The 57393-nt window shown below is 48.4% G+C and carries 61 protein-coding genes (2 of these 61 only partly in view); 14 read left to right on the forward strand and 47 right to left on the reverse strand.

The features are described 5' to 3' along the window. Nucleotides 1-31 carry the 3' end of a chemotaxis protein CheW gene (locus HP398_RS07560; protein WP_017250329.1) on the forward strand. It extends 443 nt beyond the left edge of the window, so 31 of the gene's 474 nt are visible here — the last part of the coding sequence; the start codon falls outside the window, past its left edge; it ends in the stop codon at nt 29-31. 62 nt (nt 32-93) lie between these two features. On the opposite strand, the gene HP398_RS07565 is transcribed toward HP398_RS07560, so the two are convergent. From HP398_RS07565 to HP398_RS07595, 7 genes are all read right to left on the reverse strand, one after another. Continuing rightward, a complete protein-coding gene (locus HP398_RS07565) occupies nt 94-762 on the reverse strand; it encodes a hypothetical protein (RefSeq protein WP_106835867.1) in 669 nt (222 codons plus the stop codon). Between the two features lie 49 nt (nt 763-811). Continuing rightward, nucleotides 812-1408 carry an RNA 2',3'-cyclic phosphodiesterase gene (thpR, locus tag HP398_RS07570; RefSeq protein ID WP_017250331.1) on the reverse strand — a complete coding sequence of 199 codons (597 nt, stop codon included), beginning with the start codon at nt 1406-1408 and terminating at the stop codon, nt 812-814. Nucleotides 1409-1472: 64 nt separating this feature from the next. Next, nucleotides 1473-1955, reverse strand: a complete 483-nt coding sequence (locus tag HP398_RS07575) for a hypothetical protein (protein ID WP_017250332.1) — start codon at nt 1953-1955, stop codon at nt 1473-1475. Nucleotides 1956-2103: 148 nt separating this feature from the next. Next, nucleotides 2104-3144, reverse strand: a complete 1041-nt coding sequence (locus HP398_RS07580; RefSeq protein WP_173622282.1) for a hypothetical protein — start codon at nt 3142-3144, stop codon at nt 2104-2106. Nucleotides 3145-3147: 3 nt separating this feature from the next. Then, on the reverse strand, nt 3148-3945 hold the full coding sequence (gene surE, locus HP398_RS07585) for a 5'/3'-nucleotidase SurE (RefSeq protein ID WP_017250334.1): 798 nt from the start codon (nt 3943-3945) through the stop codon (nt 3148-3150). Between the two features lie 131 nt (nt 3946-4076). Beyond that, entirely contained in the window at nt 4077-4508 is a 432-nt protein-coding gene (locus HP398_RS07590; protein ID WP_017250335.1) for a tellurite resistance TerB family protein, read from the reverse strand. A gap of 100 nt (nt 4509-4608) precedes the next feature. Then, the gene (locus HP398_RS07595) at nt 4609-6411 is read right to left on the reverse strand and encodes an SgrR family transcriptional regulator (RefSeq protein WP_173622325.1); all 1803 of its coding nucleotides are present in this window, start codon (nt 6409-6411) and stop codon (nt 4609-4611) included. A 134-nt stretch (nt 6412-6545) separates the two neighbouring features. On the opposite strand from HP398_RS07595, the gene HP398_RS07600 reads away from it, so the two are divergent. Beyond that, nucleotides 6546-7769, forward strand: a complete 1224-nt coding sequence (locus HP398_RS07600; protein ID WP_173622283.1) for an MDR family MFS transporter — start codon at nt 6546-6548, stop codon at nt 7767-7769. A 10-nt stretch (nt 7770-7779) separates the two neighbouring features. On the opposite strand, the gene HP398_RS07605 is transcribed toward HP398_RS07600, so the two are convergent. The 5 genes from HP398_RS07605 to HP398_RS07625 form a co-directional block, all read right to left on the reverse strand. Further along, entirely contained in the window at nt 7780-8577 is a 798-nt protein-coding gene (locus tag HP398_RS07605; RefSeq protein ID WP_017250338.1) for an ABC transporter ATP-binding protein, read from the reverse strand. Beyond that, on the reverse strand, nt 8570-9505 hold the full coding sequence (locus HP398_RS07610) for an ABC transporter permease (protein WP_017250339.1): 936 nt from the start codon (nt 9503-9505) through the stop codon (nt 8570-8572). The genes HP398_RS07605 and HP398_RS07610 overlap by 8 nt, the downstream gene beginning before the upstream one ends. Before the next feature lie 28 nt (nt 9506-9533). Further along, the gene (locus tag HP398_RS07615) at nt 9534-10589 is read right to left on the reverse strand and encodes an ABC transporter substrate-binding protein (RefSeq protein WP_017250340.1); all 1056 of its coding nucleotides are present in this window, start codon (nt 10587-10589) and stop codon (nt 9534-9536) included. A 92-nt stretch (nt 10590-10681) separates the two neighbouring features. Further along, nucleotides 10682-11686 (reverse strand): ABC transporter substrate-binding protein, encoded by a 1005-nt coding sequence (locus tag HP398_RS07620; protein WP_069851401.1) that lies wholly within the window; start codon nt 11684-11686, stop codon nt 10682-10684. A 129-nt stretch (nt 11687-11815) separates the two neighbouring features. Next, complete coding sequence (locus HP398_RS07625; RefSeq protein ID WP_173622284.1) at nt 11816-13135, reverse strand: hemolysin family protein; 1320 nt, start codon at nt 13133-13135, stop codon at nt 11816-11818. A 141-nt stretch (nt 13136-13276) separates the two neighbouring features. Here HP398_RS07625 and HP398_RS07630 point away from each other — a divergent pair, with 141 nt between their 5' ends. The 4 genes from HP398_RS07630 (at nt 13277) to HP398_RS07645 (ending at nt 17846) form a co-directional block, all read left to right on the forward strand. Beyond that, complete coding sequence (locus HP398_RS07630) at nt 13277-14941, forward strand: DNA repair helicase XPB (RefSeq protein ID WP_217368555.1); 1665 nt, start codon at nt 13277-13279, stop codon at nt 14939-14941. Between the two features lie 52 nt (nt 14942-14993). Beyond that, entirely contained in the window at nt 14994-15563 is a 570-nt protein-coding gene (locus HP398_RS07635) for an RNA polymerase sigma factor (protein ID WP_007716978.1), read from the forward strand. Beyond that, nucleotides 15544-16938 (forward strand): hypothetical protein, encoded by a 1395-nt coding sequence (locus HP398_RS07640; protein WP_173622286.1) that lies wholly within the window; start codon nt 15544-15546, stop codon nt 16936-16938. The genes HP398_RS07635 and HP398_RS07640 overlap by 20 nt, the downstream gene beginning before the upstream one ends. A 74-nt stretch (nt 16939-17012) precedes the next feature. Further along, the gene (locus HP398_RS07645; RefSeq protein WP_173622287.1) at nt 17013-17846 is read left to right on the forward strand and encodes a DUF1835 domain-containing protein; all 834 of its coding nucleotides are present in this window, start codon (nt 17013-17015) and stop codon (nt 17844-17846) included. A gap of 47 nt (nt 17847-17893) precedes the next feature. Here the strand turns inward: HP398_RS07645 and HP398_RS07650 are convergent, their stop codons facing one another. Further along, nucleotides 17894-18154, reverse strand: coding sequence for a YusU family protein (locus HP398_RS07650; protein ID WP_015892299.1), 261 nt, complete (start codon nt 18152-18154; stop codon nt 17894-17896). 146 nt (nt 18155-18300) lie between these two features. Between HP398_RS07650 and HP398_RS07655 the strand changes: the two genes are divergently transcribed. Further along, nucleotides 18301-18747 (forward strand): GNAT family N-acetyltransferase, encoded by a 447-nt coding sequence (locus tag HP398_RS07655; protein WP_173622288.1) that lies wholly within the window; start codon nt 18301-18303, stop codon nt 18745-18747. Nucleotides 18748-18795: 48 nt separating this feature from the next. On the opposite strand, the gene HP398_RS07660 is transcribed toward HP398_RS07655, so the two are convergent. From HP398_RS07660 to HP398_RS07670, 3 genes are all read right to left on the reverse strand, one after another. After that, complete coding sequence (locus HP398_RS07660) at nt 18796-19236, reverse strand: small multi-drug export protein (protein WP_017250347.1); 441 nt, start codon at nt 19234-19236, stop codon at nt 18796-18798. Nucleotides 19237-19324: 88 nt separating this feature from the next. Next, complete coding sequence (locus HP398_RS07665) at nt 19325-20320, reverse strand: ABC transporter permease (RefSeq protein ID WP_173622289.1); 996 nt, start codon at nt 20318-20320, stop codon at nt 19325-19327. Next, the gene (locus tag HP398_RS07670; protein WP_254475922.1) at nt 20286-21245 is read right to left on the reverse strand and encodes an ABC transporter ATP-binding protein; all 960 of its coding nucleotides are present in this window, start codon (nt 21243-21245) and stop codon (nt 20286-20288) included. The genes HP398_RS07665 and HP398_RS07670 overlap by 35 nt, the downstream gene beginning before the upstream one ends. Before the next feature lie 129 nt (nt 21246-21374). Here HP398_RS07670 and HP398_RS07675 point away from each other — a divergent pair, with 129 nt between their 5' ends. Continuing rightward, nucleotides 21375-22163 carry a GDSL-type esterase/lipase family protein gene (locus HP398_RS07675; RefSeq protein WP_173622291.1) on the forward strand — a complete coding sequence of 263 codons (789 nt, stop codon included), beginning with the start codon at nt 21375-21377 and terminating at the stop codon, nt 22161-22163. On the opposite strand, the gene HP398_RS07680 is transcribed toward HP398_RS07675, so the two are convergent. From HP398_RS07680 to HP398_RS07720, 9 genes are all read right to left on the reverse strand, one after another. Next, nucleotides 22155-23390 carry an MDR family MFS transporter gene (locus HP398_RS07680; protein WP_017250351.1) on the reverse strand — a complete coding sequence of 412 codons (1236 nt, stop codon included), beginning with the start codon at nt 23388-23390 and terminating at the stop codon, nt 22155-22157. The genes HP398_RS07675 and HP398_RS07680 overlap by 9 nt on opposite strands. A 227-nt stretch (nt 23391-23617) precedes the next feature. After that, nucleotides 23618-24466, reverse strand: coding sequence for a YtnP family quorum-quenching lactonase (locus HP398_RS07685; protein WP_017250352.1), 849 nt, complete (start codon nt 24464-24466; stop codon nt 23618-23620). A 74-nt stretch (nt 24467-24540) separates the two neighbouring features. Next, nucleotides 24541-24837, reverse strand: coding sequence for a hypothetical protein (locus HP398_RS07690; RefSeq protein ID WP_017250353.1), 297 nt, complete (start codon nt 24835-24837; stop codon nt 24541-24543). 165 nt (nt 24838-25002) lie between these two features. After that, a complete protein-coding gene (locus HP398_RS07695) occupies nt 25003-27006 on the reverse strand; it encodes an oxidoreductase (protein ID WP_173622292.1) in 2004 nt (667 codons plus the stop codon). Between the two features lie 148 nt (nt 27007-27154). Then, nucleotides 27155-27625 (reverse strand): hypothetical protein, encoded by a 471-nt coding sequence (locus HP398_RS07700; RefSeq protein WP_173622293.1) that lies wholly within the window; start codon nt 27623-27625, stop codon nt 27155-27157. Between the two features lie 75 nt (nt 27626-27700). Further along, the gene (locus HP398_RS07705; RefSeq protein ID WP_017250356.1) at nt 27701-28015 is read right to left on the reverse strand and encodes a hypothetical protein; all 315 of its coding nucleotides are present in this window, start codon (nt 28013-28015) and stop codon (nt 27701-27703) included. A 175-nt stretch (nt 28016-28190) separates the two neighbouring features. After that, the gene (locus tag HP398_RS07710; protein ID WP_017250357.1) at nt 28191-29651 is read right to left on the reverse strand and encodes an LCP family protein; all 1461 of its coding nucleotides are present in this window, start codon (nt 29649-29651) and stop codon (nt 28191-28193) included. A gap of 229 nt (nt 29652-29880) precedes the next feature. Next, complete coding sequence (locus tag HP398_RS07715; RefSeq protein ID WP_007717021.1) at nt 29881-30018, reverse strand: hypothetical protein; 138 nt, start codon at nt 30016-30018, stop codon at nt 29881-29883. Nucleotides 30019-30075: 57 nt separating this feature from the next. Next, nucleotides 30076-31029 (reverse strand): carbohydrate kinase family protein, encoded by a 954-nt coding sequence (locus HP398_RS07720; protein WP_017250358.1) that lies wholly within the window; start codon nt 31027-31029, stop codon nt 30076-30078. 227 nt (nt 31030-31256) lie between these two features. Between HP398_RS07720 and HP398_RS07725 the strand changes: the two genes are divergently transcribed. Continuing rightward, nucleotides 31257-32474, forward strand: a complete 1218-nt coding sequence (locus tag HP398_RS07725) for an MFS transporter (RefSeq protein WP_173622294.1) — start codon at nt 31257-31259, stop codon at nt 32472-32474. A 73-nt stretch (nt 32475-32547) separates the two neighbouring features. On the opposite strand, the gene HP398_RS07730 is transcribed toward HP398_RS07725, so the two are convergent. The 7 genes from HP398_RS07730 to HP398_RS07760 form a co-directional block, all read right to left on the reverse strand. After that, nucleotides 32548-34617 (reverse strand): YecA family protein, encoded by a 2070-nt coding sequence (locus HP398_RS07730; protein ID WP_173622295.1) that lies wholly within the window; start codon nt 34615-34617, stop codon nt 32548-32550. An 81-nt stretch (nt 34618-34698) separates the two neighbouring features. Continuing rightward, nucleotides 34699-34974, reverse strand: coding sequence for a hypothetical protein (locus HP398_RS07735; protein WP_017250361.1), 276 nt, complete (start codon nt 34972-34974; stop codon nt 34699-34701). Then, the gene (locus HP398_RS07740) at nt 34971-35966 is read right to left on the reverse strand and encodes a hypothetical protein (protein WP_017250362.1); all 996 of its coding nucleotides are present in this window, start codon (nt 35964-35966) and stop codon (nt 34971-34973) included. Before HP398_RS07740 ends, HP398_RS07735 begins: the two co-directional genes overlap by 4 nt. Nucleotides 35967-36132: 166 nt before the next feature. Continuing rightward, entirely contained in the window at nt 36133-37695 is a 1563-nt protein-coding gene (locus HP398_RS07745) for a YcdB/YcdC domain-containing protein (RefSeq protein WP_173622296.1), read from the reverse strand. 123 nt (nt 37696-37818) lie between these two features. Beyond that, a complete protein-coding gene (locus HP398_RS07750; RefSeq protein ID WP_017250364.1) occupies nt 37819-38766 on the reverse strand; it encodes a 3'-5' exoribonuclease YhaM family protein in 948 nt (315 codons plus the stop codon). 19 nt (nt 38767-38785) lie between these two features. Continuing rightward, nucleotides 38786-39304, reverse strand: coding sequence for a YkvA family protein (locus tag HP398_RS07755; RefSeq protein WP_017250365.1), 519 nt, complete (start codon nt 39302-39304; stop codon nt 38786-38788). Beyond that, on the reverse strand, nt 39297-39926 hold the full coding sequence (locus HP398_RS07760) for a DedA family protein (protein WP_026043233.1): 630 nt from the start codon (nt 39924-39926) through the stop codon (nt 39297-39299). Before HP398_RS07760 ends, HP398_RS07755 begins: the two co-directional genes overlap by 8 nt. A gap of 212 nt (nt 39927-40138) precedes the next feature. On the opposite strand from HP398_RS07760, the gene HP398_RS07765 reads away from it, so the two are divergent. Further along, nucleotides 40139-40624 carry a DUF2062 domain-containing protein gene (locus tag HP398_RS07765; protein WP_026043234.1) on the forward strand — a complete coding sequence of 162 codons (486 nt, stop codon included), beginning with the start codon at nt 40139-40141 and terminating at the stop codon, nt 40622-40624. Nucleotides 40625-40688: 64 nt separating this feature from the next. Here the strand turns inward: HP398_RS07765 and HP398_RS07770 are convergent, their stop codons facing one another. The 3 genes from HP398_RS07770 to nadE form a co-directional block, all read right to left on the reverse strand. Next, nucleotides 40689-40910: a hypothetical protein gene (locus HP398_RS07770; RefSeq protein WP_173622297.1), complete on the reverse strand. Its 222-nt coding sequence runs from the start codon at nt 40908-40910 to the stop codon at nt 40689-40691. 64 nt (nt 40911-40974) lie between these two features. Then, nucleotides 40975-41799 carry an MBL fold metallo-hydrolase gene (locus HP398_RS07775; RefSeq protein ID WP_173622298.1) on the reverse strand — a complete coding sequence of 275 codons (825 nt, stop codon included), beginning with the start codon at nt 41797-41799 and terminating at the stop codon, nt 40975-40977. Nucleotides 41800-41801: 2 nt separating this feature from the next. Continuing rightward, on the reverse strand, nt 41802-42554 hold the full coding sequence (nadE, locus tag HP398_RS07780) for an NAD(+) synthase (RefSeq protein ID WP_017250370.1): 753 nt from the start codon (nt 42552-42554) through the stop codon (nt 41802-41804). 132 nt (nt 42555-42686) lie between these two features. On the opposite strand from nadE, the gene map reads away from it, so the two are divergent. The 3 genes from map (at nt 42687) to HP398_RS07795 (ending at nt 45248) form a co-directional block, all read left to right on the forward strand. Next, on the forward strand, nt 42687-43433 hold the full coding sequence (map, locus tag HP398_RS07785) for a type I methionyl aminopeptidase (protein ID WP_173622299.1): 747 nt from the start codon (nt 42687-42689) through the stop codon (nt 43431-43433). Between the two features lie 178 nt (nt 43434-43611). Beyond that, a complete protein-coding gene (locus tag HP398_RS07790) occupies nt 43612-44637 on the forward strand; it encodes an LLM class flavin-dependent oxidoreductase (protein ID WP_173622300.1) in 1026 nt (341 codons plus the stop codon). A 14-nt stretch (nt 44638-44651) separates the two neighbouring features. After that, on the forward strand, nt 44652-45248 hold the full coding sequence (locus HP398_RS07795) for a TetR/AcrR family transcriptional regulator (protein ID WP_173622301.1): 597 nt from the start codon (nt 44652-44654) through the stop codon (nt 45246-45248). A gap of 65 nt (nt 45249-45313) precedes the next feature. On the opposite strand, the gene HP398_RS07800 is transcribed toward HP398_RS07795, so the two are convergent. From HP398_RS07800 to HP398_RS07855, 12 genes are all read right to left on the reverse strand, one after another. Continuing rightward, entirely contained in the window at nt 45314-45493 is a 180-nt protein-coding gene (locus tag HP398_RS07800) for a hypothetical protein (protein WP_017250374.1), read from the reverse strand. A 150-nt stretch (nt 45494-45643) separates the two neighbouring features. Next, nucleotides 45644-45991 carry a PspC domain-containing protein gene (locus HP398_RS07805; protein WP_017250375.1) on the reverse strand — a complete coding sequence of 116 codons (348 nt, stop codon included), beginning with the start codon at nt 45989-45991 and terminating at the stop codon, nt 45644-45646. 116 nt (nt 45992-46107) lie between these two features. After that, nucleotides 46108-46728: a flavin reductase family protein gene (locus tag HP398_RS07810; protein ID WP_017250376.1), complete on the reverse strand. Its 621-nt coding sequence runs from the start codon at nt 46726-46728 to the stop codon at nt 46108-46110. A gap of 19 nt (nt 46729-46747) precedes the next feature. Next, nucleotides 46748-47908, reverse strand: coding sequence for a homogentisate 1,2-dioxygenase (locus HP398_RS07815; protein ID WP_017250377.1), 1161 nt, complete (start codon nt 47906-47908; stop codon nt 46748-46750). Nucleotides 47909-47933: 25 nt separating this feature from the next. After that, nucleotides 47934-48851, reverse strand: a complete 918-nt coding sequence (locus HP398_RS07820) for a fumarylacetoacetate hydrolase family protein (protein ID WP_173622302.1) — start codon at nt 48849-48851, stop codon at nt 47934-47936. Between the two features lie 282 nt (nt 48852-49133). Beyond that, on the reverse strand, nt 49134-50054 hold the full coding sequence (locus tag HP398_RS07825; protein ID WP_017250379.1) for an RluA family pseudouridine synthase: 921 nt from the start codon (nt 50052-50054) through the stop codon (nt 49134-49136). Nucleotides 50055-50103: 49 nt separating this feature from the next. Continuing rightward, complete coding sequence (locus HP398_RS07830) at nt 50104-50619, reverse strand: hypothetical protein (protein ID WP_017250380.1); 516 nt, start codon at nt 50617-50619, stop codon at nt 50104-50106. A gap of 73 nt (nt 50620-50692) precedes the next feature. Then, a complete protein-coding gene (locus tag HP398_RS07835) occupies nt 50693-51397 on the reverse strand; it encodes an MBL fold metallo-hydrolase (protein ID WP_017250381.1) in 705 nt (234 codons plus the stop codon). Between the two features lie 7 nt (nt 51398-51404). Beyond that, nucleotides 51405-52034, reverse strand: a complete 630-nt coding sequence (locus HP398_RS07840; RefSeq protein WP_173622303.1) for a TetR/AcrR family transcriptional regulator — start codon at nt 52032-52034, stop codon at nt 51405-51407. 182 nt (nt 52035-52216) lie between these two features. Continuing rightward, a complete protein-coding gene (gene tpx, locus HP398_RS07845) occupies nt 52217-52738 on the reverse strand; it encodes a thiol peroxidase (protein WP_007717107.1) in 522 nt (173 codons plus the stop codon). An 87-nt stretch (nt 52739-52825) separates the two neighbouring features. Beyond that, on the reverse strand, nt 52826-53359 hold the full coding sequence (locus tag HP398_RS07850) for a hypothetical protein (protein WP_173622304.1): 534 nt from the start codon (nt 53357-53359) through the stop codon (nt 52826-52828). A gap of 49 nt (nt 53360-53408) precedes the next feature. Then, nucleotides 53409-53846, reverse strand: coding sequence for a gamma-glutamylcyclotransferase family protein (locus HP398_RS07855; RefSeq protein WP_371736722.1), 438 nt, complete (start codon nt 53844-53846; stop codon nt 53409-53411). Nucleotides 53847-53964: 118 nt separating this feature from the next. Between HP398_RS07855 and pyc the strand changes: the two genes are divergently transcribed. Next, nucleotides 53965-57393, forward strand: partial view of a pyruvate carboxylase gene (gene pyc / locus HP398_RS07860; RefSeq protein WP_173622306.1) — the 5' portion only. 18 nt of this gene lie beyond the right edge of the window; 3429 of the gene's 3447 nt are visible here — the first part of the coding sequence; its start codon is at nt 53965-53967; the stop codon falls past the right edge of the window.

Here is a 57393-nt window from a genome sequence, read left to right on the forward strand (position 1 = left end):
TGAAATTTTTGGACAGTGGAAAAAGAAGTAAGCGGCAGTGTAAAGCCCAGTGCGATGATGCACTGGGCTTTTGTTCTCTTTATTCGTTACTCCCTACTCTCTGCCTCCGCTTGCTAAATACGCATAGTTCACCCATACCATCTCTTCGATTCCCAAAATTTCTTTGAACAGGTCAACCGAGTCGTACAACAGTGAAGCTCCTGTGTCGTCATCGACGTTCGTCAACAACTGCAGATCAAAAAGGGAACGTAACTGCTGAATCTGCTTTGGACCCACGATCCGACCAAATGACTGCGGCTTGATACGTGTGATCCCTTTACCTACCTCGCGCCGATACAACTCCGAACGCACTACCCTCTCCAGTATGTCTTCATACTTTTGCCGAACGTCCTCGCTTTCTACGATTCCTTCCTGCAGGTCAATCTCTGGATAAAGCCTACCAAACTCGGCTTCCGCCATTTCTACATCGAGCGAGTAGCTGATTGTCGCTGACGCAACCTCGTAGCCTGCATCGAACAAGCGAAAGCCCCAGCCGTTGTCCTCAGCGTCATGAAACCAGAGGAGGGGTACGAATTGCTTGGACAGTCTCAGCAAAAAATCAAGCGTCGTGGAGGTTTCCAGCCACTCATCCTGCAGGAAAAATGCATTCCAGTCGATGTTGACGTTTCTGTGGAAGTATGGCTGCTCTGTCTTGGATAAGGCAATCAGTACTTTCGGTTCGTATTTGCGTGGATAAAGAATGCCGGTCGTGAACTCACCCATCCGTTTTCCACCGCTTTCTGGAAGGCTTCCCTGATCCTTTCTTCTTAGTCTATTCAGGCAACGCTTGTTTTTTGCTGTGATCTTTATCAAACGTGCTCGTGTGGATCATCGTATGTACCGCGCCCTCCGGCAACAGCTCGGAACGATATAAATGGAAATGCCGTGCCTTCCATTGTGGGGGCTCCTGCGCTAAATAACGTTCATTCCAATCTACGAGGGCAAGCTCATCCCCACTGCGATGCGGACCGCGCGCCAGCGTAATATGCGGCCGATACCGCTTCCGATCGTAGGACAAGCCTTCGTGCAATTCGAACCTTCTACCCAACAATAAATGCAGCTGGTTGAGTGGAGAAAGTTGGCCGCGCAGTCCCAGCCAGAGCACACGTGGATGCAGGGCATTCGGAAAAACCCCGAAGTTACCAACACGCAGGGTAAATGGCTGGATGATCGCGCCGACGATATCCATATCCTCACAGATAGCGGGTACGAGTGACTCATCCACCTCTCCAAGAAAATGCAGAGTCAAATGCAAATTAGCGAGAGACTGCCACCTGTCCGCAGTCACATCTTGCTTTAACCGTTTTTGAACATCGGCAATATAAGCGGCAGCATCAGCTGGAATATCCAACGCTATGAATAAGCGCATTTCTGTCCTCCTTCGAAAAAAATAGCCCTCCTGTGACGGAGAGCCATTTATCTTTCCTGCCTCGTTAGGCAGCCATCATCTTTCCGGTTACGATTCCCAAAACACTCCTGACATATTCCGCAAGACGGTTCGAGCCAGGCTGGTAGGTAAAACGCAAGGTCAGCTCACTATGACCGACATGACCAGCAGGAGGGATATTCCAGAAGTACTCTGCTTCCCCATATAAAAACTCTTCAATGCGCTGCTTCTTTCCTTCGATATCGATACTCGGATCATGCGTCAAGGAAAACTTCATCATGACTGAAAACGAATCTGTCCAAACTTGATCGCGCTTATGTAATTTCCCATGAATAACTACTAAACCGGCTTCTCCCCACAAATTGTACTCGAGCAAAGCCTGAAACTGCGGATGTACCTGCAGCTCCAAGGCAGGAAGCCCTCCTTCGATCGTAAGTGCATGACGTTGTGCCAGTTGCTCAATCTCCCCTTGAAAACGGTGGGCGCATTCAGAAACAGCCTGGAACAAATTGGGTTCAACAGCGTACATCGTCGTCACCTCTCCCCAATGGATTGTCTGTCTTACTTAATTCGAATTCCCGCTTGTCATATCCTTTGTTGAAAAATGACTTATTTACCCATATTTCATCGAAGAACAAAAAATTCCAGGGAGAGTCTTTTTTCACAATCCTCAACAATTACAGGTAGGGGACAGGCATTCCTGGAAACGCTTTCGCAAACACCTGCGCGAGATGCTTCTGTACATCTTCATCCAGCTCCAAATGATAGAGGCGACCGCTCTCATAACGCAATAGTGGATAGGCGCCTACCTGCAAGGGAGAAGCGTCCTGTGTTTCCACATACTCCGGCAAGGTCATCAAAAAGCGCGAGAAAGGATTCGCTTCATCTTCTGACATATGAACGACCTCGAACAAATGCGAGAGACTTGGCGTCAGCACGATCATCGCGTAATCTCCCTCTTCCGCAGCCCATACGGTAAAGGACGTATCCCGGACCTCGCTGCGGGCGTGCCTGCGCATGACCCATACTGCTTGCTGCACAGTACTCATCAATAAATGCTGCGCTCCTTCTTCACCCTGGACATCTCTCATGTGCTTGTAACGCAATACGAAGGCCATCCCCGATTCTGTAAAAACAGATCCAGGCAAGCTCATCGCTGAGATGCTTTCTGTCTCTTCCTCACGCACCTGCACCTCTTCTGGAAGAGTATCAGGTGTTCCTTCATAGAGCGCCTGAATCATCTCACGCGTACGAACCACTTCCGCTGGGGAAAAAGAAATCGACTCGGAATAGATGTGGGTAAGCTCACGATCCGCGTAAGCCAAGTAGTGCAAAGAAATAAACGGCTGCTCGATCATTGTCAAAGCCATGCTTCGCTCGTCAGCATGCGCTATGTCGAACGTCAACGGAAAACCAAGTGGATTCAGCGGGTCCGACAGTGTCCAAATGACAGCGAGCAGTTTATTTTGATACGTTTTGAATTCGAGCGAAACGGCATCTCTCGTCTGCTCGCTGAAAGCATCCACCGATTCGAACACCAAATACAGCTCCACCTCGCCCGTTCCACTTAGACGGACAAAGTAAGGAAGCCCCTCCTCTTCTGCCAGCTTGTACAAATCGTGATAAACCACGGGATCGAGAACCTCTCCCTGTGTTGAATCGTCTGGAGAACACAGGGTATCATCGGGGGTTAACGAGGGGAAAAATTCTTCATTCATGCGTTATTCCTCCTGTTTTCCCCAAGCTTTTAGCAATGTCCAATTGTCCATTTGTTTTAAGAGAGTCCGATCTGTCGCGTCAATGTGGACAGGGGTAATCGCAATATAGCCATGCTTGAGCAAATCATAGTCCAGCGGCTCCGCCAGTGGCATGACTTGAGGGTACTCGCGTGCCAAATAATAGCCTTCTGCTTCTTCGCTATATTTGTCTTCATAGTGATTCATGGACAAGGTGGCCGGAACCATTCCTTTCACCTCAGCCAGCGGTACATGCGGGATATTAATATTCCAGAATACCTCTGACGCCAGTTCTCCTTTGACCGCACGATCACTGAATTCTTTTACAATCGGACGAATCATCTCCACTACATCGCCGTAGTTGTCTTGATCGAACCAGTTATCATAGGAAAGGGCAACACCGGGAACCCCCAAGATTACCGCCTCCCTGGCACCGCTGCACGTACCGGAGTAATAAATATCACGTCCGAGATTCGTCCCGACGTTAATCCCCGAAAATACGATATCCGGCTTTTTCCCATGTTCAAACAGGAGATGGTAAGCAGCTTTTACACAGTCTGCAGGGTTGCCATTGACCGCCCACGCTTTCACCGGCATTCCGTGAAAATCACGCTGTTCAGGCGCGAGCGCACTGCGATAAGTAATTCCGTGTCCCACCCCGCTTTTCTCTTCAACCGGTGCCACTATATAGACTTCCGCTCCCTCCAAAGTGAGCAAAGCTTCTACCAATCGCTTGATACCAAGAGCATCGATGCCATCATCATTCGTAACCAAGATCCGCAATTTGGGTCTCCTCCTTCATAAATAGCGTCGCCACTCGCCAAGACATCATTTTTCTTATTGTACTGTAGAATTCGAGGCTGCGCCAAGCTTCCACCTAAAACGAAAGGACCCCAATCATATTGGGGCCCCGTCTATTCTCCTACAATATCTTTCCAGCGTTCGCGCCAAACAATCCCTTCGCGAATCCACTCTTCTACTTGACGCTGCTTTTCCTCCGAGATTCCGATCAGGCAAGCGATGCGGGCAATCTCTTTTGTCTCCGCTGGTGATAACTTCCGATCGATCAATGCCATGTGGTAGAGCTTGCGCATCATAACGAGCTTTTCAGCCTGCGTCATGGCTACCAGGTCTTCCACGATGACCTCCGGACGCTTCGGATAGTCCATGTCATCCATTAAAATTTGTCGTTCTTTCAATGTAAAATGCTCCGAATTCACGATTTCATGAATACGATCCATTTCTTTATTTCCTATATAACCGTCGGCGTGTCCGACGCAGATCATTAAGCGAATGGACGCAAACAAAATGTGTTTGTCCTTTTCGATTTTGGTATACACCGGCATAGTTCCTCCTCAAAAAGCTTTATGAGCATAATATATAACTACATATGATAATACGATGAAAAACGAAAGCGGTTTCACATCATTATGTGACAAATTTATGCTATTCCCTAACAAAAATGCGTCTGAAATCCATCCAGCCATAGGCATCCAGACTTACACCCGATAACCGCGGATGTGCAAGTATCTCTACCCGATTCGAATACAGCGGGACAAACGTACTGTAAGCCGCAAGCGTATGCATGATGCTGTCCACGCAAGCTTGTCGGTCTTGCGCTGTTTGGACGCACGACATGCGGTTCATCCAATACGCGATCTCTTCCTTTCCATGCGGATCTAAATGATGTGAAATACTCAACGCACCAGCGTTTAGAAATTCTCGTAAAGACAGCTCCGCCCTTTCATCTACATTCGCACTATCCACAACCAAATCTGCCTCTTGTAACAACGGAGGCAAGGCAAGCTCCTCCGGAGATGCATACCTGATCTCAATGGCAATTCCGTATTCCTCGCACGTTTTCTGAATCCACTGGGCATCTTCTATATGATCGGAATCTGGATACGTGTAGAGCGACAGTGCCTCTCCCTGATACTCGCTCTCTTTGAAAATACGAACCAACTCCTGCACATCCGGCACCTCTCTTTTTTCTTGGAACGAATCACTTCCACCCCAAATGACTGCATGCTCCCTCGTTCCCTGTAGCTCTTGTCTCAAGGCTTGTCCACAAATGATAGCCACCATGAGACTCCGAAATTCGCTATGTGACAGCGGGCCATTTTTTGCTCCATTCAAGCTGACGTATTGAAAACAATCTTCCAATCTGCCGACGTCACTCCATGTCAGAGCGCTCGTATCCCGATGATCATCCATAGCCATTACGGATAACAAGCTCTCATCTGCCTGTGCTTCTGCTGCCATTCCAGGTACGCACCAGATTTCAATTCGGTCCAAGAACGGCCTACCACCAAAATAAGGCGTGAACGCTTCCAGCACGAGCATGGAATCGTCGTTGCGGACTACTCGAAACGGCCCCGTTCCTACTGGCATTTGCGCAAATTGCTCCCCCATCTCCAGAACGTAATCACAGGGGACAATCGCCATATATTCCTTGCTTAGTGCCTGTAAAAACAATTCATCCGGCATATGCAAAGAGATCGTCAATACGTAGTCATCTTTGACGGTAATCGATTCGATTGAAGCGGCTAGCCAGCGATGTTTATAGGAATGCTGCATCAAACGAAGCAAGGAAAAGCGCACATCATCCGCAACAAGTGGACGGCCATGATGGAATAGAACACCTTTCCGCAAGTAAAAAGTCCACTGCTTCCCTTCTTCACTAGTGTCCCAATAAAAAGCAATAGCGGGTTCAATCCGTTTCGTGACAGGATCAAACTGAACCAGAGAATCAAATAGCTGCTTTACCATATGTGACTCGGAGCGCAGGAGAATATGGATCGGATCAAGCCCTGCAAATGGCCGATTGTAAAACAAACGCAAGGTATCGATTCTGCCCTTATTTCCCTTTTCCCGTTTCACATGATGTCCAAACTGACTATTCATCCATCGTGAAAATTTTTCACCCAAAACAGGCAAATTTACCCTATATTCGTCGATCATATCCCGTGCAGCACGAATCTCCCCTTTTTGAACGAGCTCCTTGGCTACGCTCAGAATCAGGTCTTCCGGCGCAAGCAAGCATGTCAATACAGATCGATTTCCTCGCCCTCTCCCCGGCTGCCAGACTACCCATCCCTGACTTTGCATTTTTTTCAAGGTCAAGGTCGTATTCCGCAATGTACAAAATAAAAGCGAAGCAACTTCAGCTAACGATATGTCAAGCGGATGCCCTATCTCTTCATTAGGCCGCCCCGCACATAAACGCATGTATTGTTCAACCAGTTGCATCTTGCCACCACCAATTCCCTCAGAAAACATGAAAAAACTATTCGCCTAATCGTACGCTTTTTCTCCGGTCTTTGCCACCTTACAATTCTAAAAACACCAACTAACCGGAAAAAGCCGAAAGAAAGGACTTTCTTATGCCACACATCCCTCATGCACTCCGGCGATTCTTTGCTTCGTATCCAATACTTCTCTGGGTCCGTCTGTTCGGCGAAACGCTTACCTCTTTATCCAGCGCCATGATCGCTCCGTTTCTCGTATTGTACTTGAGCGAGAACATCGGCGGCTCTGTCACTATGACCATGCTTGTCATTGGCTTGCAGCCCTTCTCCGAAATTTTGCTGACGATATTTGCTGGTGGTATCACGGACCGCTATCGCCGAAAAACGATCATGCTACTCGCCCTGTTCCTGCAAGGCTTCGCCATGTTGGGAATGGCTTGGGCAGACTCCATGCTGGGCTTTGCGATCCTGTACATCATCAACGGTGCTGGCCGCTCCCTGTTTATCCCTGCCAGCCGCGCGCATCTCGCTGATACGATTTCCTCTGCACAAATGGCAGGTGCCTTTGCCCTTCTCAATACTTCTAGCAGTATCGGGGCCGCATTGGGACCTTTAGTCGGCGTCATCATTTATAAGTACGATCCTGCTATGGCATTTTTGTTTACTGCGATCTCGCTATTGATCTATGCTCTTGCCGTCTGGTGGAAAATCCCGCAAACTCCGCTGCCAGAAGCTCCTGTCGAGGAAGCAGCTGATGTGCGTTCACGAGGCTCCTGGCATGCTTATCGACCAGCCCTTGCCATTATGATGTTGTCTTTGCCGATCAGTCTGTTTTACGCGCAAACCGAGACGAATCTCCAGCTTCATCTAAAATACACGCTGCCAGACTATTTGCAAACACTTGCCTTGCTCATTGCGGTAAAAGGGGTCCTGTTGCTCCTGTTCGAGTATTTGCTCGTCAAATGGACACAGCACTTGCCGGCTCGCCTGTTGATTAGCGGCTCGTACATTTGTTTTCTCATCGTATCCTTGGGCTACGCCTTCATCGACAACATACCTGTCCTTCTTTCTCTGCAAGTGCTGCTCGTCCTTGGGGAGAGTATTGGTCTGACTCAGTTGATGGCCTTCGTCACACGAATATCACCTGTCACGATGCGCGGGCGGTACTTCGCAATCACGGGAACACACTGGGATATCTCCCGCATGTGTGGACCATATTTGGGTAGCCTTGTCTTGCTGCATGATGGCGGCACGATGCTATTCACCATCATAGCAGGCATCCTCTTGATCGGTGCCGGATTCATGTACATGTATCTTTCCAAGCATGAAAAAGCCTCCCTGCTTGAACAGGAAGGCTGATTCGATCCGATTAGGTTAACAAGAAGCGATCTTCACTGAAGCTTTCTCCACCGCGGGCTGTTTCGAATGCGCGAAGCAGATCCTGCGGTTTCATCGTCCGTTTTTTCTCATCCGGAATGTCGAGGATAATCCCCCCATCGTGGAGCATCAGCAGACGATTGCCCATGTTCAACGCTTGTTCCATATTATGCGTGACCATGATTGTCGTCAGTTTATAGCGCTCCACGATTTTTTCCGTTAAATCTACAATCAACTGCGCCCGTTTTGGGTCAAGCGCTGCTGTATGCTCATCGAGGAGCAAAATCTTCGGTTCTGTGAAGGTAGCCATCAACAGGCTAAGCGCTTGACGCTGTCCCCCTGAGAGGAAACCTACCTTGGTCTTCAAGCGGTTCTCCAGCCCTTGATCCAGCTGCTTGAGCTGCTCACGGAACAGCTCTCGCTTCTGGTTATTCACCCCAAATCCAAGTGTACGGCGTTTTCCCCGCCCCAAAGCGATTGCCAGATTTTCCTCAATCGTCATGTTCGGCGCTGTACCTGCCATTGGGTCCTGAAAGACTCGACCAATCAGACCTGCGCGTTGGTGCTCCGCCAAGCGCGTGACATCTTTGCCATCAATCGTAATGCTACCCTCATCTGGCGTCAGTCCACCGGAGATCATGTTCATCATCGTCGATTTACCGGCACCATTACTACCGATAACGGTGATGAACTCTCCCTTCTTAACGTCCAGATTAACGTTTCGAAGCGCGATCTTTTCGTTCACAGTTCCTGCGTTGAATACTTTGTTGACGTTTTTAATTTTAAGCATCGCTACTTCCTCCCCTTGCCGTGCGTACCGCTTGCTTTTTCCAGATGCCTTTTGCCACAGTTGGGACAGTCAGGGCAAAGATAACGATCAGGGCAGTAATCAGCTTCATGTCAGAAGGATTGAGTCCTGCATCCAGAGCCAGTGCAATGACTAAGCGGTACACAATCGAGCCGAGAATGACAGCAAGCGTCACTCGGAAAATCGAAGAGCTGCCAAACAAAACTTCCCCGACAATAACGGAAGCGAGACCGATGACGATCATCCCGATCCCCATACCTACATCCGCAAAGCCTTGGTATTGGGCTACCCACGCACCAGCTAAAGCTACCAAGCCATTGGAGAGAGCCAAACCAATGATCGTTGTCGAATCCGTGTTTACCCCAAAGCTACGGATCATCTTCGAGTTGTCACCTGTCGCACGCAAATCCAGACCCATATCCGTATGCAGGAACCAGTCAATGATGAGCTTCAACACCATAACCCCTACGATAAAGACGATTGCTACACCAGACAGCAAGGTAACTCCACCTACGGCCAGGTTCGGAATGCCCATATCCTTCACATAAGTGAACAGGGTATCTTCCCGCAAAAGGGGCAGATTCGCTTTCCCCATGACACGCAAATTGATCGAGTACAAGGCGATCATCGTCAAGATCCCCGCCAAAAGTGCGTTAATCTTTCCTTTGGTATGCAAGACGCCCGTAAAAGCCCCTGCCAAACCACCTACGATGAAAGCCAGCAAAGTGGCCAAAAACGGATTGGTGCCATCGATTATGAACTTGGCTGCGATTGCGCCTCCCAAGGCAAAACTACCATCTACGGTCAAGTCAGGAACGTTTAGAACTCGGAAGGTCAGATATACACCGAGAGCCAAGATACCAAATAGTAAACCTTGCTCAATGGCTCCCATTATTGCCAGTTGATTCATAGAAGAAATCCTCCAATTACTGCATTTATTACTCGATCACTTGTCCAGCACGGTCGAGCATGGCTTGCGGAATCGTCACACCCATTTTTTCCGCTGCTTTCTTATTCAATACGAGCTTCATGTCTGCTTGCACTTCAACAGCCATATCAGCTGGCTTCGCTTCACCCTTCAGGATTTTTGTTGCCATATCAGCTGTTTGCTCACCCAGCTTTGTGTAGTCGATCCCGTAAGTGGCAATCGCTCCGCTCTTCACAGAGTTTTCTTCACCAGCGATGACCGGAATTTTTTGTGCTTCCGCTACACCGATAACAGCTGCGATCGAAGATACGACCATGTTGTCAGTTGGTACGTAGAAAGCATCTACTTTGCCCACCATGGACTCAGCTGCTTGCTTCACTTCCGTTGCGCTCGTAATCGCCGCTTCTTTAATTTCTAAACCAAGCTTGCCAGCTACAGCTTTTGCCGCATCCACCTGTACCTTGGAGTTGACTTCACCAGAACTATAAATGATTCCAACAGACTTCGCATCAGCTTTCATTTCTTTGATCAGCTTCAATTGCTCTTCGACAGGGTTCATATCCGATGTACCAGTTACGTTCGCTCCTGGCTTGTCCATCGCAGCTACCAGACCAGCTTCTACTGGATCAGTTACCGCCGTAAACAGGATTGGAATCTGCTTGCTAGTTTGTGCGGCAGCCTGTGCCGTCGGGGTTGCAATAGCCAACACCAAATCTACTTTGTCAGCCTCGAATTTTTGGGCAATCTGAATGGCAGTATCCATGCTCGCTTGAGCGGATTGCACATCGATTTTTACTTGCTTGTCTTTTTCGTAGCCGTTTTTCGCCAATTGGCTGATAAAGCCCTCTCTTGCTGCATCCAAAGCAGGGTGTTCCACGAATTGGGCAATTCCAATCGTCAGCTGCTTGGTTTCAGTAGACGGAGCAGGCGCCGTCGTGGTTGCGGGGGCTGGTGTAGAATTGTTTGCAGGAGTAGCGCTTTGCTGTCCACATGCGGTAACAGACAAAAGCAATAAAGGAAATAAAAAACTCTGAAAAATTTTAACACTCTTCTTTTGTTTGAACATTTAGTGAATTCCCCCTCGTGAATTTTTTTCTACAATTTTAACATGGATAAAACGGTTTTAAAAGAATAAAAAGAGAGCATGACGCTCTCTTTTTACTTGATGATTTCTTTCGCCTGTTGTTTGAGTGCCTCAGAAATAGTGAGACCAAACTTTGCAGCAGCTGTTTCATTAATATACAAATCAGCTTGTTTCGAAATCTCTACAGGAGTATCAGCAACACTCTGCCCTTTTAAGATACGGGCAGCCATATCGCCTGTTTGTTTACCGATTTGGTAGTAATCAATCCCATACGTAGCAACCGCTCCACGTTTCACTGTATCGGTATCAGAAGCAAAGACAGGGATTTTGTTTCCTTCTGCTGCTCCGAGTACCGCTTCAAACGAAGATACGACCGTGTTGTCAATTGGGATAATAATGGCATCTGCTTTACTAGCAAGCGATTGTGCTGCTAGCTGCACTTCGGATAGCTGCGAAATGCCAGCCTTGATGATTTCTACGCCTTCTTTTTGCGCTGCGTCTTCCAATTCCTTGACCTGTACCTCTGAATTAATTTCGGAGGTCGTATAGATCACGCCCAGCTTTTTCAACTCAGGCAGGAATGCTTTCACCAGCTTCAATTGTTGTTCCATCGATACTTTATCGGACGTCCCGGTGACATTTTTGTCTGGCTTCTCCAGACTGCCAACCAGTTGAGCCGAGATCGGGTCTGTTACGGAACTGAAAATAACAGGTTTATCTGCAATCGCCTTGGCTGCAGCCTGAGCGGATGGCGTCGCAATCGCTACGACAAGATCCTTTTTATCTCCGGCATACTTCTGTGCGATCGAGACCGTATTGTTCATGTCGCCATGGGCGTTTTGGGAGTCTACCTCCAAGTTCTTGCCCTCTTCGTAGCCAGCATCCTTCAGTCCATCCAAAATTCCTTTATGAATAGCATCCAGCGCAGGGTGCTCCACGAATTGCGTCAGCCCCAGCTTCACTGTTTGCCCTTGGCCTGTCGTTGCTGCTGTCTCTGTTTTCCCACCTGTTTCGTTGCCACATGCTGCCAAAGAAAACGCCAGCAATGCGGTCAGTACCATACTGACTGCTCGTCTCATCTGTACTTCCTCCTCTAGTCTCTACTCTCAGCTGCTCTAATCGCCCTAAGCAATTAGGCTCATTGCCATCTAGGCAACTTGTGTCCCATTATAGCATATTATTGCGCATTGAGAAGCCCCTTTCCTTACTTAAGTAAAATTGACTTCTTCCTCTGCTTTGCCGATTTTCTTTACATATACCCTGGTGATTCTGTAATGGTCGACTTCTCCCACGACAAATTCGTACTTCCCCTCTTTTACTCGATCCCCCACGCGCGGCGGATGATCGATTTGCATGTAAATCCAACCTGCTAGCGTATCTACATCGCTTGACTCCAATTCGATGTCCAGATAATCGCCCACTTCCTCCAGTAGCATACGCCCGTCCAATGACAGCATCCCGTCACTTCGCTCCACCTCGGGGCGCTCGTCGTCGAACTCGTCTTGAATATCTCCGACAATTTCCTCCATTATATCTTCAAGCGTCACTAGCCCCGCAGTGCCCCCATACTCGTCAATGATAATCGCCATTTGTCCTCGTTGTTTTTGTAGCATAGTCAGCAACCGGCTGATCGAGATCGTCTCCGGCACAGTCAAAATAGGGCGCATGAAGCTCTGAAGGTCATTGCTCTCCCCTTCCAGAAGCCCTGTCAACATATCCTTGATGTGCAAACTACCCACAACATGGTCCTTGTCTCCATCCACTACCGGATAGCGGGTAAACCGTCCATTTTGGACATGCTTGACGTTTTCGTCAAAGGGATCGCGCAGGTTCAAGACAACCATATCTGTACGTGGAACCATGATTTCTCTTGCCATCGTCTCCGAGAAATCAAAAATATTATCGACCAGCATCAGCTCAGTTTGATCAATCAAGCCACTTTTGTGACTTTCATTGACGAGAATGCGAATCTCTTCTTCTGTATGTGCTTCTTGATGCGGCTCCAAGGATATATGAAAGAGCGCAAGAAAACGACTCGCGGCCCAGTTCAGCATTTGAATAAAGGGATACATGATTTTGTAGAAGAGCTGGATCGGTTTGGCTACCGCAAGTACCACCTTTTCGGAGTATTGAATAGCCAGTGTCTTAGGAGCCAGCTCCCCCAGCACGATATGCAAAAACGTAATCAGCGAAAAAGCAATAATAAAGGAAATACTGCTAACAACCGTTTCATTTAAATGGAAGTAACGAAAAACTGGATGCAGGAGATGCGCGACAGCAGGCTCTCCCAGCCAACCGAGTCCTAATGAAGCCAGCGTAATCCCGAGTTGGCACGCGGAGAGATAAGCATCCAAATTGTGCAGGACCCTCTCGACGTCAACAGCGCGCTTGTTTCCTTCCGCTGCGAGCTGGACAATACGCGATTCCCTAACTTTTACAATCGCGAATTCAGTCGCAACAAAGAACCCGTTCAGGAGTACGAGGATCATGACCAAGATCAAATTAAACAAGCTTCCCCAAATTGTCATGCTCCCCGCCGTCCTTTCCGTCCATGCTTTGGGATATTGTTTCCCATCCTCGCCAAAATGTTACCTGTTCGTTTTTCTTTCTTTTTGAGATTGTGATACCATAGTGCTGATTCCTATGCCTTTTGTAATGAGGTGAGTCTATTGTCGTACCGTCCAGACCTGCCCTTGATCGTTCAAAGCGATCGGACGATATTGTTGGAAACACAGCATCCTTTATTTTCCGAGGCCAGACAAGCTATCAGTGGTTTTACCGAGCTAATCAAGAACCCAGAATACATCCATACCTATCGGATCACCCCTTTATCGCTTTGGAATGCGGCTGCATCTGGTCTTACATCACAAGAGGTAACGGACGTGCTTGGCAGCTATAGCAAGTACGGTGTCCCACCTACCATCGTCAAAGAAATAGAAGATACGATGCGAAAATACGGCTTGTTTCGTTTGGAACGCATTGGTGATCATCTCGTATTAATGAGTGATGACCCCCTTCTTTTAGCAGAGGTGACCAGTTATAAATCAATCGCTGCTCTTTTTGAGAATGAATTCGTCATCAAAAGCTATGCGCGCGGTCTGATTAAACAAGAGCTGATCAAGCTCGGGTTTCCTGTTCAAGATTTGGCGGGCTATACAGAAGGAGAATCCTGTGCAGTCAGCTTGCGGGAAACGACATCCCAAGGCCGAGCATTCTCCTTGCGCTCTTATCAAAAAGAAGCTGTCGATGCCTTCTATTCTGGTGGAGCTGTGACCGGGGGAAGCGGTGTACTCGTCCTGCCCTGTGGTGCTGGAAAAACGGTCATTGGACTTGGTGCCATTTGCCAATTGCAAACAGCCACACTCATTTTGACCACGAATACGACATCGGTTCGTCAATGGATTGCAGAGCTCTTGGACAAAACAGGACTTGATCCAAATATGGTCGGCGAATACACTGGTGACAATAAAGAAGTCAAGCCAATTACTGTGGCGACTTATCAAATTCTTACATACCGCCCCACCGCCGAAGATGATTTTCCTCATCTGAAACTCTTTTCAGAGCGCGACTGGGGGCTTATTATTTACGATGAGGTGCATTTGTTGCCCGCACCCATCTTTCGTGTTACTTCTGGGATTCAAGCCACTCGCAGACTTGGGCTGACTGCTACTCTTGTTCGGGAAGACGGGCGGGAGGAAGATGTTTTCACGCTAATTGGTCCAAAAAAGTACGAGGTTCCGTGGAGAGTCATGGAAGAGCAAGGCTGGATCGCGGAGGCGCATTGCCGAGAAATTCGACTCCCCTTTGAGCCGAAGTGGCGTGAGGCTTATGCACATGCAACCGCTCGTCAAAAGTTTCGCATTGCGGCAGAAAATCCAAAAAAACTGGAGGTCGTCCGCGAGCTATTGGAGAGGCACGCCCACGATCGTGTTTTGATCATCGGGCAATATATCGATCAGCTTGAACAGATGGCAACGGCCCTCCAACTGCCACTCATTACAGGAAAAGTACCGGACAAAGAACGTGAGCTTTTGTACACGCAGTTTAAAAAAGGGGAAATTACACGCCTGATCGTATCCAAGGTAGCCAACTTTGCGGTTGATTTACCGGATGCCAACGTCGCGATCCAAATTTCCGGGACGTATGGTTCCAGACAAGAAGAGGCACAGCGCCTGGGACGCATCTTAAGGCCCAAAACAGACGACAACACCGCCCATTTTTATACATTGGTAACACGAGACACGAGAGAGCAGGAGTTTTCGCTCCATCGCCAGCTTTTTCTGGTCGAACAAGGCTATCCATACGATATTATAGAAATCGAAACGCTGGTCTGAAACGTTTACGAATAACCAGCGTCTCATAGAGGGAAGGGAGGCCAAAGATTCAATGCAATCCGACGCCGAAATCATTCAGCGGATTCTTCAAGGCGACATCGAAGCGTATCGCGACCTCATCCAGCGATATCAGCATATGATCTATGTTTTCATTTACAAAATGGTAAACAATCGCTCTGATGCAGAGGATCTCACTCAAGAAGTATTTGTAAAAGCGTATGAAAAATTGTCCACTTTCCGCGGGGACAGCCAGTTTTCTTCTTGGTTACATACGCTTGCCCGAAATAAGAGCATCGACTTCTTGCGTCGCCGAAAGTATCATGACTCGGATGAACAATTGGCCTATGTGCCATCAAATACACGGGATGAATCCCCTCAGGAATCGCTCATGACAAAGGAGCAACGTCGAGAAATTCAGGAGGCCTTTGCCTTACTGTCGGATTCTTATCGAGAAGTGATTGTCCTTCGCTGTACGCACGAATATCCGTTTGAAAAAATAGCTACACTCCTCGGCATCGCCGAATCTACAGCTCGCGTCCGTTACTTGCGTGCTCGTCAGGAACTCGCAAAATTGTTATCCCGCAAGGAAGGGGGGCTCGTACATGAACTGCCAGGCATTTAGAAAAGCATGGCTAGATGACACAGATAGCGATTCACACTCACATATTGAAACCTGTGACGAATGCATCGCTTGGATAGAAACGCAAATGACAACAGAAGAGGAGGTGCAGTTCTTGAAGGAGGTTCCACTACCTCAAGCGAACCTGGAAGACAGAATCATGCAAGCAATCTACCAGACCGCCGAAAAAGGTGTACCCCCTCACGCCGCTACTGCATCTTCAGAGCAACAAACGAGCACAGTGATCGTAAAGCCAAACAAGCGTTGGACCAAAGGCTTCCCTTCATACGCCTGGGTTAGCGCAGCGGCTGTCTTGCTCGCAGTTGGTTTCGTCGGCTACCAACAAATGGCACCGGATAATCTTCAAATGGCTGCCATTCAAGAAACCGGGATGAAAGACAACCAGAACACTTTTGCATTTACCGATACGGAATCAAAATCGGCACCGTCAGCCCCAGCACCTGCTATCGCTTCCATACCAGCAGCAGCCGATAGTCCGACGATGAAAAAAGCAGAAAGCAAGCCAGAGTCCGCCGCTACACAATCGCAGGTCGCTCCGACTGCACCTGCAAAAGATACACCTCCTGCATCACCTCCCCAATCGAACAATGCGATTGCGATGGTGAAACCAGAGGAAAAAGTAGTAACATCCGAGCCACGTACGATCAATAAAGACGGGCAGAACAGCGTGGCATCTCGCGGATTACAAGGGAACTCAGCTGATCAAGCAGCAAAAGCGAAATCGGAAGTTCCAGCCGTGTCAGCAAATACTGGTAACCAAGTAGCTGCAAAGGAAGCCAATGGCGCCGCTGCTGAGAAGCCTACGACTTTTGGGATCGCTTCCCAAGTGGAACCAGACACTGCTGATGGCGGTAAGACTGAGAACGCATTAGTGGGTCCAACGTTGCCGGCGGTAGCGAAGCAGCCCATTACGCTTTCCTCCTTCTCGGATTTGAACACTGCTGTACAAGCATCAGATATGCCCGTACCTGCCCTCTCGCAAGCACCGAATGGGTTCTCGATGAGTACGGTATCGGTCCAATATGAATCCGAAACCAGTCAGAAGGTGACTCGCTTAACTGCCGATTACAAGCGGAACAACGACTGGATTCGCCTAGATGTTGTGCGCAATACAGAAGGCAAGCGCAGCCTCTCTATCCCAGGCACTTTCTCCGCTACTCAGTTGTTCGCTGTCAACGGAGAGCAAGCCATCGCCGTTTCTTTTGATCAAACGGATTCAAAAGGATCAACAGCCCAGCATGCGGTTCATTTTAACGCTCAATCCGACAACCAATCGTTGTATGTGGTAGTGACCGCAAACGGAGTTACCTTAAATGAATTAATGGATGCTACCAAACATATCACGTGGAATCCGTAAAAAGATCCCTACAATCGGAAAAGACACGACCTGATTTTCGGGATCGTGTCTTTTTAATCATGAGGAGCTAACGAATGAACAAATTTCACATCTGCTTCAGCCTATCTGCCTACGGTACACTTCGATCGGTCTTCCGCAAACAGAATCTACTACAAACAGAAAGCATCATCTGTATCGAGGATGATTTTTCAGTTGGACCGCTACATCAACTGGAGACCGCAACCGGGATGAATGAAAGGATTGAATGGATTCATTCTTTCTTCAAGCAAGTAGAACCGATCTCTAACGAAGACCTGACAACGATAAAAGCATACCTGCTGCGAAATCTAACCTTGCCATCACAGGTCCCTGATGGCAGTAGCGTAATTCTGTGGTATGGTCAGAACGCATCTGACAGCATAGGGATTCGTTATGTTGTCTCCATGCTTCAGGATAAAAACCTCTCATTCGAAGGAATCGATATAACGGCATTTAGTGTGAATTGCGATTACAAAGTAAGAAACATAGATGGCAACGAGGTATCTTATGTATTGAAAAGCGCGGGTGCCCTCCCTCCCAAATTGGTGGTGGACGCTTATCAGGTGAAAAAGAATATGCCTGCGCCTCTCGTACAAAGCCTCATCCTCGAATGGGAAAAGTGGTCGCAATCTGATAGCACGCTGCGCGTTTACAAACAGGGTGAGGTATTAGAAGTATCGGAGGATTATTATGATGCCTTGCTCTTGGAACATGCATCAAATAAGTTCCAAAAGGCTGCACGTGTGATCGGTACCGTCATGGGGGAAAGCGATCAATGTATTGGTGACACGTATTTGACATACCGGGTTCATGAGCTGATCAAGCAGGGGCTGTTACAGTACCAAGGAGAGTTGATGCCTCTACGCCGATTAGAGATTGGATTGAAGTAAAAAAACGCTGTTCTCTTTCGCAAAGAGACAGCGTTTTTTCCTACTCTTTAATGCTTTTGATTTTTCTCCTGATTCCACTGCTTGATTTGCTCGATGATTTCCCGAATTTGATTCCGTGCTTCCATATGCTCAGGCTCGCTTCCCCAATGCTGAATCAGCGGAGGCATTGCTTTTGCCATTGTCGTGTACAGGCACCATACTTTTACCATTTCTACGCGCTCAGGAGTCGCTTCTCCTGTCAACAGCTCTGTAAATTTACGAACGAGATCCTCCAGTTCAGGGACCAACGCTTCTTTTTTCTCGTCCATGTCAGTTACCTCACTTTCGGGAACTTTTCTATTTGTATCCTTGTTTATTTTACGAAAAAACGCCCAAGCAGAAAAGGAAGATTTTTCAGGAGCGATCGGTTACGCTTAAGCTATCAAGATGATCGAGGTGAAGACTTATTATTCGATTGGTTCCAACAACCAGAGATAACTGGCAAGATGCATTACGCTTGCAGGTACAAGATGAGCAGCAGCGCTTTGTCCCGTCTGTTGCCGTTTCATTAGCGAAGGTTCATATCCGCCCTGATGGTGACAACTGCGCATATGAACCATTCTGTTTGTATAACGCTGATGAAATGGTTGGGTTTGTCATGATTACCTATGACGCCTCAACAGATTGGTGTTACTGGTTCAACGGTTTTTTGATCGATCACCAGTACCAAGGCAAAGGATATGGCAGAGCGGCTCTCACAGCGATCGTGGATACGGTACGGAACCATTTCCCGCAAAGCCGATTTGTCAACCTGACCGTATGCCCAGACAATGCAGGTGCAAGACATTTATACAGACAAACCGGCTTTGAAGAAACTGGCGACGTATACGATGGAGAGATTGTCTACAGAATCACGTTATGATGAGCATGAACAAAAACCGCCAGAAATTGGCGGTTTTCTTTCATATAGCTATTTCGTTTCTGGTACCATGAATTGCAACAGACCAAAAGCCACTCCTGCCGTCAATAACACACTCCAGATAATGATGCCCACTGACATCCACAGCATGAGCTTTTTCGTAGGGGCTCCCAGCGAGATACCAATAGCAGCTCCCAGTGGGGCTCCCGTTAAAAGCGGCGAAGCGAGACCAAGGCCGACCACTCCGTATTTATCCCATATCTGCCACATGCGCCCCTGACGCTTGCTCCGTTTCTCTACACGCTTTAAAAGCCAGGCGCGCAAAGAACCTCCCAAAAAAATGACGACACCTGCGCTGATAATCGCACCCACCGCACTAAATATTCCGATCAGAACCGGTGGTAGTTGCAACATAAAACCTACAGGGATCGCTGCCCACAGCTCAAACATGCCAGATAATGTCACCGAGCCTGCTTTCCATAATACGTCCATTCTGTTTCGTCTTTCTCCTCTCGCTGTCTTTTTCATTCGTCATGGTAAAGACGAGCAGACATGTCATTAAGTAACGGAATTTGTTAAATTAGGATGTGACATCCTTACGGATAAAGGTCGTGTACGCAATGATCAGCGCTGCGATCGCCCATACACTCAACACGGTCAGCGAGAACGGCAAGGTCATCCCTTTAATCGGAGGTAGTGTTCCATTTAGGTAATCCGTAAGCTGCAAATTTACCACGAACAAGTATTTGGACGATTCCCAGGAGGATGCCATCTGCGTCAGGATCGTTCCGCTAATTAATGCTGCCATCATAATTCCCATCCCCGCAGCCGCACTCCGAACCAAAACAGAGACCATGAGTGTTACCGTGGCAACCACGACGCAGACGAACCAGCCTAGCCCATACTGCATCAGCAAAAATTGCCATTGTGGCAGCATGAATGCGCCAGATGTCTCGAGCTCTCCTCCCGCCACTTCAAAGCCAGTCAAAATGGGCAGGTCCCATCCCGAATAGCCAAACACGACCCCAGAGAGCAAATAAGCGAGAATCAGTGTCGTGAGAACCGTGAGAGAGGTAAACAGCAGCAGGGTGATGTATTTGCTGGTCAATACCTTCCAACGCCGTACGGGTCGCGTTAATAGCAGCTTGACCGTCCCCTCGCTAAACTCTGAAGATACGAGGTCGACCGCGAGTACGACGATAATCATCGGCAAAAACATCGAAATGGCCTGATCCATAAAGCCACGGGCGAATGTAGGTCCACCCGGCGCCATCGGGTTAATGTCATGATCCAAATAATATTGCTGCTGTGCGATCCTGACCTTGATAAAATCCCGCCACTCTTCAGGAAGACGGCTTGATGCCAGCCTGTTTTGCATATCGACGATTTGTTGGGTTAATAGCGGGCGCCAGTCGGTCGTCCCCATTCGTTCTTGTGCAGTGACAACCGAGCGGTACTGCGCGTATGTAAAAATCGGGATCAGAATCGCCAAGATCAGCACAACGACGAGAAAACGGCGCCGACGCAGCAATTTTATGGTTTCATTCTGTACGAGCCCCACCATGCTCTGCTCCATGACTTCCCCCTCCTCCCGTCAATGTAAGGAACAGGTCTTCCAGTGTAACCGTCTTTGTCGCAATCCCCATCACAGGTATGCCGCCATTGACCAACGCTTGGTTAGCCTCACTCACTTTTTCTATGTCCATGCGTGATTTCAGACGCTCTTCACTGACCACCCACACATCTGTCACTGCTGGTAGTTTCCGCAGGACTTCCTCGGCCTTCTGTATGTGGGAAGACGGGATTGTCCAATCAACCTGATCAGCAAACTGCTCCATCAGTTCTTTGACTAATCCAACCGAAATGACCTTCCCTTGGCTGATAATCGCCACCCGGTCACACATCATCTCGATTTCACTGAGAAGATGACTCGAAATGAAGACAGCGAGCCCTTCCTCCTCGGCAAGCTTGCGAATAAACTGGCGCAACTCACGAATCCCCGCCGGGTCCAAACCGTTCGTCGGTTCGTCCAGAATCAATATTTTCGGACGATGCAAAAGTGCCTGCGCGATTCCCAGACGCTGCCTCATTCCGAGTGAGTACGTTTTTACCTTATCATCAATTGCCCTCTCCAAATCAACGAAGCGAACGATTTCCTCAATACGCTCAGGCGTAATACCACCGCTCATTCTCGCAAACTGCTCCAGATTCTCTCTACCCGTCAAAAACTTGTATAGCTCCGGATTTTCGACGATACAACCAACCTGCGCAATTGCTTGCGGAAACTGTTCCTGAAGGGAGATGCCTCCGATGTGAATATCTCCCCCATCGGCTTTTGCCAATCCAACGAGCATGCGGATCGTAGTGGTTTTGCCTGCGCCATTCGGCCCGAGAAATCCAAATACCTCTCCGGCGAAAACATCAAACGTAATATCATGAATGATCGACTTTTTGCCAATCGCTTTTTGCAATCCTTTTACTGAGAGGACCGTTTCGGCCAATGTGCGCCCTCCTATCTGAGTCATGCCTCGTCAACTGACGATGGCGTTCTGTTTATGGTACACTGTCATAAGATGTCCATCCACATTATACCATGACCATACACTTTAAAACGAATAGGAGGATACCCGATGCGCACATCCGGCCAATTTCTTTGGCGCACGGCAGGTCTCTTGTCTTTACTCTCCTTTCTTTTATTTGCGACAGGGTTTGTCCTCGCGATGAACCCGCAGCAGTTAGCACCATCCACAGCAACCCCACCTGCCCAAAAAGAGCAGCCACCCTCTCCTTTACCAGAAAAGGGTCTCCACAAAGTAGTCGCACTAGGGGATTCCCTCACGCGCGGTGCCGGAGACGCAAATGGCCAAGGCTATGTCGGACTCGTTCGCCAAGCATTGGAGAAAAAATCGGGCCAGTCGATTACGTTCACAAACCTCGCGATTAATGGACAGGAATCATCTGAGCTGCTCAAACAAATGTCTCAGGAGCAAGTGAAGAAGCTGCTCGCTGAAGCCGATCTGATTCTTTTTACCATCGGTGGCAATGACTTGTTCAGGCAGACAGGTGGGCTGTATACCATTGAAAAAGAAAAAGTGACCACAGCTCTTAATCAGCTTGCGGTCAACTATGAAGAGATTCTCAAACAGATTCGCAGCGTCAACAAAACAGCGACGATCGTCTATACTTCCCTGTATAATCCTTTTGGCAATACCGAAGCATCCGTCGACACCATCGGGCCTGTGCTCGACTGGAACAATCAGGCGTCCCAAATCGCCTCAAGATACCCGCAAGTATTCGTGGTGCCGACCTACGACTTGTTCTTGCGTAAAGAACAAAACTACTTGTATACAGACCACTTCCACCCGAATGCTGAAGGCTATAAACGGATGGCGGATCGTATCTTGCAAGCGTTAGAGTGATTCAGCCCTCGCTTCATTCAAGGACTTGCCACGGGTTGCCTCAAAGGCGCGAGCACCCGCCCATTGGAAGGCACTGCTCATCATCGAGGTAGCTGCTACAATCAGGAACAAGGTCGTACCTCCGTAGTGTGCCAACAGCAATCCACCCATCCACGGACCGATGAACTGGCCGAGGTTGCTGAAGCTTTTCGCACCGTAATAGCTGCCGCGCATACTCTCTGGCGCCATTCGGTCGATCAGAACGTCTCCTGCTGTAAACGTAAGGATTTCACCAATTGTGAAAAATACCATCGCCACAATGAATATCAGCCATGAGTTGGCAAAGGCATAACCCACGTCACCAACTGCATACATGACGTTTCCCACCACAATCGCGGTGAGAGGCGTCTTTTTTTCTGCCCAGTTCGTCAACGGAAGCTGCATCACAATCACGACAATCGCATTGACTGTCATCAGGATGGCAAACAGCTCTGTTCCATTCAAGACCGTCATTTCTGCGAATTTTGCCAGCGTAGATGACATTTGCGAGTAGCCTATCGCTCCCAAAACACCGGCGAGCATGTACAAACGAAACGCTTTGTCGTGCACGACTACACTGAATGCACGGCCGAATGTAACCACTTCTTTCTTTTGACCCTCAATTTGCTTAATGCCAAATTTGTTCAATAATCCTTGCAAGCTAATCACATAGATGAGATAAATCACTGCCGTCATCAGGAAAGGTAAGGCTACAGAGCTTTTCGCCAGCACTACCCCTGCGATAGGCCCTACCGCTACCCCCACGTTAATCGCCATGTAGCGAATACCGAACACACGAAGCCGCTTCTCTTGTGGCGTTACATCTGCCATCAGCGCCTGTGAGACCGGTTCGTAGAAGGATCGACAGAGTCCCCCTGCTATATTGAGAAAAAGCAGAATCCACGGGTCTTTACTAAGCGCAAACCCGACGAACACGAGCGTCCACACGTACAACGCGCCTAGCATGACTCGCCTGCGCCCGATTCTGTCCGACCACGCTCCCGCAATAAAGCCTCCGATTGTACCCGCGAGCGGTCCTGCTCCAATAGTCAATCCGATCATAGCCAAGCTCATATCTGTTTGATTAGACAAGTATAAAAACAAAAACGGCATGCTCATCGAGCTGGCGGCCCGGACGAACACGGTCCCGACGACTAATGACCAGACGATCGGGTGAAACTCCTGTAAACGCATCTTGATCCAGCTCATTGTCTCTCTCCTCACCACTGTTATGCCTTTCCATCTTTGCCAGAACAGATGCTCTGTGATGTTCCCATTGTAGAGAGGCAATGGGCGTTCGTCAATGAGCATTCAAAATTTTTTGATTATGAAACATTTCTATTAGAGTAATCAAAATTTCGATAGGGTTGGACACGGTGACCTTAAACAACACAAAAGACCGCCAGTAAACACTGACGGTCTTTTGCTTGTCCTTTTTACAAAATAACTTCTATCCGATCAATCATTTCTCCCTGTTCGTTCCATTTCACCGCACGGTAAACGCTATCGTGGTAGAACGTGAACCAAGCTCCTTGCTTGATCCCGTTGTTGATCCATTCGTCTTTTGCAAAGATGGATGTCATCGGGTAGTCGTCGTAGGCCATCACCCATAATGGATTTTGATGGGCGTGTGTAGGCATGATGTCCGCTAGATGCAAAAGCAGCTGCCCCTCTGTCTCCATCCGTACGATAGCATGTCCCTGGCTGTGACCGCCTGTATGATGAAGCGTGATTCCCGGCACAACTTCCTGCGAAGCTCCGTACGTCTTCACCTGATTCTCAATCGGACGCCAATTTTCTTCCCAATATGTATTCTTCGAGCGAATATTCGGCTCTCTCATTTCCGCCCATTCCTGCTCCTGCACGTAGATGACAGCTTGCGGAAATGTAGAGATAAGTTGTCCATCACGAATAGAGACAAGTCCGTTGGCATGATCGTAGTGCATATGTGTCATGATGACGATATCAATATCAGCAGGAGTCAATCCTTTTGCAGCGAGGGAGTCCACCACTTGAGACTCTTCTTCCAAGCCAAAATTGCGCTTCTGTTTTTCCGTTAGCCGATCATTTCCCAATCCCGATTCAATCAAAATACGCTTGCCATGAGCCTGTACCAGGATCGGGTCAGCACGCAAAGGGATTTGATTGAGATCATTCGATGGATATCTTTTGCTCCAGAGCGGCTTGGGCACGACTCCAAACATTGCGCCTCCGTCCAGCTTCGTGAGTCCACCTCTCAGCCAAGACAATTGAAACTGACCTACCTGCCATTCGTTCCCTACCATGATCCTGCCGCCTCCTCGATTGTTCGGAATGATGATTGAAGATCGAAAGTGAAAAGCACCCCGTTCAGGGTGCCTTACATCTTTTCTGCTACACTTACAGTTCTAGTCGCCGGGGCGATTTCTAACAGGAGATCACTTGATACAGCCTGCACAGTGACATCTGAATCACTTCGTCTATGATGAAGCACGAGTTGCGCTACCTTTTCATTCTCTCGGTAAACGCTGATTAATGTCTGTAATGGATTGGCACTCCCGCCTGCGATCATCTTAAACCCCGGGGCTATCGTAAACGTCCATCCCTCCACCTCTACTAGCGGTGCTAACGAGTACAGGAAGTAACGTTTCCCTAAGAGAATGCCATTATGGTTCATCAAGGCGAGAGCCCCCAATCAAATGAATTTGAACAGTATAACTTCATTTTGCAAGAATTAGCGGAGGTTGAAAAGCGATTCGACAAAACTTCTAAAAAGACGACATACTTTTCTTAATCATATCCGATCCCCATTGTTTTCGAAATAGAAAATCTTTTCATCACCTTAAATCGCTCTTCCTACCGTCGCACCCTCCAAAATCGCTCGCTTAGCATCGAGCTCTCCCGCTTCTTTAGCCCCGCCTATGAGGTGCACAGGCAGCCGATCAAGCAATGCGTGGTATAGCGAATTGTTGGAGGTCGCTCCAGCCGCTACAATGACCGTATCAGCAGGTATCATGCGTTCCTCCCCGTTCTGAATGAAGTATACCCCTTCTTCTGCAATCCGGCTATATTCAATTTGTGTCAGCATCTCTACGCCACGTCGCTTCAGGTTGGCGAGAACTGCCCAGCGCGTCGTTTTACCCAAGCCCGATCCGACATGCTTCCCACGCCGCAACATGCTGATCTTTCGTTTTCGCTGTTGCAGTTGCTGTACAGCTCTTCCATCCAGAATCCGATACTCCTGCAAGTATTCCGCTGCCTTCGGTGAAATCGTTTCGTCGTGCATCAGCAAATGGGACAAATCACATGCGATTCCTCCTGCACCGACGATGACTACTTGTCTACCGACCTTGGCGCGCTTTTCAAATACCGCATCATATCCCTTTACATGTCCAAGCTCCACTCCTGGAATCTCTGGACGCCGAGGAATGACTCCCGTTGCCACTACCACTTCTGCAAAGCCTTCTTCAATCAGGGCGTCTGCCTCTGCCACTGTTCCCAGCCTTATTTCGACACCAAGACGCGCAAGCTCTGTCCGATAATAGCGAAGCGTTTCATTAAATTCCTCTTTACCCGGCACCTGTCTGGCGTAGTTTAATTGTCCACCGATCTGTCTTTTGGCCTCCATGATAACCACCTGATGCCCTCGCTCTGCCAGCACACGAGCTGCCTCCAAGCCGGCTGGCCCCGCTCCGATTACAGCTACCTTCTTGCGGTTTTCCGCCGTAACCAACTGCCACTCTGCTTCTCTGCCCACGAGAGGATTGACCAGACAGGAGGCTACCTTCCCATCAAAGATATGGTCGAGACAGGCTTGGTTGCAAGCAATACATGTGTTTACTTCATCAAAGCGTCCTTCTTTACTTTTTTGAACGATATACGGGTCCGCTAAAAATGGACGAGCCATCGAAACCATATCGCTGCATTCTTCATACAAAATCTTTTCAGCCTGGCGCATGTCGCTGATTCGATTGCTGGCAATAACCGGGATGTTCACGACCTGCTTGACTTGCTGAGCCACCCATACATACGCTCCACGCGGCACCATCATGCCAATCGTCGGCACTTGTGATTCATGCCAGCCAATTCCGACATTGAGAGCATCAGCTCCTGCCTCCTCCAGCATTTTGGCAAATTGCAAAGTCTCTTCCATCGTCGTACTATCTGGCATTAAGTCCAATCCCGACATCCGGTAGATAATCGGATAATCGGGTCCCACTGCTTGGCGGGCACGCTTAGCCACCTCGATACCAAAGCGGGCTCTGCGTAAAAAGTCCCCACCCCACTCATCTTCTCGCTTATTGGTCACAGGGGATAAAAATTGATTGATCAAGTATCCTTCCGAACCCATAATTTCCACGGCATCAAAGCCAGCTTTTTTAGCACGTACGGCGCCATCAGCAAAGCATTGGATCGTTACTTCGATCTCCTCTGCGCTTAACTCTCTCGGCTTCCAACGGTTAATCGGCGCCTGCAATGGCGATGGTGCTACCGGGTCTAATCCTGTTGCTTCCTTGTACGCGTAACGCCCGGAATGGAACAGCTGCAACGCAATTCTCCCATTGGCTTGATGAACCTCTTTCGTGATCAGACGCAATTTCTCGATATCCTCGTCTTGGTATACATTGCAATACTCGTCGCCCATACCGCCTTCTGGATGTACAGCAGCCCCTCCTGTCACGATCAGACCTGCCTCTCCTTTAGCACGCTCTGCGTAAAAGGTAGCAAGCCTCGCTACACCATTCTCAAGCTTTTCAAATCCAACGTGCATGGACCCCATCATTATCCGATTTGGCAACGTCATCGAACCAATTTGAATCGGTTCCCATACTTTTGAAAGTTCCACGTTAAAACGCCCTCCCAACGAGTGAATGCTCATTCATTTTTTATTATCTATACGATTCTCTCTCTCCTCCTCATATTCCTCCTTCCTCACATTTCATGCAAAAAGCTCAGGATAATACCCCTGAGCTTTCCTTATGTACAGCCTATTTTTATGTGCCGAGTTTGACGAGCATCCCCAAATCTGCGGAAAATCTTGCGATGGTTTCTGTAAATGCGATTTCTTCAGCTTCTGTTCGCGGCATCTGCACGACAAAGTGATAATCCAGTACGACATTCGCTTCCGCCTGCGTACCCTGCTCCACAAAGCGGCGCTTTTCTGTCAGCGAACACTCAGCTACCAAGCTTTTTGCTTGCTTCCATAATTGTTGAATCTCCTCATCTTGCAAGCTATAAGGATAGTCAATTTCCACCTCAATTTCACAGCTGTCCTCTTCTGTAAGCGAAAACAGATGGATGGTAGCCGTTGGTTGCTTTTCGTCCTCTGCCTCGGAAAACGTGATCAGAACCTCTTGCCCTTCCGCTTCTTCCAGCAACGAATGATCGGAGCGCAAGACGATATCCGAAATCATTCCATGCGTATGTAACTGTTGATTTAGTTTTTCCAGCATAAATTGTAACACGTACTTCTTTCCTCCTATTTCACGATATCCTCTCGTAGCAGTATAGCACGAGTTCTACAGATGCGAAAAACCCCTTCACGAGGAAGGGGTCGGTGAATTGTTCATATTTTTTTGATTCATGAATTCTGACAGCCACGCACGACGCACTTCTTTGTTTGGACAGTAACCTAAAATGTAGCTTTCTCCGCGCATATATTTTTCCTTAATCCACTCTTTATGCTTGCGGAAAAAGGCATGCTGGAAATCAATCGGCATCTGCTGATATTCTTCCAAAGCTGAAGGGTTCTGGAGGAAAAAATCTTCATCGTACACAAACTCTTCGTTTTGTTGGCGGCTGATCAGGTACACAAAAGCAATCACCAGGAACAGGTTCACCAAGAAAATCGTCATAGAAATCCCTCCAGTCAGTAATAATTATCTGATTAATCTGTCTTATCAGCATATTATTATTGTACCACGAAATTGGTGTTTTCTAAACCTTTTCCATAAACGAATTTTTAAAATTTTTTAATGAATCGACAAATAAAAACACCCGCTCATGATGAACGGGTGTTTTTCGTACTCGTTAAGAGTTCGTGTTCGATCCTTGTGTAGTTGCAGGACCTGCATCCTGACTGGACGGCGGGATGATATCCGGCGGTGGTGTAGAGTTGTTGCCGTTATTACCTGCTGGTACAGTCCCAGGAGATTGTGTTGCATCAGTCGCAGGCGTCTGTGCTCCCTGACCTTGATCTGTCGACTGGCCTTGCCCTTCTGAGTCTACGACATCAGGTGGCGGCATTGCACCTTCATTTGCCGTACCGTCTTGATTGTCTGTTGAATTCGGCTCTTGTTCTTTCGGAGCCTCCGTTTTTTGTTTCGTTGATGTTGATGCAGCTGATTCTGTCGTTTTCTTCTTGACGCTCTTCTTGTTGCTTGTCGCTACCGCTTCACCGGAACCGAGTATCGGAGAATTGTTGAGGGACGCTACGACGCTCCCACTCAATCCCATCTCTGATTGCAAGGAATCGCGAACAGACTCGAGCTTTTCTTTTTCGAGATACGTGTATCCTCCCTGCCAATATGCCCCATTATCCAATGCGGTGACCGTAGAAGAATTAAATCCTTTGAAATCGTAGGCCAAGCCTTTGATCTGATCCTTGGAAAGATCGGTATGTATATTCTTGGCACCTACGTCCATGACGTTAAATATCTTCGTTAAGCCTTCAAGAGAAGCCGTTTTGTCCACGACAGCCTTGATGACCTCTTGTTGGCGACGGTTACGGTCGAAGTCACTGGAGTAGTACTTCGTTCCACGGTTGTCATGACGATGTCGTACATAACCAAGTGCTTGCTCACCATTCAATTTTTGAAGTCCTGGCTGGAGATTGATGTGAGTATCGTCAGTTGGATCATCGTATACCAGTTTGCGATCCACATTGACTTCCACACCACCTAATTCGTCAATGACCGCTTTGAAACCATCGAAATCAATGGCTACAAAATGCTCAATCGGAATACCCAGTACTTCATTCAACGTTTTCTTCGTTAAGGAAATACCATCTTCAGTAACCGTTCGGTTGTTGCGCTCTGCTTGCCTGCGTTCTGCTTCGCCATTGGCATAGACAGAATTGATCTTATGGTAGTCGCGATAGCCTGGGATCTTGACGCGTGTGTCCCGCGGAATCGATACCATGGTAACTTTCTTCGTCTTTGGGTTGGCAACTGCCACAATCATTACGTCTGTATTCATGGAACCAGTTTCCGGACGGGTATCAGAACCAAGCAATACAAACGACATTGGCTTATCCGAGTAGTAAACAGGATCGACATTTTGGGATACTGGCGAAGTAAATCCGCTGTTTGCAGGGCTCGTTACTTCCGTCAGAGTGTCCTCAATTTTCCAATAAATTGCTCCAGCCACACCGCCAACCAGCAGCAAGGTGATCAATGTGAAGGATACAACGAGTTTACGTATTTTTCGATTACGGCTCGGCTGTTTCTTTCGAGAAGCTGAAGCGCGTGTTTTCACAACAGTATCTGGCATATGAATCAGTCTCCTTGTTCGCGCACGCTTTTTGACAAAGTAAAGGGAGGCACGATTTTGAATTGTGCCACTCGACAATATGCACCACTTTTTTCTTCAGTTGGCAATACTCTGATTGAGGTATTGTACCATATCGTTGTCTGCATTTGTAGAAAAATGTTCCTTTAAACGAAAAGTCCCCCATCTTTTTGTCGATAAGGGGACTTTAGTTGCACATATAAATTTAGACTTATTGCAAGCCGCGTGGTGCCTGACTAAATCCTTGTACAGGCCCTTCAGGACGCTTGTTTTTGGAGCGGTGTGAATCCCCACCCTGCCGAACATGGCTCTCTTGTTTTCCATTCACATCATTCGATTTCTTTTCCATGACATACACTCCTCCTCTGTACCAACTAACGGGTAGTGTACGTCAAGCTATGTATTTTCATTCTCTGTCGAGGATCTGTCTTTCTTTTGCGGCATAGTAATCTTTTCGTGCCAAAAGGACATCGATATCGTATTGGCCATTTCCCTTTGTTCTCATCTCGGCCAAAGCAACGCCGAAAGCTGCTTGTTCTGTAAGGGACAATGCTTTGTTTTGCGCATAAATGATACCTGCGGCAAACGCATCTCCTGCGGACTCTCGAATCGGCATAGTCGGGGCAGCAAGCCATTTTTCCTCCTGTGCGGTGCACAGCCACAGCCCTGCTTCCCCACAAATGACCATGACCTGATGAATACCTTCTGCCACCAATTTTTTCGCGCATATTTCCACATCATTATAGGAATGAAGTGATTGGCCACCTAGCACTTCAAGCTCATCAATGCTCGCGACAAGTATATGAACACCTTCAAGCAACCCTTTCCATTTTTCTGCTTTTTTCACAGAAACAGGGTCCACGATGATCTTTTTATCGAGTCTTCTAGCTTCCGCCAAAAATGCCCGCATAACCTCGACGGGAAGATTGGCATCCAGAAACAAGCCTGCGGCCTGAGACAAGCGTTTGAGACCTTGCTGGACAATCTCCGCTGGCCACTCTTCATTTAGTTCCATGTCTGCAACAGCCGTGTACAATTCACCGTCACGATCACGAATAGCCAAGTAGCGCCCAGTCGATTTCCCTGCGATTCGCAACATGCCATGAGTAGCCACTCCACTATTTGCTGTGACCTGTCTTAGCCACTCGCCATCTGCATCTTCTCCCACCAGAGCAAACAGCTGCACTTCTTCTCCTAGCCATCCCAGATTTTCCGCCACGTTTCGAGCTACGCCGCCTGCTGCTTGATGTACTTCACCCGGATTACTTGTTCCAGGCAACAGTCTGGCAGAAGTGATCCCCTGCACGTCAACATTGGCTCCTCCCACGCATAGCCAGTATTCTGTTATACCTTCCAGCATTCCAGCATTCCCCCTAGCCTTCTGCTCATGGTCTAGTCCATTGTGCTCCTCTCTTTTTCGACACCGTTTCTCCATTTACCTACTTTTTAAAAAACTTCCTGACAGATCAAATTCTTTATTTCCGACCATCATATTCCCATCATTCATGGATGACGTCCTGTAGAATCCATGCTACATTGAAAAAAATAAAAAGTAAGTTACCTAAGAAAGGTTGGGGATGAACTGACATGAGTGCCTCATCAACACCCATTCACTCTACACCGGCAGGGACTGCGGCACCAACTGTCTATCGCATGCTATTTGCCATTAGCATTGCGCATCTGTTAAACGACAGCTTACAAGCGGTCATCCCTGCATTGCTTCCTATTGTAGAGAAGAATCTGGTATTAACGTTTACACAAGTCGGAATGATTTTACTCGTCATGAATCTTACTTCATCTGTTTTGCAACCATTCGTCGGTTACTTCTCCGATCGCAAATCGATTCCTTTATTGCCACCACTGGCTTTGATCGTATCGGGATTGGGGATGCTGGCACTCGCATTCTCCGGTAGTTACTATTTCGTTCTCGCAGCAGTCGCCTGTGTTGGTATTGGCTCAGCCATCTTCCACCCAGAAGCCTCACGCTTCGCCCACTTGGCATCCGGTCCTCGCAGAGGGCTGGGACAATCCATTTTTCAAGTAGGTGGAAATGCCGGGCAAGCACTCGCCCCCTTGATGACCATCCTGGTCTTTGCAAATCTGGGACAGACAGGGGCTGCCTGGTTTCTGTTGCCCGCGCTATTAGCTAGCGGCATCTTGCTCTATGTTGCTCTCTGGTATCGTGGGCAACAGCGCTTGAAAAAGGCTACTGCCGCACCTGTCACGTATACGAATCGGAACAAGCGATTGATTGCCCTCGGTCTCCTGGTTGTCATCGTCAGTGTGCGGTCCTGGATGAATGCTGGCTACCAAAGCTTTTATCAGTTTTATTTGATGTATGTGAAAGATATGGATTATGCCAGTGCACAGCTCGTCATTTTTGGTTTTCTTTTCGCAGGAGCGATTGGGACATTTTTTGGCGGACCGCTGTCTGACCGATTCGGAAAAAGGAACTTGCTCATCATTTCCACACTCGGTTCACTTCCACTGACATTGCTGACGCCTTACGTCTCAGGCAATTGGGCCTTTCCATTAATGGTGATCAGCGGCTTTATCATGCTTTCGAGCTTCTCCGTCACAGTCGTGTACGCGCAGGAGCTATTGCCTGGCAAAATCGGTACCGTATCCGGACTGATCATCGGGCTTGCCTTTGGAATGGGAGGCATGGGCGCTCTCGTTTTCGGCTATCTCGCCGATCTTTACAGTCTGAGCTTTGTCATTCTGTTATGTTCGTTCCTCCCGTTAATCGGGGTTATGGGCTTTTTGCTGCCGAAAGACAAGACACTCCGCGAATGGGCTCACTAATCTATTCCAAGGAAAAGTCAAAACAAAAAACCCGAGGACACGAATCCTCGGGTTTTTCTTTATGCTAGGGGTTCTAGACTAATACACCTGTTGGTGCGCCCAGCACTTGGGCAATGACTGGTGGATACACTTCAGGCGTACCAAACAGTCTCCAAGTACCGTCCTCACCTTGACCGAACAAGCCATGGATCACCCAATCTGCTGCCAGCATAGCACCCAATTCAGCGCCAATAGACAGCTTGATTGTCTCGCCATTCGCTCGTTTTGCCGTACAACCAGATGAAGTGATTTCTTGCACGAGTATGGATTCTTCCGTGACATCTTTGATCGCCATTGGTTTGCTGAAAAGATTTTGAGTCGCTTCCTTTTCCAGCACACCACGCAAGCGATAGGATTCCGGCAATGTTTCCTTCAACTCGGCGAACAATGGCTGCATGACAGGATAAAGCGCGTATGGTCCTTGCTTATCCAGCCACTTGAAGAACGCCGTCAAAACAGACATCAGATTCGTTGCCAACGTTTTGGTCGTTGCGTCTGTGCGCGTGAAAATGTCGTGGACGAAGAAGTATACCAGATCCTCTCTACGCAACTGCTCCCATGTGAAAGATGGGCCAAACGCTCCTCTGACGAATGAACGGAAGTTATTCATGACCTCATCGTATTTTTTGACGGTTGCTTCCGACTTGCCTTCGGTCATCTCTTGCACGAAGCGATTGATGTCCGCAAGTCTGTCAGGATGCACGGTGTACACACTCTCCGGCAACCCCTCGATCAACGGACGGCGCAGCAGGTTATGCACATGCAGGCTGTCATTTGACAACGAGAGGCGCGGACGAAGAATGTCCATGCGGATAAAGCGAGCCAAGCCTTGTCCGATTTTATGATCCTGTTCCATTTGTTCCATCAACTTGTGAAGTTTCCCATGCAGCTCCTCGTTTTCTGTAGCCGCAACCAAGAGCGGAGCCAAATCATCGAGCTGTTCATGGGAAGTAACCAGCCATTTTTCGGTAAAATAGGTTTGGACCGCCCACTGCAACACTTTTGGTGGCAAAGTAGGCTGACTCGTGATAAACAGAGTTCCTTTGGACAAACGAGAGCCCGTTGAAGTAAGAACGCGAATCTCCTCTTCGTTCTCAAATGCAAGAAGCAGTAAAAGCTCTGCGACTTCATCTAACTGCGATGCATACCCTTCCAGAATCAGGCTGTCATCCTGCAAAATCACTTCTGCCTGTACTTCGTATAGCTCCAACAAGGCATCCTTTAAATTCGGGAACAAATGCTCTTCCTTGCGTGTCGCATATACCCATGTCTCACGAGCAGCATCCCGTTTTTTCAGCTCGAATGCAGGATTCGACTCGATTACTTTCAGGAGCTGTTTACGATCTGGCATCGCATAGGTACGACGCAGTAACGATTCTTGCTTCGGTGCTTCCGACTCGCTTGCCGCTCCACCAAATTGAACGATGAAGTGATACAGCTCTGTCGTATAGCTTCTCTTGCTCGTATCTGCCTTCGCAGCTTCTACTTCTGGATGCTGGCGTAACCACTCGAGCAGGCTTTCCTTGACATGTGGCTGCAAGATGATGCTGCCAGAGAAGAGCATATCACGCAGACCTAGATTCAGCAGGCGCCCTACGATCAATTGCCCAGGGACAACATTCAACGTATTGGCACGAAGCAGATAGTGTTTTTCTTCCGATATCGGTTGTTGAACCGTGATGACATCACGATCCACTTCCACGATTTCATAAACGTTCAGGTGCAATCCAGCAAACGCACGGCGAAGATCAGGCTCCATCCGACGTCCATGCTGTTTGATATAGTTCTCAAGCAGCGTGCTTCCACCTGTTTTGACGTCCAATACACACCAGTTGAAGAAATGGGCTGCCCATTCAGGACGTGCGACACTCTCTTGAGTCAAGCCTACTTCTTCGGCAAAACGATTCCGCGCTTCTTGAATCGTCTCGCTGGTTACATTTGCGCCGACAAAATGGTTCAGTCTTTCGACCCAGCCAGCGTATTCTTTTTGCAGCTTTTGCTCGTGGCGGCTACGCAGCTCCGTAATGGGAGTGACAACCCCACAGCATTTTTTGTATTTTTTTCCGCTCCCACAAGGGCACAGTTCGTTTCTTCCTACCGACATAGAGGGTTTGGATCTCCTTTCCAGCCCACGCGGCATGCGCGGGGAATCATGCACAATCCCCCTATTTTACCGCATTATTCGTCATGTGTTCAAGTGTTCTCGCTTTGGTTCATGTGCGATACCCACATCCGTGTTGTTGCTTTCCCATTGAACAATAAATTGTTCCAGTCGATTCATCAACCTGACGATGCGCTGCTTCTCGCCCATACATGCTGAAATAGCAGAGAGCTGGTTCGTGGTAAAAAGCTCTACCACTTCCTGCTCCATTTCTTGAAGGCGAATCCGATAGCCCGCGATAACCTCGCGCAGGATGGCAAATCTCTGCTCTAACCGGATCGTAGCCTCAAGTTTACTCATTGTTGTTCACTGGTCGCCAGCACCTGTTGAATGCCAAGTACGATCTGCTCATGCTTATGTTTCTCTTTCATTAGCACTTCTATAGCTTGCATATTGCTTTGTTGAAAATGAGCGACAACTTCTTGGGACATTTCTTGGTTTCTTGTCTCCAAGCGGTCGATAGCTTCTTGCATCAGTTTTTGTACTTCCTCAAGAACTTGCTGGTTGGTAATGGTAGACATAGTAGCTTCCTCCTTGGTAACTAATAGTTCATGTTGTTGTTCCACCTGATGTAAGGGATTCGCTGGTTCTTCCGATGCAATTTCTTCTGAGACGGACTCGCTGTTTCCTATCGATACAGAAGGGGCAGCAACAGCAACCTCGAGGGCCGCCTGCTCTTCCTTGGAATCTTCGCTACGAGCAATGATGTACATGGTATCACCGTCAATGCGGAAGCGGTCATCTTGCGCAGGGAGAAAAGCAGCATCTGCAGCAATTCCTACTTCCTGCTCCAGAAAATGGACTAATGTGCGAGCAGCTACCTGCGTAATGCCATTGTCGCGGCAAAACGCATACACTTGGTCATTGCCCAAAGTCCACTCTGCCAAAAACCATCTGCTGTCGCCTTGATATTGCACAAAGCGAGGATCGCGTTCCAATTGCAACATACGAAGAATCTGATTCCAGCCAAACTGCGTTTGACGACGCAGCTCTGCGACAATTTGCTCAAGCTTTTTTGGTGTTTGGCTATCGCGTAAATAGCGATGAGCCAAGTCGTACACTTGATGCGGCTGGTGAGTGACCTCTACGATCGCCTCTGAACTTCCAACTCGCACTGGAGACTGCTCCATGTTCAACACTTTATCCAGTATTGTCTTGCAGTCCAGATCCAAAAAAGCATTCAGCTCATTCGCTTCCATCCGGGAGCAGATCTCCGTACGTGGAAGGGAGCGCTCACCGGGCCGGAATACCTTTTTTACAATACTTGGTAGGGTATAAGTTGGCCGTTTCATTGCACTTTCTCCTTCTCGTGTTCGGCATTGTTTGCCAAATCAAATGGGAATCAAGAAGATATTCTACAAAAAGAAAAAAAATCCTACCTGACTTGAAGTGTTTATGAATTCCGATAATGATGAAAAGGAAAACCCGACACGGCTTCTACACCATGTCGGGTAATGCTTAGTCGGACGCTTTCCATTCCAGCCAGGTTTCTTCCACTGCACCCGTTGCAGCATCGATCTGCAAAGACTTGGCATCGGCCGTTGGTAAATAGGCCAGCTCCGGCAGTTTCGCTGAATGTGTACCTACCTTCGGATACCAGTATGCCAAGCGTAGATTTGCTTCTTTGAGATACGCATCCTTTGCTTTCTCATCCTTGACAATACCGTCTTTACTGATGGTAGCAGGCATGGACGGCAGGTCATTTACTTGAACAAGGACTACATTACCCTTCTTTGCGTCCACTTCCATGTAAAACAGTGGTCTCTTCGTAGGGATACCATCAATCTCAGGATGAAAAGCAAAGCTACTGATCGGCCGCACCAAATTTTGATCCGCCCAACCCGGCAGATTTTCTATAAGACTCGTCTCCTTTACGGAGAAAGCTTGTTCTTTGGACAATAAGTATTTCTCCACAAATTGTACTGCGATGTCTTTTGCCTCATCATGCGTGAGCGGCTTCTCAAGCTCCTTTTCTACGGAACCGTCCAGCTTGAATTCAATGGGTGATTTTGTTTTACGGTCGAGAGTAATCCACGCACTTTGATACGAGCTCGCATTCCATTCATGGCGATCGATGTCACTGTTTTTATACTTTTTGTCTTCTTTTACATTTTTGTACGTGCGCTGATTCAGCTTCAGTCCAAAATCCTTCTCGAGCATCTGCTCCATTTTTTTCGTATCTCGCCAGATGCCCATGTCTGCTGTTCCTTTGATTTTCATCGTCTCATTCGTTGTTTTATACACAGACGGAACTTCTTCACCAGACAGAGCATCTATCGTTGGCAATTGGTCGGGCACGTAAACAAGCTTGCCCGCTGACTCATCGTAGACCAGTTCCATGGATACCTTGTCTTGCCACTCCTTCGTTGCCTTTTCGAGTGGTACAGCTTTGCTTGGGTCCGCTACTTCTGCTGGGGTAGGAAGCTTTACCTTATCTTGCTGAAAATCGACAACCTGGCCCTTTGCATCAACCATGACCCGCGCTGTCTCTTTGTCCACCCACGTATTGTTCAACTGTGGGTAGACACTGACGACTGCCAGATGATCCAGCTCTGACGCACGATCGAAAGAGAGCGTCGCTTGCGGGGAAATAACATGGTTAACCACTATGTAATTTCGAATAAAATTGACAGCCTTTTGATAGGCTTCCTTTTTATTGATTTTGGTTGTTTTGTCCCGATTCACATCATGCAGGACAAATCTGGTTATATCTCCCTCTGCATTCGTGGAGATATTGAGCGTCGTATTCGTAGTAATGATACTCTTTCGATCCGAGAGATTAATGACATACCCCGAGTTGCTTGTCCCACCGTATGAGTCCACATGAAGGTCTTTCATGAGAGGCACATAGTCCTCTTTCAATTCTGTTAACAAGTGGACGATGTCTTCTGGCAACTGAATGGGTTCCAGACTTGATTTGCCATCATACGCATAGGAAGACAACGGATGCAGAAGTGCCACTGGTGTCGTGACCATGCTGACTGCCAACACAAACATGGCAGCTCTGTTTCGCTTTTTCACGAGAATACCTCCTATTTACAAGCCATTACTGTTAAGACGAGCTTCCTTCAAAAACGTTTCTGATTTATCTAAAAAAAGCCAACTGCTTCGTTTTGCTTAGCAGTTGGCTTTTTGTTCCATGAATTAATACCCGCGCCAGACTTTTCGTCTAAGCACGCCAGCGTACGCCCATTCCTCTTCTTCCGTCATGTCCGCTAGTGTTTGGCTCAAAGCGTTCATTTTGCTGTCGATCTGGTCCAGGTAATGGAACATGACAGCTGTTGGCGTTTTTCCAGATACAGCACTGCCCCAACCGTTCTCTACCTCTCCATGATGACTCAAAATGCAATGCTTCAAGTGCAGAACCTCCGCGTCCCCTAAAGCAATATCTAGCTTGCGGCAAATGCCACTCACCATCTCGACTCCCATGACCAGGTGACCAATTAACTGACCTGGCGTGGTGTAATCCGGTGCGATGGGATCAGATAGCTCGTACAGTTTTCCAATATCGTGCAAAATACAAGTCGCAATCAGTACATCCCTGTCTACTTGTGGATAAAGTGGCAAGAGGCTCTGTGCCGCCGTCAACAGAGAGACAATATGCTCGAGCAAACCATGATAATAGTTGTGGTGCATACGAACGCCAGCCGGATAATGGCGAAGGCGGTCCTGAATCTCCTCTGTTGCCAGCGCTTCTTGAATAATGGCCTTGAGCGTGGCACTCTGCAGGCTGTCGACTGCATGGGTAAGCTTTGTCCACAGTTCATCTACTGGAAATGGAGAGATCGGAATGAGCGACTCCATCTGAACTTCGTCTGATGCGGCAGCCGGTCTGATCCGTTGAATCACCAGTTGCTTTTTCCCACGATACACTTGGACGGCAGCGTCGATCTTCACGACAGCCTTGACGTTGATCCATTCCTTCATTTCTGCATTGACATCCCATAGCTTTGCCGTGATCGTTCCGGAGCGATCTCCCAGCTCCAAATTCAAGTATTCACTCTGGTTACTCGCTACGCCAGCTTCCTTGCTTTTAATCAGGCAAAAAGCGACAACACGCTCTCCCTCTTGATAATCCAATAAATATTTCATCTATTTGTCCCATCCTAGCTTATTTTTTTCGGAACAGGGTTTCTTCCAGCTTTTTCACTATTTTCTTGCCAACCAGATCATCCGCAGATCGAACTACCTTCGTAATGACAGCCAAGAGGTCTTCTTCGCCATTCCAATGCTCACGTACAATCGATTCATCGATGTCCACCAAAATCTTGCGCAAAGCATAAACGGCCAAAATGACGTCGTCCACAAGCCCGAATCCGCCCACTAATACCTCCGGAATAAAATCAACCGGGGTAATGAAGTAGGCAACCGCTACACCTGCTAACGCTTTTGATTGAACACCTACGCGCTTGTCCAGCATAAGGCGAGCCAAGAGAACAAACAAATCGGGTGCAAGCAATATAAAGTTGGCTACTGAATCATTGACTCCCTTGTCTCTAATGAACGCTTCGATTTTGTCACGCAATTTATCATAAAATCGCTGATGTTTTTCCGGTAATACTACAGGAACCAGTTCGGTTGGCTTTTGAACCACAGGCAGTAGATTTTCGTTGCGGTTTTCTTCACTCATTCTGATCCCTCCGTAATTGCTTTTTTACATTCTTCTTGTGTCTGAAATACGACCAGGTTGCGATCAATGCGAGCAAAGCGATAAAGAAAATCGCGAGGTTACGAGCAATCAAATCAAACAGCTCATCCCAGCGTTCTCCTAATTGCCAGCCAAGCGTCACAAAAAGCAAGCTCCAAAACAGCCCACCCAAATAGGTATAAAGCATGAAAGTCGGAAATGGCAATCGCGTGATCCCCGCAAAATAGGCCGTAAACTGACGAACTCCAGGGATGAAATAGCCTAGCGGAAGCGCCCATTTGCCGACGCGATTAAACCACTCTTCCGTTTTTTTGTAAACGGTATAGCCCATCCCTAGTCGCTTCCCATATCGTTCGAGAAAAGGGTAACCTAACGTTCTGCCGATCCAATATGCCACCGTCATCGCTGTAACGGAACCGAGAAAGCAGACGAAAAAAGTAGGCCAAAATTGCAATTTTCCCGTTGAGACAAGAAATCCAGAAAAAACGAGCAGCGTTTCTTCAGGTAAGGGCATCCCCAAAATTCCTAGAAAGAACAATCCAAACAAGGCGCCATACCCATATTGCGTAATATAGTCACTAAAGGTTCCCATTACATCAGCCACGAATGTCACCACTTTTCCAGCAAGCTACCCTCTTCCATTATGCCAAAAGAAAGGCGCATTCACAAATCAGAGCTCGTATGGCAACTATTAATTTTTGCCAACTTGGAGATACTCTACAGCATCAAACAAAAAACAAATCCAGCTTCACCATTCGCCTTACCCTTAGGGGATATGACAGACAAATGACTTGGGACAAACGAGGGATAGCACGGATGTGGAAAAAGACATATCGAAAGCTAAAATTCGAATATTACAAGGTGCTGAGAATGAAAGGGGCTCCAGCTTTTGTCGCCCGCGGATTTTCGCTCGGAATCTTCATCGAGTTCATTACCCTACCTACTTTTGGCCTTGCGTTTTTGTTGCTTTTCCCACTTTGCAAGCTGTTTCGCGCCAGCTTGCCCGCTGCTTTGGTTGCGTTTGTCATCGGAAAGCTCATCTTACCGCTTTTCATTCTTTTCAATTACAATATTGGATACGTGTTGATCGGCAAACCGTTACAAGGGCAATTGATCCATCACGAGCCTGGGATGCAATGGCTTGTCTGGGTGAAAGAAAAAGGACTTGTCTATTTTACCGGGAGTGCCATCATGGGGCTGATTGTCGCTTTTGCGAGCTACATTCTCGTTTTAACTGGCCTTCAATTGTATCGTCGTAAGAAATTGCGGCGCTCATTTCCTGAGGAAAGCCCTACCCCTTAATCGCTCGAACGAAAAAGACCGGTCTGACAATCGAATGTCAGTCCGGTCTTTTTTGCTCGCAATGTTATGCAAAGTAGCCTTTATCGTGCAGGTGCTCCATGATTTCGGCAACAGTTTTGTCTTCGTTCAAGAGCTCCACGGTTACTTCCACTTGCTCTGGGGACAAACCGTTCGCTCCGAGGCTTTCCTTGATCAACACGTCGTTAGGGCGACGGAAGTACGTTTGCAACGTACGCTTCACACGTCCTTCCAGACTTGTTCTCAGCATCAATTCAGTTGTAGACATCTGTTCCACCTCTTTCCTAGAAAGATTTGCGTAACCCCTATTATCTTATAAAACCGTGGAATAATCAACCTTTCTGCGAAATAGCTTCCTTGTATAGTTGATCCCGGTTTTGGTCATGGGAAGAACAGAGATGTTCATCGATCGATACACCATCATACGTCAGTTGGGAAAACTGCTCTCTGAGTACGTCTTCCTCTACGTTATTGGCGATAGCCTCGAACACAACTGCACGTGCATCCAACAAATACTGGCGATCCCGTTCAATCCGATGCAGGATTTCCTCGCGTCCTTTTGCAGGTACTCCGTGGCCAGGAATAACTTCTTCCACTTCTCCTTGTAAGACCAACTGCTCGATTTTTTCCAGACTCTCCAAATAGGCACTACTATCATCGATAAACGGGAACTCCAAATTGGATAGCATGTCACCGACAACCAGCAGCTTCTGCTCCCGGAACAAGGTCGCCATCTGATCGGGTGTATGTCCTGGTACAGGCAAGAAAAAGACTTCCTGCCAATCCTGTGCATCCTCTACTAATTTCGCGAATGTCGGCATTCCTACTTCATACGATCTGACCACGTAATACGACCCGTCAAACCGTTTCGCCTTGTTCAGCTTCTTCTCGATCCGTCCAGCGGTGAGGATTTCCTTTTGTGCAATGACTGTGGCATCCGGAAATTTGCCAACTCCGACTACATGATCCCAATCTCCGTGAGTCAGGACGAGAATAAGCTCCCTTCCATTCCTCTCACTCTGCACATAATCAGCAATCGCCTCTATCTCATGGGGAAAATAGGCCGGATCAAACAAGTAGAGACGTTGTTCGGTTGATACAACTGCACTGGTCGTTTGCCACAGACAACTTGTAAACAGCTTGTATGATTGTGCCATATCTATATGCCTGGCATGGTGTTGCGCTTATGCTCAGAGATTCGATGTAGGTAATCAATACGTTCTTTGGCTTCTGGTCGAGTTTCCCCTGTAATCAGCAAACGATCCAGATCCTCATAGGTGAAGCCCATCTCTTGTTCATCCGTCTGCCCTTCCCACAAATCGGCAGAAGGTGGCTTCGTAATGATCTCTCCAGGCACCCCGAGCTCAGCTGCGAGTATTCGCATCTCATGCTTCGTCAGGCTTGCTACTGGATTAAAGTCGGCAAGACCGTCTCCGCCTTTTGTCATATAACCAACATGAATCTCGCTGCGGTTGCACGTATCCGCTACCAAGTATCCTTTTTGGTTAGCGATGGCGTACAACACTGTCATGCGCAAACGAGCCTTTGTATTTCCCTTTGTTTTATCATCAAGCCCAAGTACACTTTCGATAGCAGGAACCAAAGCGTCGTAGGCAGGCCCTACATCTACCTTGTGCAAGTGAAAGCCAATCGCTTCAGCAAGTCGCTTGGAATCTGTTTCATGAACGGTTTGCGAGTAAGCAGGCAACCAAACGCCAATAACACGTTCAGAGCCTAATGCACGAACACACAGCGCTGCCGTAACCGCACTGTCAATCCCACCAGAAATACCGACGACTGCACCGCCGAGGCCATTTCCGTCAATTTGCTCACGAATAAAGGCAATACGTTTTTCCACGTCTTCTTTTACATGAATCTGGTAGTTCGCCAGATGTTCTTGAAACTTGTCCATGCTACCTACCCCCAGGGTTGAGTATTTCTCCCTCATCCTACCATGCCGTTTTCGGTGTGGCAATTGGCACAGAACGGGACTACACTATATACTATAGAGAGTTCTTGACTAACGAGGAGAAGGAGAGAGTCGATGATTATCCTCAAGACACCTGAAGAAATTGAACTCATGCATGCAGCAGGCAAGACTTTGGCTGCTTGTCATCGTGAGATTGCCAAGATGATTCGTCCAGGCATTTCTACCTGGGAGATTGATCAATTCGTAGAAGAATTTTTGGCTAAAAATGGCGCAACCCCTGAGCAAAAAGGGTTTCATGGATATCCCTATGCCACATGCGGTTCAGTAAATGATGTCATCTGCCATGGCTTCCCGAAAAAAGAGCCTCTGCGTGATGGCGATATCGTAACAATCGACATGGTTGTTCGCAAAAATGGTTGGCTGGCAGACTCCGCTTGGTCTTATGAAGTGGGGACAGTGTCCCCAGAAGCGAAAAGACTGCTGGAAGTCACTGAAAAATCGCTGTATCTCGGTATTGAGCAAGCTGTTGTAGGCAATCGGATCGGCGACATTTCCCACGCCATCCAAACGTATGCGCAAGCACAAGGCTATTCCGTCGTGCGCGATTTTACCGGACATGGAATCGGTCAGGAAATGCATGAGGAGCCGTTCGTTCCTCACTTTGGCCCTCCTGGCAGAGGACAACGCCTTAAAGAAGGCATGGTCATTACCATTGAGCCCATGCTGAACATCGGGACGTACCATGCGACCGTCGATGAAGATGGTTGGACAGCACGTACACGCGATGGGAAGCTGTCCGCTCAATACGAGCACACTCTCGCTATTACCGCGGATGGACCTGTTATCTTAACAAAACAATAAGGATGTACGAAGAGCCCTTGCATTGTCAGGGCTCTTTCTTTTTCTCCCAATGTGCTCGGTCGCACATCCAATCGTTGACATCCCTTCTGCCGCTCCGTATGATGCAAGTACGCTTTGTTACTACTCAGTAACAAACTTATCCGACCAGCAACGCTAAGCACAAGGAGGGTTCCATCCCATGTCCGATACAATCTTATCTAAGCAACTACGAGATATCCCATTGTCCGTTCTCGATTTAGCACCCATTACAGAAGGCAGCAACGCTGCTGAATCGTACAAAAACAGTCTCAATTTGGCGCAACAGGTGGAAAAATGGGGCTTTACTCGTTATTGGCTCGCCGAACACCACGCAATGCCCAGCGTAGCCAGCTCTGCCACCTCCGTTCTCATCGGTTACATTGCTGGTGGCACCAGCAAAATCCGTGTAGGCTCAGGCGGCATTATGCTACCCAATCATGCTCCACTCGTAATCGCCGAGCAATTCGGGACACTGGAGTCCCTCTATCCAGGCCGGATCGACTTAGGTCTTGGACGCGCACCCGGGGCGGACCAACGAACATCACGAGCGCTACGCCGCGATTTGCGGATTGGTGGAGAGGATTTCCCGGAGTTACTGGAGGAGCTGCGTGAATATCTTCGTCCACGAACTAACGAGTCGGCATCAGCTATCCGCGCTATCCCTGGTGAAGGTCTGAACATCCCGATCTGGCTACTCGGATCCAGTGATTTCTCAGCGAGACTGGCGGGCATGCTCGGATTGCCGTTTGCTTTTGCTGGACATTTTTCGCCGAACTTCACCTTACCTGCATTGCAGACGTATCGCCATTGTTTCCGTCCATCGGAAGTGCTGGATCAGCCATATGCCATGGTTGGCGTCAATGTGATGGCAGCCGATACCGATGAGCTCGCGAATCGACTGGCCACCTCCCATTACCAAGCATTCTTAAATCTCGTCCGCGGCGATCTCAAGCCTATCCAACCACCTGTGGACAATATGGATGAGCTATGGAGCGAATTCGAAAAACTGTCTGTCCAAGCACAGCTGCGTTCTTCCATCATCGGTAGCCCGGCTACCGTGAAAAGCAAACTACAAGAGCTACTCGATGCTACAGGCGCAGATGAGCTCATGATTACGACGCAAATGTACCACCATGCCGATCGTGTGCGCTCTTTTGAAATTGTCTCCGACGTCTGGAAGTCCTAAATGGGGGATGGAATATGACGGAAGCAAAACGGCCTCGCGTGCCTCGGGAAAAAGCACAAGAGATCATATTGAACGCTGCTGAAGAATTGTTTTATCAAGAAGGGATCCATGCCGTCAGTGTAGACGCCATCGTCGAGCGGGCCGGAATGAATAAAATGAGCGTCTATCGGCAGTTTTCCTCGAAAACGGACCTGATTCTCGCCTACATGACCCGAAAGCAAGACGTTTTTTGGCAAGAATGGGAAGAGAGCATCGCCAAACATCCCAATCGGCCACGAGAGCAACTCATTCAGTTTTTTGCTGATCTGGCTGAGCGCGCGACCAACGAGCAATTTCGCGGCTGTTGTTTTATCAATGTAGCTGTCGAGTTTCCTGATCCGGTTCATCCTGTTCGCGAGTTGGTATGCTCCCATCAGAAACGAATCCGCGACGCTTTTTTGGAGCGCACGACTGCCCTTGGCGCTGCGAATCCATGCGAGCTGGCCTATATGCTGATCTTGTTGATGGAAGGTACTTACGCGGATAGCCAGACGTACGGAACCGATAGTGCAGCGATCCGCATGGTTCCTGCCATCGTAGAAAAAGTTTTGGACCAAGCGCTTCATAATTAAAAAAGTGGCTTTCTGCCTTCATCGGGCAGTTGCCACTTCCTCTTTTTGTCGCTCATACAGCTGTTTTAGCGCCGGGCACTGGTCGCATACTTTTCTTGTTTCGCCGTCATCGCTTCTAATTCTTTGACGTCTTGTTCCAAGTCACAGATGTCTTCTTCAATCAGTTTTTTCAGATGTTGCTTTTCCCGCAGGATTTTGCGGGTTTGCTCCAAACGCTCATTCAAATCGAACACGCCGAGATACACTGCTTTTCCCTCCCTATGTAGGTTTTCCACCTTACATGTTATGCAGCAATCGCCAGAAGTTGCTGACCATTTTTTGTAGGGGCAAAATAGGTAAAAAAGTGAAAAGAGACTTCCCATGAGCGTAAAGCCCTGGAAGTCTCTTTATTTGCTTTAAAGTCCTTTGTATTTGCCCAATTCTTCGCGTAGGCGATACACTTCCTGTACCAAAGCACGCTTCTCCAGACGGTCAATCTCCTGATCCAAATCGTTCATACGTGCATGTCCACTATATGGGGCATCATGCATCGGGAAACCGTCAGAAGCGTATGACCACTGCGGTTCCTTTGGCATGATCATCGCCATCAGCAAGTAAAGCAAAATCGGTACTCCTGTAAAAACAGTGAGAACGACAACTCCTACACGTACCAGCGTAGAGTCAATGCGTAAGAATTGCGCAATCCCACCACAAACTCCAAATAACCGTTTATCATGAGAACGGTATAGTCGTCTTTCCATCATTGCATTCCACCCTCTCTACAGTATCCGCTTGCCTTGTATCTACAGGATACCCGATAGGCGATTCCGGTAAAATGGTCCGTAGAGGGATTTGTCCTCCGTCGCTGGACGGAGATCAATCATTTGGCAGGAGGCTCATAAACGGGGCGGGGACGATCAAACTGTTCTCCCAGAGTCGCATACGTATGGCCAGCTAATCTGCTAACAGGAGCAAACGCTGCGGCATCAATCCGTCCTGCATGATACAGCTCATCCGCTACATGTACATGCACCACTTCCCCGATAATCAAATCCGAAGTCGTCGGACTACCTAATTCCACAATCTGATGCAGCTTGCACTCAAAATGGATGCGGGATGCACGCAGTCTCGGCACCTTGACGAGAACAGATGGGGCGACTTCCAGCCCCAATGCCTCTACTTCACTGATCTCTGGCGGATAATCAGCAGAAGTCTGATTGACTGCATCCACATTGTGTACGTCCACCATGTTGACCACGAATTCTCCCGTTTGCATGATGTTTCGTGCCGTATCCTTTGGGACACTACCCGGCTTGCGCATGACGGCAACCGAAACCATCATCGGTTCAATACTAGCGACATTAAAATAACTGAAAGGAGCCGCATTGACGATGCCTCCCTCCCCTAACGAAGTGACCCAAGCGATCGGCCTCGGGACGATACATCCGATCAAGAGCTTGTATTTTTCCTGCCGTTCAATCTCGTGAATGGCGATTTCCATTGCGTTTTTACACCTCTTCCTATTCCTGCGGTGGCAACCAGCTTGACATGTATGCCTCATCCTCAATTTGCAACGCTTGCTTTGTAACGTGAAGCGGGTGGAATGTGTCCAGCATGACAGCCAGCTCTTGCGTTTCTTTTTTCCCAATGCTCGCCTCTACCTTGCCTGGATGCGGCCCGTGAGGAATCCCCATTGGATGCAGAGTGATCGAACCCTCGTAAATACCTTTTCTACTCATAAAATTGCCATCTACGTAGTATAACACCTCATCACTTTCTACATTACTGTGGTAGTAAGGCGCAGGGATCGCTTGCGGATGATAATCGTACATCCGCGGAACGAACGAGCAGATGACAAAGTTTTGACCGGCAAAGGTTTGATGTACAGGTGGTGGTTGATGTATGCGTCCAGTAATCGGTTCAAAATCATGAACACTCAATGCATACGGGTACAAATAACCGTCCCAGCCAACGACATCAAACGGATGGAAGTCAAAGAAGTAGCTGTAGACCACGGATTGGCGTTTGACGCGCACCTCGAAGTCTCCACTTTCCACATGCGTCACCAATTTTTCCGGCAAACGAATATCACGTTCACAAAACGGCGAATGTTCCAACAATTGACCATATTCGTTGCGATATCGCTTTGGTGGTACGATCTCATTTTGGGACTCAATGACGAGGAAACGACTCTGCACAGAAGGTACAATCCGGTAGGTCGTGCCGATCGGAATAACGAGGTAGTCACCCGGCCTGTAAGTGAGTGTACCGAAAATCGTTTGCAGCTCTCCCTCTCCTTGATGGACAAAGACGACTTCATCCCCATCCGCATTGCGATAAAAGTAATCCATCGGCTCTGTTGGTGCGCATACTGCCATGACGACGTCGTTATTTCCTAGCATGTATCGACGTCCGAAAATCGGGTCCCCTCCCGGCTGAACATCAAACGTTTTAAAATGCTGATGCTTTAAATCAACCTGCTCCACATATTCCAAGCGGACGTCTGCGTATTTGCGCGTCTCCCTCACTTGAGTAGGCGGATTGTGGTGATACAGAATGGATTGAATTCCGGAAAACCCTTTGGTTCCCATCACTTGCTCGCGGTACAGTCCCCCATCCGGCTTGTAAAACGTCGTATGCCGCTTTTGTGGAACTTCCCCCATTCGTTGATAAAAAGCCATACGTTCCTTCCTCCTTTTTTCATCCTTATTCACAAATCGTATTGCGAAGCACACCGAGGCGTTCCACCTCTAGCTCCACTACATCACCTGGCGCAAGCCAAGCATACTGCTCTGTCCCCAGCTCCAAAATGCAACCAGTCCCTACTGTTCCCGATCCGATAACATCTCCGGGATACAAGGAGCAATCCTCTGAGGCGCGGGCAATCATTTCAGCAAATGTATAATGAATGTCTTTGAAGTTTCCTTTTGAATACTCCTTACCATTGATGCGTGCCACCATCCCCAGATCATAGCGGCTCCCCTTTTCGCCTGCGATACGTACATCTGCCAGCTCCTCCGGTGTAACCAGCCACGGTCCCATGGACGTTGCGAAGTCTTTGCCTTTGGCTGGCCCTAAGCCGACCTTGACCTCCTCCCGTTGTATATCGCGGGCGCTCCAGTCGTTTAAGATACAATATCCTGCGATGTGCTCTTCCGCTCGTTCAACTGGGATGTTTACGCCTGCTTTTCCAATCACGCAGGCAATTTCCAGCTCATAGTCCAGCCACTCGGTTGCTTTTGGTCTGCGAATATTCGCTTGCGTCCCTGTAAAAGCTGCTGCATTCGAAAAATAAAAGACGGGGAAGTGATACCATTCGGGCACCATCGGAAGTCCTCGTTTGGCTCTCGCTGTCATCACATGGGCCTCGAAGGCGTAAAAGTCTCGAAAGCTGGCAGGACGTGGAAGTGGCGAACCTAGCTCGACCTGCTCCAAATCCCAGTCATCCTGTGCTTCGTATGCTGCTTTGAGAACGGGTAACCAGTTCGCCCACTCTTCGAGCAATCCCAGCACTGTACTCGGCGCCCCTGGGCAAGCATGTGCAATATCTTTGACTTTTCCTTCGTGCAGAAGCCCTGCTCGCCAAGCATCCCTTTCCCTTTCTCGATAGGAAACCAGCTTCATGAAACCCTCTCCTTCTCTTGGGCAAATAAGAAAACCCAGCTCACCCCCAAAGCAATTCCGGTGCATGACAAATAAAAAGGGAAACCCTCTTTGTCAAAACGATCCGAAACAGGCATCAGGCGCAAGCTGGGTCTAGTCTGCTACTGAAAAAAATCTTTGCGAGATTTCCCCCCGCAGACAGCCAGCTATTCTCTGTTGTGTCTCCAATTGTTTGTAACGAATTTCTTCTATCATATCGAAAACGCTTACAGCTTTCCAGAGGGAAATGACGAAATTTTTCGCCTAGGTCATTTCCTTGCACGGATAATCAGGAAAAAATAGTTGGGCTAGCTGCTCCATATCACTTGGCAGTGGCTCCTCCCAGCTCATCGCAAGACCGCTACGCGGATGAACAAAGGATAGCCCCCATGCATGCAAAGCTTGTCGGCCGATATGCTCCCGTTCTCCCCCGTACAGATCATCTCCGGCTAGTGGGTGCCCTTCACTGCTCATATGTACGCGAATCTGATGCGTTCGCCCCGTCTCCAGCTTTACCTCGACAAAACTCATTCCTTCCCCTCGGGCAAGCACACGATAATGGGTAACAGCTGTCTGCCCCTCCGGTCTTACTTGTCTGGTGATAAACGAATTTTCCGCAAGACCAATCGGCGCATCAATCGTACCTTCGTCAGACTCCACGATCCCTTGAACGATAGCTCGATAGGTCCGCTGCAACGTCCTGATCTGCTGCATTCGACTGAATTGTTCATGTGCCCATTGATTTTTCGCCACGATCATCAAACCTGATGTATCTTTATCCAAACGGTTCACCGCCCGGAACTTTCTGTGCTCGCCACGTTTTTTCCAATACGCGATCATCCCATTTGCCAAGGTTCCACTGGGATAATTTCCTGTCGGATGAACGACCAATCCCGCTGGCTTTGCGATGACCATCAAATCCTCGTCCTCGTAACGGATGGAGAGCGGCATGTCCTCTGGGGCAACGGTCTCTTCCGCCTCTTCTTCAACCATGACTGCTATTTTGTCGCCGGCTTGCAATTTTTCGTTCACAAAAACGAGGACGCCATTCCGAGTAATGGAGCCTTTAAACTTGGCACGTATGAGCAAGCGGCGTGATACACCATAACGCTTTTGCAGTACTTCTCGCACAGTTTGCCCTGCATCTGCCTCATCAACCGTGAAGCTTATTAATTCTTCTAGCATGTTGTCTCTCCTTTAAGTCTTCCCTCCCCCTCAGTATAGCAAAAAACGATCATGGCTGTTTGGCCATAACCGTCTGATATGCTGATCCGATGCTGTCCTTTACTTCGATGACAAATGCATGCCCTGCATCACCTTGCGCCCACTGACCGCGAACGTCAAACAAATACCAACCTGGCTGTTCGGGCGCCTTCCACTGATTGCCGTTCTCTATTACTTGCTCCACTTCTTTCATGCCGTTCCATTGGGTGACCTTGAGCGTATTTGTAGTTGGCTGCTGGGCAAAAGTGATGGTCATCGTGGCCCCTGGCCTTACTTGCAGTGGGGCAGGCTTATGCTCTGCGACAAGTTCCGGTGGTGCCGCCATATCTTTGCAGATCGACTCGTTATTATAGCTCCAGCAGGAAGATGCAGGCACCGTCACAGCTGTTTTTCCGCTCCATTCAATGACTGGCTGTGGTGGTTCTGCAAGCTGCGAAGTCCCTTGCGCGGACGATCCGTTCCCACACCCTGTCAGTAACAGTGTCGCTATCAGAAATAGTTGGCCAATCCATCCTACCTTTTTCATCCAATCACCTCAAACCTATGACGCGAGAAAAAGGGGATTCGTTTCATACGATTCAGCTCAGACGAAAAGTGCCCTATGATTGCCAAACACTAGTTGGGATCGAAAAAGAAGTAGAGACCTCTTTCAGATAGTCATCGAGCTGTTCTGCCGGATGATAGATCGGTTTGCCATGGCACACTTCCAAATGGCGTGGTTGCAATTGGCGGACGATCAAACTGCTTTTGAGTGCTTGCGCCATATCCGCCGTAAACATCGGCATGGGACGATGCAATCTGCCGCGTTTGGAAGTAAACAAGTCTCCCGCCAAAAGCACTCCGTCCTTTTCGTGATAATACACCACATGCCCTGGAGAATGACCAGGTGTCAGATAAGGTTGCAGTCCGCCAATTGGAGCTACATTCCCTTCGGCATCCTCTGGCAAAGACTGAGCTAGGCCAGGCTGGACGTTTACTTCCAGCTTTTTACGACGAGGATACAGCTCTTTCCCTTCCATATACGGAATCTCGATTCGATGGGCAAAGACTGGTACGAATTCTGCCGCCGCTATTTTTTTAACGGCCCCCACATGATCCGAATGACCATGCGTCAGCAAAATTCGTTTGAGTGGTCCTGCATTCAGCTGCTTGATAAAAGCCATAATCCGTTTCGTCATAAATGGCATCCCCGCATCGACAAGCGTAACGCCATCCTCCTCCCTGACAATCCAAACCCGCAAAGGAATCAACAACCACGCTTTGATACACCAAATGTTCGCCGAGATTTGCTCCACTCTGATCATTCTCTGGTCACTCCCTGTTCATTATTTTTTGACTTCCTGCTAGAAAAACATCCACGGATAGAGCAAATGTAGGGGCTAGCCTTTCCATCAAGCTGTCCAATGGTTCTTCGGAATGTGTATACGTACCGACGATGCCATGCAGCGTGTAGAAATAAACTCGTGCATAGGCAAGCGCTTTTTCTTCCTCTATCTCAGTTGGCAAGCAATGTCTCACAGCCTGCCTCAACAAACCAAACAATTGATTGCGCAGCGATTGCAATTCTTTTTCCGGTTCCTCTACATCGATCCGAGAGGCATTGATCATGAAGAATAACGTATACATCGTTCGATTGCGCAAGCAAAAGTGGATAAACTGACTGCTGATTTCACGCAGGATATCTTCTGGTGTTCGTTCTTGTTTGGACAGTGTTTCTTCCATTTGTAGCGCCAAGCTTTGCAACGGTTCCTTGGACAGATGATGAAGCAGTGCTTCTTTGTCCTTGAAATAAATGTAGAGGGTTGTATGGGAACAGCCGGCTGCTTTGGCGATTTCCCTGATGGATACCGTATCAAAGCCTCGGGTAGCGAAAAGGTCTGCTGCCGCCGTCAAAATCGCCCGTTTCGTTTCTTCTGAGCGTATTTCTTGTTTGCTTGCCATGCTTGATAGTCAACTCCTTACTTCTCGAAAAAAAAAAATTAGTAACCGATGGTTAGTAACCGTTGGTTATAATATAACCACTGGTTACTAAATCCGTCAAGACTATTTTTTCCACTTGCTGCAAATAAAAAAACTCCCTTTCCGTCACATGGACAAAAAGGGAGCTTACTTATGAAAATTGCTTACTTCGCAGCTTGTGCAGCAGCAATCGCAGCTTCGTAGTTTGGATGCTCACCAGCAGCAGCCACATACTCAGCGTGTACAACCTTGTCGTTTGCATCGATTACGAATACAGCACGAGCCAAGAGACGGAACTCTTTGATCGCTACGCCATAAGCTGTACCGAAGGACAGGTCTTTGTGGTCAGATACTGTTTTCACTTTGTCGATGCCAGCAGCACCGCACCAGCGATTTTGCGCGAATGGCAGGTCAACGGAAACAGTCAGCACAGTTACGCCTTCCAATTTCGCAGCCTCTTCGTTGAAACGGCGAGTTTGTGCATCGCACACGCCAGTGTCAATAGAAGGGATTACGGAGATGATGCGAACAGTGCCTTTGGAATCTTCCAAAGTTACAGGGGACAGATCGCCACCTACTACAGTAAAGTTAGGAGCAGTATCTCCTACTTTGATTTCAGGACCGAGCAGTGTTACAGGACCACCTTTGAATACAAATGCGCCTTGACGCTCAACAGCAGTTGTCATGATTTCTTCCTCCTCACCAAATCTTTCATATGTACCTCAATATCATACCCTATCATTCACTTTTTTTCACTATGCCAATAGTAGAAATTACAGATTCACTTGCACTTTTCCGCTTCGCTTGACTTGTACCTCGGCGATTCGCTTCACTTCATGCTCATACTCCCAATCCGTTTTCGCATTCAGCTCATGACAGCGCATCAGCGCGTGATAGAGGGCAAAAGCGAAGGTAACCTGCTTCATTTCGTACCGCGTTCCATGTGCTTTCGGCAATGCTGTGTTGATAATTTCAATCTGATACGTGGCTTTTCCCCGCTTGTCCCTGACTGGCACGATATACCCCATACGCTTTAAGACATGGCCGTAATCGAATTCTCCCTCATCGTCAAAATCAATGGTGTCGTCCGATGTTGCCAAATACTCCAGCAAGGTCCCCATATCCAGCGTTTCGAAGCAAGCAGGTTGTGGCATGGACAAAACTGAGCCGTCATTGTTTACAAAATAAATGTGGTCGCGATAATGAAAGATCAGTTCATCTTCTGGAACTTCGTCGGGAAACATCCAGTGATTTTGCGGAATCAGGTAACGCCAGATTTGTGCAGGTTCACTATGGAGTAATTCCATGGCAGGGCTCCCTCCTTTTCCCTACCAGTTTTGGCAAAACTAGCACTGGCTATTCAGACTGCTCTTGCATGTAGCGTCGCCAATTCCCATGCCGAATGTGCACTCCTGTTTGCTTGACCAGGTCTTGATCCAAATAACGATATACGTAGACGTTCACGACCTGACCTGTTCCTTCCACGGTCGCTGACACGATGATCCGTTCATATTCATTGCGCGGATCACCCTCGCCATAGTACGTCTCCAGCTCGTCCAGTCCAGCTAGTGCTTGCTCGTACACGTCAGGGGCAAACGTGACGATCTCCCCCACGATCTCCTGCTCTCCTTTCAGCAATCCCGGATAGCCTGCCGGCAAATGATAGATGTCACCTTGAATCATCGCAGGTGTTGCCTCATGCTGATACGGTTTTACATAATTCCTATAGTTACCAAAGCCCGTCAAAAGTGTGCCGTACACAAATACAGGCAGCTTGTCGTACTGATTGTTCATGTTCATCCATCCTCCTGTGATCGAAAAAAGGGTGTCTTGTGTCGAGAAAATTTTGTATATTTGTTCTATATATAATTTTAATACGTCTTTTTTTCCGAGACGTAAGGGGGAGAGAATAATGAAAAAGAGAAAAATCAATCGCCTACTGGTAGCAAACCGCGGTGAGATCGCCATTCGGATCTTTCGTGCAGCAACGGAACTCGGCATACGTACGGTAGCCGTGTACTCCGAGCAAGACAACGTTTCTATCCATCGCTTCAAGGCTGACGAGTCTTACTTGGTCGGAGCGGGTAAAGGGCCTATTGAGGCTTACCTCGATATCGAAAGTATCATCGAAATAGCCAAGCGCAACGATATCGATGCCATTCACCCAGGCTATGGATTTCTTGCTGAAAACGCTGATTTTGCAAAGCGTTGCCAAGAGGAAGGCATCATTTTCATTGGACCATCCCCTGAGCTGATCGACAAATTCGGGGACAAGGTAGAAGCACGTCGTCTTGCGATTGAAGCGGAAATCCCAGTGATTCCTGGCACTCCGGAGCCCATCGAAACACTTCAAGAGGCACTTCTCTTTGCCAAAGAATACGGCTACCCCATCATTATTAAAGGTGTATCTGGCGGCGGAGGCCGTGGCATGCGTATCGTCCGCAGTCAGGAGGAATTGCAAGATTCGTTAGATCGCGCACGTTCCGAGGCCCGCTCTTCCTTTGGCAATGCCAAGGTGTATCTGGAGCGATACTTAGAACAGCCCAAACACATCGAGGTCCAAATTCTCGGAGACAACTACGGAAACATCGTCCATCTGTATGAGCGCGATTGCTCTGTTCAACGGCGCCATCAAAAAGTGGTCGAAGTGGCACCGAGCCTATCGTTGAATGACAAACTGCGTGAAGAAATTTGCCAGGCTGCTCTCACTCTTATGCAAAAAGCCGGTTATTCGAACGCTGGTACTGTCGAGTTTTTGTTAACGCCGGACAAGCGTTTTTATTTTATAGAAGTCAATCCTCGCATTCAAGTAGAGCATACCATCACAGAGCTCATCACTGGAATCGACATTGTTCAGTCACAGATTCGCGTAGCTGAGGGTCATGCGCTCTCCGGTGAGGAGATTGGCATCAGTGCGCAAAGTGATATCCAGATGAGTGGTTTTGCCATCCAGTGCCGTGTCACAACAGAAGACGCTGAAAACAACTTCCTGCCAGATGCCGGCCGCTTGTCCGCCTGGCGTTCTGGTGGCGGCTTCGGCGTAAGGCTGGACGGCGGCAATGGTTATCCAGGCGCGATCATTACACCGTTTTATGACTCGCTTCTGGTCAAAATCTCCACGTATGGCGCGAGCTTTGACCAAGCCGCTCGCAAAATGCTCCGCACATTGCGTGAGTTCCGTATTCGTGGCGTGAAAACGAACCTGCCGTTTTTGGAAAATGTCGTGACACATCCTGATTTTTTGAGTGGCAACTACGATACGTCGTTTATTGATACCAAACCAGAGCTGTTCATCTTCCCTGGCCGTCAGGACCGGGGTACCAAATTACTATCTTATATCGGAGACACGATTGTCAACGGATATCCTGGTCTCCAGAAATCGGAGAAAAAGCCGCACTTCGACTCACCTCGCATCCCGCGGACACCATTTGCTCAGCCATATCCGGACGGGACGAAGCAAATTCTGGATAAGGAAGGTGCCGACGGTCTGGTACGCTGGATTCAGGCACAGAAGCATGTGCTTGTTACAGACACGACATTCCGCGATGCCCACCAGTCTTTGTTTGCTACGCGTGTGCGCACCTACGATCTCGCCTCCATTGCAGAAGCGACAGGCAAGCTCGGTTCTGGGCTCTTCTCGCTGGAGATGTGGGGCGGTGCCACTTTTGACACGACGATGCGCTTTTTGCAGGAATCTCCCTGGGAACGACTGCAAATTCTCCGCCAACGCATACCGAATGTCCTGTTCCAAATGCTTTTGCGCGGAGCAAATGGCGTAGGCTACACCAATTACCCGGATAATGTGATCCACGCCTTCGTTAAAGCCTCTGCGGAAAATGGCGTTGATGTCTTTCGGATCTTTGACAGCCTGAACTGGCTTCCCGGAATGCAAACAGCCATTGAAGCCGTACGTGAATCTGGCAAGGTAGCCGAAGCAGCGATTTGCTACACCGGAGATATTCTGGACCCGACCAAGACCAAATACAGCTTGGCCTACTACGTCAATCTGGCTAAAGAATTGGAAAAAGCAGGTGCCCATATTCTCGCGATCAAGGATATGGCAGGTCTTTTGAAGCCGTATGCTGCTTATTCGCTCGTCTCTGCTTTAAAACAAGAAATCAGCATTCCGATCCATTTGCATACTCACGATACGTCAGGAAACGCTGGTGCTATGCTTCTGAAAGCAATCGAAGCAGGCGTGGATATCGTCGATGCTTGCGTCAGCTCCATGTCTGGACTCACTTCCCAGCCAAGCTTGAACGGGTTGATCGCGAGCCTAGCCCATACGGAGCGTGAGACTGGCTTGTCTCTTGAATCGTTCAACAAGCTGTCGGATTACTGGGAGGATGTACGTCCGTACTACCAAGGCTTTGAAAGTGGCATGAAGGCGAGCAACACTGAGGTGTACGTTCACGAAATGCCTGGCGGACAATACACCAATCTGGAGCAGCAAGCCAAAGCGGTTGGTCTGGAAGGTCGTTGGGACGAAGTGAAACACATGTATGCTGTCGTCAATCAAATGTGTGGCGACATTGTAAAAGTGACCCCGTCATCCAAGGTCGTCGGTGATATGGCATTGTTCATGGTCCAAAACAACTTGAATGAGGAAAACATTTGGGAAAAAGGCACACGCCTCGACTTTCCGGATTCGGTCATTCAATTTTTCCAAGGGTATCTTGGCCAACCGCCGGGAGGGTTCCCGAAGGAGTTGCAAGAGCTCGTGCTAAAAGGTCGCGATGCCTTTACTGCACGTCCTGGAGAATTGCTCGCGCCCATTGACTTTACGCAAGTTACGGCTGAGTTGGAAGCCAAAATCGGACGTGAGCTCAGTCAGCTAGACGTCCTGTCCTATATCATGTATCCGCAAGTCTATTTGCAATTTGAACAACGCCTGAAGGAATACGGAGACCTGTCGGTATTGAATACCGGAACGTTTTTCTACGGATTGCGTCCGGGTGAGGAAACCGCCATTACGATCGAGCGCGGTAAAACGCTGATTATCAAGCTGGTCGCAGTTGGCGAGCTTCATCCAGATGGCAGACGCATCATCTATTTTGAACTGAACGGACAGCCACGTGAAATCTTCATCCGTGACCAATCCGCAAAAGTCTCTGAACTGATCCGCCGAAAAGCAGAAGCCCAAAACCCTGGCCACCTCGGTGCCTCTATGCCTGGAAAAGTGCTCAAGGTGCTTGTAGCAGAAGGTGACAAGGTGCGTAAAGGCGAGCATCTTTTGGTGAGTGAAGCGATGAAAATGGAGACGACGATTCAAGCCCCACTCGACGGAAAAATTAAAGCCGTCTACGTGAAAGCAGGCGAAGCCATTCAAACTGGCGATCTG

The organism is Brevibacillus sp. HB1.4B (assembly GCF_013284285.1).
Taxonomy (GTDB): domain Bacteria; phylum Bacillota; class Bacilli; order Brevibacillales; family Brevibacillaceae; genus Brevibacillus; species Brevibacillus porteri.

Bases quoted from the DNA above. Each gene is read 5' to 3' on its own strand.
- HP398_RS07565 (WP_106835867.1), bottom strand. From the start codon at position 762: ATGGGTGAGTTCACGACCGGCATTCTTTATCCACGCAAATACGAACCG.
- thpR (WP_017250331.1), bottom strand. From the start codon at position 1,408: ATGCGCTTATTCATAGCGTTGGATATTCCAGCTGATGCTGCCGCTTAT.
- HP398_RS07575 (WP_017250332.1), bottom strand. From the start codon at position 1,955: ATGTACGCTGTTGAACCCAATTTGTTCCAGGCTGTTTCTGAATGCGCC.
- HP398_RS07580 (WP_173622282.1), bottom strand. From the start codon at position 3,144: ATGAATGAAGAATTTTTCCCCTCGTTAACCCCCGATGATACCCTGTGT.
- HP398_RS07590 (WP_017250335.1), bottom strand. From the start codon at position 4,508: ATGCCGGTGTATACCAAAATCGAAAAGGACAAACACATTTTGTTTGCG.
- HP398_RS07595 (WP_173622325.1), bottom strand. From the start codon at position 6,411: ATGCAACTGGTTGAACAATACATGCGTTTATGTGCGGGGCGGCCTAAT.
- HP398_RS07600 (WP_173622283.1), top strand. From the start codon at position 6,546: ATGCCACACATCCCTCATGCACTCCGGCGATTCTTTGCTTCGTATCCA.
- HP398_RS07605 (WP_017250338.1), bottom strand. From the start codon at position 8,577: ATGCTTAAAATTAAAAACGTCAACAAAGTATTCAACGCAGGAACTGTG.
- HP398_RS07610 (WP_017250339.1), bottom strand. From the start codon at position 9,505: ATGAATCAACTGGCAATAATGGGAGCCATTGAGCAAGGTTTACTATTT.
- HP398_RS07615 (WP_017250340.1), bottom strand. From the start codon at position 10,589: ATGTTCAAACAAAAGAAGAGTGTTAAAATTTTTCAGAGTTTTTTATTT.
- HP398_RS07620 (WP_069851401.1), bottom strand. From the start codon at position 11,686: ATGAGACGAGCAGTCAGTATGGTACTGACCGCATTGCTGGCGTTTTCT.
- HP398_RS07625 (WP_173622284.1), bottom strand. From the start codon at position 13,135: ATGACAATTTGGGGAAGCTTGTTTAATTTGATCTTGGTCATGATCCTC.
- HP398_RS07635 (WP_007716978.1), top strand. From the start codon at position 14,994: ATGCAATCCGACGCCGAAATCATTCAGCGGATTCTTCAAGGCGACATC.
- HP398_RS07640 (WP_173622286.1), top strand. From the start codon at position 15,544: ATGAACTGCCAGGCATTTAGAAAAGCATGGCTAGATGACACAGATAGC.
- HP398_RS07645 (WP_173622287.1), top strand. From the start codon at position 17,013: ATGAACAAATTTCACATCTGCTTCAGCCTATCTGCCTACGGTACACTT.
- HP398_RS07650 (WP_015892299.1), bottom strand. From the start codon at position 18,154: ATGGACGAGAAAAAAGAAGCGTTGGTCCCTGAACTGGAGGATCTCGTT.
- HP398_RS07660 (WP_017250347.1), bottom strand. From the start codon at position 19,236: ATGGACGTATTATGGAAAGCAGGCTCGGTGACATTATCTGGCATGTTT.
- HP398_RS07665 (WP_173622289.1), bottom strand. From the start codon at position 20,320: ATGGAGCAGAGCATGGTGGGGCTCGTACAGAATGAAACCATAAAATTG.
- HP398_RS07675 (WP_173622291.1), top strand. From the start codon at position 21,375: ATGCGCACATCCGGCCAATTTCTTTGGCGCACGGCAGGTCTCTTGTCT.
- HP398_RS07680 (WP_017250351.1), bottom strand. From the start codon at position 23,390: ATGAGCTGGATCAAGATGCGTTTACAGGAGTTTCACCCGATCGTCTGG.
- HP398_RS07685 (WP_017250352.1), bottom strand. From the start codon at position 24,466: ATGGTAGGGAACGAATGGCAGGTAGGTCAGTTTCAATTGTCTTGGCTG.
- HP398_RS07690 (WP_017250353.1), bottom strand. From the start codon at position 24,837: ATGAACCATAATGGCATTCTCTTAGGGAAACGTTACTTCCTGTACTCG.
- HP398_RS07705 (WP_017250356.1), bottom strand. From the start codon at position 28,015: ATGACGATTTTCTTGGTGAACCTGTTCCTGGTGATTGCTTTTGTGTAC.
- HP398_RS07710 (WP_017250357.1), bottom strand. From the start codon at position 29,651: ATGCCAGATACTGTTGTGAAAACACGCGCTTCAGCTTCTCGAAAGAAA.
- HP398_RS07715 (WP_007717021.1), bottom strand. From the start codon at position 30,018: ATGGAAAAGAAATCGAATGATGTGAATGGAAAACAAGAGAGCCATGTT.
- HP398_RS07720 (WP_017250358.1), bottom strand. From the start codon at position 31,029: ATGCTGGAAGGTATAACAGAATACTGGCTATGCGTGGGAGGAGCCAAT.
- HP398_RS07725 (WP_173622294.1), top strand. From the start codon at position 31,257: ATGAGTGCCTCATCAACACCCATTCACTCTACACCGGCAGGGACTGCG.
- HP398_RS07730 (WP_173622295.1), bottom strand. From the start codon at position 34,617: ATGTCGGTAGGAAGAAACGAACTGTGCCCTTGTGGGAGCGGAAAAAAA.
- HP398_RS07735 (WP_017250361.1), bottom strand. From the start codon at position 34,974: ATGAGTAAACTTGAGGCTACGATCCGGTTAGAGCAGAGATTTGCCATC.
- HP398_RS07740 (WP_017250362.1), bottom strand. From the start codon at position 35,966: ATGAAACGGCCAACTTATACCCTACCAAGTATTGTAAAAAAGGTATTC.
- HP398_RS07750 (WP_017250364.1), bottom strand. From the start codon at position 38,766: ATGAAATATTTATTGGATTATCAAGAGGGAGAGCGTGTTGTCGCTTTT.
- HP398_RS07755 (WP_017250365.1), bottom strand. From the start codon at position 39,304: ATGAGTGAAGAAAACCGCAACGAAAATCTACTGCCTGTGGTTCAAAAG.
- HP398_RS07765 (WP_026043234.1), top strand. From the start codon at position 40,139: ATGTGGAAAAAGACATATCGAAAGCTAAAATTCGAATATTACAAGGTG.
- HP398_RS07770 (WP_173622297.1), bottom strand. From the start codon at position 40,910: ATGTCTACAACTGAATTGATGCTGAGAACAAGTCTGGAAGGACGTGTG.
- HP398_RS07775 (WP_173622298.1), bottom strand. From the start codon at position 41,799: ATGGCACAATCATACAAGCTGTTTACAAGTTGTCTGTGGCAAACGACC.
- nadE (WP_017250370.1), bottom strand. From the start codon at position 42,554: ATGGACAAGTTTCAAGAACATCTGGCGAACTACCAGATTCATGTAAAA.
- map (WP_173622299.1), top strand. From the start codon at position 42,687: ATGATTATCCTCAAGACACCTGAAGAAATTGAACTCATGCATGCAGCA.
- HP398_RS07790 (WP_173622300.1), top strand. From the start codon at position 43,612: ATGTCCGATACAATCTTATCTAAGCAACTACGAGATATCCCATTGTCC.
- HP398_RS07795 (WP_173622301.1), top strand. From the start codon at position 44,652: ATGACGGAAGCAAAACGGCCTCGCGTGCCTCGGGAAAAAGCACAAGAG.
- HP398_RS07805 (WP_017250375.1), bottom strand. From the start codon at position 45,991: ATGATGGAAAGACGACTATACCGTTCTCATGATAAACGGTTATTTGGA.
- HP398_RS07810 (WP_017250376.1), bottom strand. From the start codon at position 46,728: ATGGAAATCGCCATTCACGAGATTGAACGGCAGGAAAAATACAAGCTC.
- HP398_RS07815 (WP_017250377.1), bottom strand. From the start codon at position 47,908: ATGGCTTTTTATCAACGAATGGGGGAAGTTCCACAAAAGCGGCATACG.
- HP398_RS07820 (WP_173622302.1), bottom strand. From the start codon at position 48,851: ATGAAGCTGGTTTCCTATCGAGAAAGGGAAAGGGATGCTTGGCGAGCA.
- HP398_RS07825 (WP_017250379.1), bottom strand. From the start codon at position 50,054: ATGCTAGAAGAATTAATAAGCTTCACGGTTGATGAGGCAGATGCAGGG.
- HP398_RS07830 (WP_017250380.1), bottom strand. From the start codon at position 50,619: ATGAAAAAGGTAGGATGGATTGGCCAACTATTTCTGATAGCGACACTG.
- HP398_RS07835 (WP_017250381.1), bottom strand. From the start codon at position 51,397: ATGATCAGAGTGGAGCAAATCTCGGCGAACATTTGGTGTATCAAAGCG.
- HP398_RS07840 (WP_173622303.1), bottom strand. From the start codon at position 52,034: ATGGCAAGCAAACAAGAAATACGCTCAGAAGAAACGAAACGGGCGATT.
- tpx (WP_007717107.1), bottom strand. From the start codon at position 52,738: ATGACAACTGCTGTTGAGCGTCAAGGCGCATTTGTATTCAAAGGTGGT.
- HP398_RS07850 (WP_173622304.1), bottom strand. From the start codon at position 53,359: ATGGAATTACTCCATAGTGAACCTGCACAAATCTGGCGTTACCTGATT.
- HP398_RS07855 (WP_371736722.1), bottom strand. From the start codon at position 53,846: ATGAACAATCAGTACGACAAGCTGCCTGTATTTGTGTACGGCACACTT.